The organism is Terrabacter sp. RAF57 (genome assembly GCF_052113925.1).
GTDB lineage: Bacteria > Actinomycetota > Actinomycetes > Actinomycetales > Dermatophilaceae > Terrabacter.
Genome location: NZ_JBFRDT010000018.1, coordinates 1 through 57,671 on the forward strand (window position 1 = coordinate 1; position 57,671 = coordinate 57,671).

General features: G+C 70.6%; 46 protein-coding genes (1 of these 46 running past the window's edge). 30 read left to right on the forward strand and 16 right to left on the reverse strand.

The window, feature by feature from the left end:
• Both AB4Y83_RS17750 and AB4Y83_RS17755 read left to right on the forward strand, forming a co-directional pair.
• Window positions 1–154: integrase core domain-containing protein (locus tag AB4Y83_RS17750; protein ID WP_442297712.1), on the forward strand; the 154-nt coding region annotated here is incomplete at its 5' end.
• A 314-nt stretch (window positions 155–468) separates the two neighbouring features.
• Window positions 469–1,056 carry a hypothetical protein gene (locus AB4Y83_RS17755; protein WP_442297667.1) on the forward strand — a complete coding sequence of 196 codons (588 nt, stop codon included), beginning with the start codon at window positions 469–471 and terminating at the stop codon, window positions 1,054–1,056.
• 207 nt (window positions 1,057–1,263) lie between these two features.
• On the opposite strand, the gene AB4Y83_RS17760 is transcribed toward AB4Y83_RS17755, so the two are convergent.
• Both AB4Y83_RS17760 and AB4Y83_RS17765 read right to left on the reverse strand, forming a co-directional pair.
• A complete protein-coding gene (locus tag AB4Y83_RS17760) occupies window positions 1,264–1,884 on the reverse strand; it encodes a hypothetical protein (protein WP_442297668.1) in 621 nt (206 codons plus the stop codon).
• Window positions 1,885–2,529: 645 nt separating this feature from the next.
• The gene (locus AB4Y83_RS17765) at window positions 2,530–3,306 is read right to left on the reverse strand and encodes a LuxR C-terminal-related transcriptional regulator (RefSeq protein WP_442297669.1); all 777 of its coding nucleotides are present in this window, start codon (window positions 3,304–3,306) and stop codon (window positions 2,530–2,532) included.
• A 360-nt stretch (window positions 3,307–3,666) separates the two neighbouring features.
• Between AB4Y83_RS17765 and AB4Y83_RS17770 the strand changes: the two genes are divergently transcribed.
• From AB4Y83_RS17770 to AB4Y83_RS17780, 3 genes are all read left to right on the forward strand, one after another.
• Complete coding sequence (locus AB4Y83_RS17770; protein ID WP_442297670.1) at window positions 3,667–4,401, forward strand: hypothetical protein; 735 nt, start codon at window positions 3,667–3,669, stop codon at window positions 4,399–4,401.
• A gap of 122 nt (window positions 4,402–4,523) precedes the next feature.
• Complete coding sequence (locus tag AB4Y83_RS17775) at window positions 4,524–8,462, forward strand: hypothetical protein (protein ID WP_442297671.1); 3,939 nt, start codon at window positions 4,524–4,526, stop codon at window positions 8,460–8,462.
• 14 nt (window positions 8,463–8,476) lie between these two features.
• Window positions 8,477–9,907, forward strand: coding sequence for a hypothetical protein (locus AB4Y83_RS17780; protein ID WP_442297672.1), 1,431 nt, complete (start codon window positions 8,477–8,479; stop codon window positions 9,905–9,907).
• A 478-nt stretch (window positions 9,908–10,385) separates the two neighbouring features.
• Here the strand turns inward: AB4Y83_RS17780 and AB4Y83_RS17785 are convergent, their stop codons facing one another.
• Window positions 10,386–10,715 (reverse strand): histone-like nucleoid-structuring protein Lsr2, encoded by a 330-nt coding sequence (locus AB4Y83_RS17785; RefSeq protein WP_442297673.1) that lies wholly within the window; start codon window positions 10,713–10,715, stop codon window positions 10,386–10,388.
• A gap of 244 nt (window positions 10,716–10,959) precedes the next feature.
• Between AB4Y83_RS17785 and AB4Y83_RS17790 the strand changes: the two genes are divergently transcribed.
• The 3 genes from AB4Y83_RS17790 (at window position 10,960) to AB4Y83_RS17800 (ending at window position 12,928) form a co-directional block, all read left to right on the forward strand.
• Entirely contained in the window at window positions 10,960–11,160 is a 201-nt protein-coding gene (locus tag AB4Y83_RS17790; RefSeq protein ID WP_442297674.1) for an excisionase family DNA-binding protein, read from the forward strand.
• A complete protein-coding gene (locus AB4Y83_RS17795; RefSeq protein WP_442297675.1) occupies window positions 11,160–12,272 on the forward strand; it encodes a tyrosine-type recombinase/integrase in 1,113 nt (370 codons plus the stop codon). The genes AB4Y83_RS17790 and AB4Y83_RS17795 overlap by 1 nt, the downstream gene beginning before the upstream one ends.
• Window positions 12,273–12,499: 227 nt before the next feature.
• Complete coding sequence (locus AB4Y83_RS17800) at window positions 12,500–12,928, forward strand: hypothetical protein (protein ID WP_442297676.1); 429 nt, start codon at window positions 12,500–12,502, stop codon at window positions 12,926–12,928.
• 56 nt (window positions 12,929–12,984) lie between these two features.
• On the opposite strand, the gene AB4Y83_RS17805 is transcribed toward AB4Y83_RS17800, so the two are convergent.
• Window positions 12,985–14,052, reverse strand: coding sequence for an SDR family oxidoreductase (locus AB4Y83_RS17805; RefSeq protein WP_442297677.1), 1,068 nt, complete (start codon window positions 14,050–14,052; stop codon window positions 12,985–12,987).
• A gap of 389 nt (window positions 14,053–14,441) precedes the next feature.
• Here AB4Y83_RS17805 and AB4Y83_RS17810 point away from each other — a divergent pair, with 389 nt between their 5' ends.
• From AB4Y83_RS17810 to AB4Y83_RS17880, 15 genes are all read left to right on the forward strand, one after another.
• A complete protein-coding gene (locus AB4Y83_RS17810) occupies window positions 14,442–15,149 on the forward strand; it encodes a helix-turn-helix domain-containing protein (protein WP_442276343.1) in 708 nt (235 codons plus the stop codon).
• Between the two features lie 110 nt (window positions 15,150–15,259).
• Window positions 15,260–16,240, forward strand: coding sequence for a zinc-dependent alcohol dehydrogenase (locus tag AB4Y83_RS17815; protein ID WP_442276344.1), 981 nt, complete (start codon window positions 15,260–15,262; stop codon window positions 16,238–16,240).
• A gap of 17 nt (window positions 16,241–16,257) precedes the next feature.
• On the forward strand, window positions 16,258–17,322 hold the full coding sequence (locus tag AB4Y83_RS17820) for a zinc-dependent alcohol dehydrogenase (RefSeq protein WP_442297678.1): 1,065 nt from the start codon (window positions 16,258–16,260) through the stop codon (window positions 17,320–17,322).
• Window positions 17,315–18,202, forward strand: a complete 888-nt coding sequence (locus tag AB4Y83_RS17825) for an NAD(P)-dependent oxidoreductase (RefSeq protein ID WP_442297679.1) — start codon at window positions 17,315–17,317, stop codon at window positions 18,200–18,202. Before AB4Y83_RS17820 ends, AB4Y83_RS17825 begins: the two co-directional genes overlap by 8 nt.
• Before the next feature lie 183 nt (window positions 18,203–18,385).
• On the forward strand, window positions 18,386–19,396 hold the full coding sequence (locus tag AB4Y83_RS17830; protein WP_442276347.1) for an ABC transporter permease: 1,011 nt from the start codon (window positions 18,386–18,388) through the stop codon (window positions 19,394–19,396).
• Between the two features lie 55 nt (window positions 19,397–19,451).
• Window positions 19,452–20,558, forward strand: coding sequence for a substrate-binding domain-containing protein (locus AB4Y83_RS17835; protein ID WP_056771813.1), 1,107 nt, complete (start codon window positions 19,452–19,454; stop codon window positions 20,556–20,558).
• Window positions 20,555–23,170, forward strand: a complete 2,616-nt coding sequence (locus AB4Y83_RS17840) for an ATP-binding cassette domain-containing protein (protein ID WP_442297680.1) — start codon at window positions 20,555–20,557, stop codon at window positions 23,168–23,170. Before AB4Y83_RS17835 ends, AB4Y83_RS17840 begins: the two co-directional genes overlap by 4 nt.
• Before the next feature lie 86 nt (window positions 23,171–23,256).
• The gene (locus tag AB4Y83_RS17845; RefSeq protein WP_442276349.1) at window positions 23,257–24,333 is read left to right on the forward strand and encodes a 2,3-butanediol dehydrogenase; all 1,077 of its coding nucleotides are present in this window, start codon (window positions 23,257–23,259) and stop codon (window positions 24,331–24,333) included.
• Window positions 24,334–24,407: 74 nt separating this feature from the next.
• Window positions 24,408–25,874 (forward strand): M24 family metallopeptidase, encoded by a 1,467-nt coding sequence (locus AB4Y83_RS17850; protein ID WP_442276350.1) that lies wholly within the window; start codon window positions 24,408–24,410, stop codon window positions 25,872–25,874.
• A complete protein-coding gene (locus AB4Y83_RS17855; RefSeq protein ID WP_442297681.1) occupies window positions 25,871–26,935 on the forward strand; it encodes a thiamine pyrophosphate-dependent dehydrogenase E1 component subunit alpha in 1,065 nt (354 codons plus the stop codon). The genes AB4Y83_RS17850 and AB4Y83_RS17855 overlap by 4 nt, the downstream gene beginning before the upstream one ends.
• Window positions 26,923–27,900 (forward strand): alpha-ketoacid dehydrogenase subunit beta, encoded by a 978-nt coding sequence (locus tag AB4Y83_RS17860; RefSeq protein WP_442297682.1) that lies wholly within the window; start codon window positions 26,923–26,925, stop codon window positions 27,898–27,900. The genes AB4Y83_RS17855 and AB4Y83_RS17860 overlap by 13 nt, the downstream gene beginning before the upstream one ends.
• 95 nt (window positions 27,901–27,995) lie before the next feature.
• Window positions 27,996–28,697, forward strand: a complete 702-nt coding sequence (locus AB4Y83_RS17865) for an E3 binding domain-containing protein (protein WP_442297683.1) — start codon at window positions 27,996–27,998, stop codon at window positions 28,695–28,697.
• Entirely contained in the window at window positions 28,694–29,908 is a 1,215-nt protein-coding gene (gene eboE, locus AB4Y83_RS17870) for a metabolite traffic protein EboE (protein WP_442297684.1), read from the forward strand. Before AB4Y83_RS17865 ends, eboE begins: the two co-directional genes overlap by 4 nt.
• Window positions 29,905–30,924 (forward strand): alpha-hydroxy acid oxidase, encoded by a 1,020-nt coding sequence (locus AB4Y83_RS17875; RefSeq protein ID WP_442297685.1) that lies wholly within the window; start codon window positions 29,905–29,907, stop codon window positions 30,922–30,924. Before eboE ends, AB4Y83_RS17875 begins: the two co-directional genes overlap by 4 nt.
• A gap of 83 nt (window positions 30,925–31,007) precedes the next feature.
• Entirely contained in the window at window positions 31,008–32,504 is a 1,497-nt protein-coding gene (locus AB4Y83_RS17880; protein WP_442297686.1) for an NAD-dependent succinate-semialdehyde dehydrogenase, read from the forward strand.
• 173 nt (window positions 32,505–32,677) lie between these two features.
• On the opposite strand, the gene AB4Y83_RS17885 is transcribed toward AB4Y83_RS17880, so the two are convergent.
• Window positions 32,678–36,424 (reverse strand): S8 family serine peptidase, encoded by a 3,747-nt coding sequence (locus AB4Y83_RS17885; RefSeq protein ID WP_442297687.1) that lies wholly within the window; start codon window positions 36,422–36,424, stop codon window positions 32,678–32,680.
• 230 nt (window positions 36,425–36,654) lie between these two features.
• Here AB4Y83_RS17885 and AB4Y83_RS17890 point away from each other — a divergent pair, with 230 nt between their 5' ends.
• The 3 genes from AB4Y83_RS17890 to AB4Y83_RS17900 all read left to right on the forward strand — a co-directional run bounded on the left by AB4Y83_RS17890 (window position 36,655) and on the right by AB4Y83_RS17900 (window position 41,281).
• Window positions 36,655–37,641: a helix-turn-helix domain-containing protein gene (locus AB4Y83_RS17890; RefSeq protein WP_442276358.1), complete on the forward strand. Its 987-nt coding sequence runs from the start codon at window positions 36,655–36,657 to the stop codon at window positions 37,639–37,641.
• A gap of 110 nt (window positions 37,642–37,751) precedes the next feature.
• Complete coding sequence (locus AB4Y83_RS17895) at window positions 37,752–39,944, forward strand: glycosyltransferase (protein ID WP_442297688.1); 2,193 nt, start codon at window positions 37,752–37,754, stop codon at window positions 39,942–39,944.
• Entirely contained in the window at window positions 39,941–41,281 is a 1,341-nt protein-coding gene (locus tag AB4Y83_RS17900; protein ID WP_442276360.1) for a nucleotide disphospho-sugar-binding domain-containing protein, read from the forward strand. Before AB4Y83_RS17895 ends, AB4Y83_RS17900 begins: the two co-directional genes overlap by 4 nt.
• Before the next feature lie 76 nt (window positions 41,282–41,357).
• Here AB4Y83_RS17900 and AB4Y83_RS17905 read toward each other — a convergent pair whose 3' ends face one another.
• The 10 genes from AB4Y83_RS17905 to AB4Y83_RS17950 form a co-directional block, all read right to left on the reverse strand.
• On the reverse strand, window positions 41,358–42,668 hold the full coding sequence (locus AB4Y83_RS17905) for a guanine deaminase (RefSeq protein WP_442297689.1): 1,311 nt from the start codon (window positions 42,666–42,668) through the stop codon (window positions 41,358–41,360).
• Entirely contained in the window at window positions 42,665–43,498 is an 834-nt protein-coding gene (gene xdhC / locus AB4Y83_RS17910) for a xanthine dehydrogenase accessory protein XdhC (protein ID WP_442297713.1), read from the reverse strand. Before xdhC ends, AB4Y83_RS17905 begins: the two co-directional genes overlap by 4 nt.
• A gap of 1 nt (window position 43,499) precedes the next feature.
• Window positions 43,500–45,971, reverse strand: a complete 2,472-nt coding sequence (gene xdhB, locus AB4Y83_RS17915) for a xanthine dehydrogenase molybdopterin binding subunit (RefSeq protein ID WP_442297690.1) — start codon at window positions 45,969–45,971, stop codon at window positions 43,500–43,502.
• Window positions 45,968–47,434 (reverse strand): xanthine dehydrogenase small subunit, encoded by a 1,467-nt coding sequence (locus AB4Y83_RS17920; RefSeq protein ID WP_442297691.1) that lies wholly within the window; start codon window positions 47,432–47,434, stop codon window positions 45,968–45,970. Before AB4Y83_RS17920 ends, xdhB begins: the two co-directional genes overlap by 4 nt.
• Window positions 47,435–47,488: 54 nt before the next feature.
• Complete coding sequence (locus AB4Y83_RS17925) at window positions 47,489–48,103, reverse strand: GTP cyclohydrolase II (protein ID WP_442297714.1); 615 nt, start codon at window positions 48,101–48,103, stop codon at window positions 47,489–47,491.
• A 68-nt stretch (window positions 48,104–48,171) separates the two neighbouring features.
• Complete coding sequence (locus AB4Y83_RS17930) at window positions 48,172–48,867, reverse strand: RibD family protein (protein ID WP_442276365.1); 696 nt, start codon at window positions 48,865–48,867, stop codon at window positions 48,172–48,174.
• Complete coding sequence (locus AB4Y83_RS17935; protein WP_442297692.1) at window positions 48,860–49,843, reverse strand: lysylphosphatidylglycerol synthase transmembrane domain-containing protein; 984 nt, start codon at window positions 49,841–49,843, stop codon at window positions 48,860–48,862. Before AB4Y83_RS17935 ends, AB4Y83_RS17930 begins: the two co-directional genes overlap by 8 nt.
• An 83-nt stretch (window positions 49,844–49,926) precedes the next feature.
• Window positions 49,927–50,988, reverse strand: coding sequence for a glycosyltransferase family 4 protein (locus AB4Y83_RS17940; RefSeq protein ID WP_442297693.1), 1,062 nt, complete (start codon window positions 50,986–50,988; stop codon window positions 49,927–49,929).
• Window positions 50,976–51,374, reverse strand: coding sequence for a 6-pyruvoyl trahydropterin synthase family protein (locus tag AB4Y83_RS17945; protein ID WP_442297694.1), 399 nt, complete (start codon window positions 51,372–51,374; stop codon window positions 50,976–50,978). The genes AB4Y83_RS17940 and AB4Y83_RS17945 overlap by 13 nt, the downstream gene beginning before the upstream one ends.
• Window positions 51,375–51,385: 11 nt before the next feature.
• Complete coding sequence (locus tag AB4Y83_RS17950; protein ID WP_442276369.1) at window positions 51,386–52,378, reverse strand: zinc-dependent alcohol dehydrogenase; 993 nt, start codon at window positions 52,376–52,378, stop codon at window positions 51,386–51,388.
• Between the two features lie 92 nt (window positions 52,379–52,470).
• Between AB4Y83_RS17950 and AB4Y83_RS17955 the strand changes: the two genes are divergently transcribed.
• From AB4Y83_RS17955 to AB4Y83_RS17970, 4 genes are all read left to right on the forward strand, one after another.
• A complete protein-coding gene (locus AB4Y83_RS17955; protein WP_442297695.1) occupies window positions 52,471–53,253 on the forward strand; it encodes a CDP-alcohol phosphatidyltransferase family protein in 783 nt (260 codons plus the stop codon).
• The gene (locus tag AB4Y83_RS17960; protein WP_442297696.1) at window positions 53,250–54,920 is read left to right on the forward strand and encodes a CDP-alcohol phosphatidyltransferase; all 1,671 of its coding nucleotides are present in this window, start codon (window positions 53,250–53,252) and stop codon (window positions 54,918–54,920) included. The genes AB4Y83_RS17955 and AB4Y83_RS17960 overlap by 4 nt, the downstream gene beginning before the upstream one ends.
• A gap of 96 nt (window positions 54,921–55,016) precedes the next feature.
• Complete coding sequence (locus tag AB4Y83_RS17965) at window positions 55,017–55,406, forward strand: hypothetical protein (RefSeq protein ID WP_056771876.1); 390 nt, start codon at window positions 55,017–55,019, stop codon at window positions 55,404–55,406.
• Between the two features lie 94 nt (window positions 55,407–55,500).
• On the forward strand, window positions 55,501–56,691 hold the full coding sequence (locus AB4Y83_RS17970) for a hypothetical protein (protein WP_442297697.1): 1,191 nt from the start codon (window positions 55,501–55,503) through the stop codon (window positions 56,689–56,691).
• Here the strand turns inward: AB4Y83_RS17970 and AB4Y83_RS17975 are convergent.
• A protein-coding gene (locus AB4Y83_RS17975; RefSeq protein ID WP_442297698.1) for a sensor histidine kinase crosses the window boundary here: on the reverse strand, window positions 56,666–57,671 show its 3' portion. Its footprint extends 827 nt past the window's final position; 1,006 of the gene's 1,833 nt are visible here — the last part of the coding sequence; the start codon falls outside the window, past its right edge — the gene reads right to left on this strand; the stop codon is at window positions 56,666–56,668. The genes AB4Y83_RS17970 and AB4Y83_RS17975 overlap by 26 nt on opposite strands.

Here is a 57,671-nt window from a genome sequence, read left to right on the forward strand (position 1 = left end):
CTGGGGATACGCCCACTGCTACACCTCAGAGGACGAGCGACGGGCGGCCCTGCCAGCATGGCTCCACGAGTACAACCACCACCGACCCCACACCGCCTGCGGGAACAAGCCACCCATCACCCGCTTAACCAACCTGTCGGGTCAGTACACCTAGCCCAGCAGATCCTCTCGGTAGAAGACGGCCTGCGAGAGGTCTGGCCTCGTGTAGCAGCTGCCTATGCCCGAATTTGGGATGCCGACAGCCCACCCTCGGCCGCAGACCTCGGCTTCGGCACGCAGCTCTAGGCGAGGGCTTGGGCTGTCGGTTGAGACCGCCGCCCACCCCACGCCCAGCTCGCCGCAACGCGATGCCGCGAGTGTCACCAACGTCGGACGGGGCAGCCCAATTGCGTCACTTCGCCGCGACGGACGCGCGTCCACCGTGGCCCCCGTCAACGGTCCCGGGCGGCGCAGTGCGAGAGTTCATCTATGAGCGAGGCGGAAGAAGCCTGTGTCACATTCGTTCGAGCTTGGGCCGAGTCGGCACTGAGGCAGATAGACCGTGTGCGGGAGGTCCGACAACAAGCAGCGCGCTTGAATCGGCAACTCGATCGGGAGTGGGATGCAGGACTGGAGAAGGCCCTAGAGCCACTGTGGCGGCAGAACTGGACTGAGGAGCACAGTCTGGTATGGGCGCTGCATCAGCTGGAGCGCTGGGCAAGCCGCCTCGCGAGAGAGCGCAACTTGGAGCCACCTACGCACAACGCGGAACTTCGCGACCTGAGAAACGCGCTCGAGCATCTGGACGACGCCATGCTGAGGAAAGGACATCTTGCAGAAGCGGGAGACGATCCGAAGACGAATCGCTCATTGCGTCGCGTGGCAGGAGGAAGAATCACCATTGCGACCGGCGGCAAGTTGTTCGGGAGGCTGGACCTCGATGACCTCGAGACGATTGCTCGCGAGCATTTCGAGCGCATGGAAGATGAGGCGTACGAGCGCGAGGAGGCTTTGATTGAGGCTGCGGTCGAGTCCTACCTTGACGAAGTGGTCTTTGAACGCCGCGAACTGCGATAAGCCAGCTCTCTGAGGCCCCATCTCGCGAGCCTCGGAGGTTGACCAGTTCAGGCGGTCCCAGACGTCACCGCTTCGTGCGCGGTGATCCACGTCTCAATGCGGGCGCCGGTTTAGTGCGCAGGAGCCGCCCTTCTAGCCGCCCAAGCTCGCGCTTCGTCGAGTATTCGGTAGTCGAAAGTCGTTCGAACCCGATTCTCCAGCGCTACCTCAAAGAGGGTCGCGCCCGTCCACAGATACTTGACCCAGCTCTAGGCGTGCCCCCGCCGCCACCCGGTAGGCGAGAGTTGCGAACTCAAGCGCTTCGCTCTTAGTCGCCACGTTGGTGTGGACTGCCGTGTTGCGCAGATGCGCAAGGTATTGGGCGGCCTGTGCCTCGCTCCCAGTGAGCAGACCCTCACGCGCCCCGGCATTGATTAGGCGCGACAGCGTGAGGCGATCAGCTTCAGGGAGCTTCCCGGCCAACAGGTCGCGCAGAGCGACCTCGAGCCGCGCGGCTGCCGAGGCGATCGCGGCCGCTGGGTTGATATCGGCCAGGGCTGCGACCTCTTGAAAGAACGGGCTAGCGTCCGAGTCGGGCACGATGGCTTCCGAGGTCGCCGGGAAAGCATCCTGTGCATCCGCCAGGTCTCGTTGCAGCTCGTCACGGTAGCGCTTCACCTTGGCGCCGTCTCGACCCAGAGAGGCTTCTTCCACCCGGTCGTCGAAGAGCTTGCCGAAAGCGGACAAGATCGCCTTCAGTTGCTCCTTGAAAAGGAGTCCCGTGATCAGGACCACCGAAGGCCAAGCGATAGCCGCAATGACTCCAGATACGAACTCCCAGCCGTTCACACGACGGAGTATGCCGCACGCACGCCGATCTGATCGGCAATGACCTTGGCGTCGCGCGTGACGGCTGCTCGACGGCCTTGTACTCTCGCCGCGCCCCTTACAGGCCGGGAGGGCAATCGGCGAGCCAACGCAGTCCGGGCATCCTCAAGAGTGTTGGCCCGACTTATGATCGCAGGACGTTGAACCGCCTCGGCCAGTGTCCATGAATGTGCAGAACGGTGGACCACGGCCCCTCGCAGCCAAACGCCGCCGTGGCCGTGAAGACAGCGTCATCCCGCCGCGCACGGGCGCACGTGAGACGCCCGATCCGGATGTGCGATTCCGATCCTGTTTGGCCTCACAGTTCCTCACGGATCGTTCCGAGTTGCGGTACGAGGCCTGCCTTACCGTTGGCTGGCACTCAGGGCAGCGTCCCTGCGAGGAGCAATCGCCTCTGGTCCCTGCACTCTTGCTCCTTCGAGAAGGTGGGAGCACAGGAAGGCTGGAGGCCGATTCAAGGGAGGCGTGCGTGGTCCTTCCCCATCGCATCAAAGGCCCTAAGAACCTCAGTGCGATCATCGGGGTCCTAGCGATCGTGAGCCTTCTGCTAGTGAACGTCACGCAGACGGTGCTGTGGAGAGGCTTCTGCGCGTCGCCGGCGCTCCTTTACGACCGTGCGTCACCTGCCGTGGGCGCTGACAGGGCATCCTCGATCGATTGAGGGCCGCCAGCCGGTCGGTACGACGCCGCCTGCAGGCACAGGGTCGCACTCAACCGGTCATGCACTCCGAGCTTGCAGTAGATCCGAGAGAGGTGCTTCCTCACCGTCGACTCGGTGATCCCCAGACGACGACCCATTGCCCTGCCGGACAAGCCCGTCGCCAACAGGTCGAGAACAGCCTGCTCGCCGTGGGTCAAACCCCAGTCCGGAGGTGGCCCTGTCCGCGACCTCGAACGCGCCAGCTCCCCGAGCGTCGTCAGCATGGGCAGCATGAGGGCGGCCGTGTCGACCTCTTCCGCGCTGAAGTCGCTGGCGGCGCGCATGAGCACCCACCCTGTCCCCACCGCGCCAGCCAAACCCGTCACGCAACTGAGCTGATAGCGCGCCGGTGCCTGTCGGAAGATCTCGCTGTAGGCGGCACAGGACCAGAACTCACGGTTGGGGACGACGTCGCTCACGCACCGGGGCCGGCCGTCGTCCCCAGGGATGAGGTAGCTGCGCACGGCCGGATGTCCCAGCCCGTGACGCGCGAGCCCGTCCGCCATGGCCGCGTCGGCCCTGAGATCGGGTCCTCGGCCGACGATGGTACGTCCCCCAGCCACGTCTAGACGGGTCAGAAGTATGTCATCGGCCCCCAGCACCGACAGAAGCAGGGCTGCCCCTGCTCGACCCACGTCCTCGGGTGTGATCAGCGTCGGAAGCGAATGGGCCGTCGCCGTCATCTCACGGACCGCCCTACTCACTGATTGGCTCATCAGCCACCCCCGGGTGTGACTCCGCCCAGCGACCGCCTCTGTCTTCGCGAGCACTAGGCCTGTACTCGAAACAAAGTATTCCGGACTTTCGGCGCGCAGGGGACGCTTGTTGTGGCTGGTCAGGGGCAGCAGTGCATCGCTCGCAGCGGACACCGGCCGGTGGTCGAACACGGGGAGTCAGCGATGCGATGGTTGTGGTGGACATGGGCACTCGGAGCGGGCCTGTACTGCTCCCTCATCGCTGCAGCAGGGGTCGCCACGGCGCGGTCATGGCTGGGAGTCCTCCTCGACTCCCGGGGGCGGTACTCACTGTCCCGGCTGCAACTCGTGCTGTGGATGGGGGTGGTCCTGCCGCTCGTCGCCGCCGTCTTCGCGGGCCGGTTGAGCGTCAAAGGTATCGACCCCTTCTCGTTCACGATTCCCGCCGCCGTGCTTGCTGTCATCGGCGTTTCCGTGGGCTCCACCGTCGTCGCCGGGGCGGTCAAGGCTCACAAAGACGCTGTCCGGGCAGACATGATCGCTGCCAGCCGGCCAGGCGACGCCACGTTGAGCCAACTGGTCCTGCTCGAGGAGGGAGCAGACGCCGACCGGATCGTGGACCTGACGAAAGTCCAACAGTTGGTGATTACCGCAATTCTCGTGACCGCATACGTGGCCTCGACCATCCACTCCTTCCTCGGCTACGGGGCGGGCACGCCTGTCACGGGGCCCAGCGACATCAGTGCCATTCCGGACTTCGGAACGACCTTCCTGCTGCTGCTGGGGGTCAGCCACGCCGGGTACCTCACCGGAAAACTTCCCAACCGTGGCCTCTCGGGGGCGCCCGAGGACCGTCCCGGCTACACGGTCGCAGAGCGACGCCTGGACGCCGAAACGCAACCGCGACTCGACCGGCGAGGCTTCAAGGAGTGGAGCCGACGCAAGGACGAAGAAGAACGCAGGACCAGGCGCCGGGCCGCGTTCGGCGCACCGGACGCGGACCCCAACGCTGGGGGGCACGCTGCATCTGCAGGCCCCGGGTCGCCGCCAGCGAGCTCCGCGCCTGACCTGTCGAACCGCTGACCTGAACCGGTCTAGGTCCTCGCAACAAGAGACAAGGGCGCCACTTCGGCCACCGCGGTCACAAGTTCGCGCAGGGGCGCGCCACCACGAACAGACACCGACGCATTTCACCAGGCGGAGACATGGGCGAGATCGACTTCTGGCGGCTGGACAAGAGCACCCCGAACGACGCGTGGTACCACGGCCGAGTACGAGGTCTTGGCGTTCTTCGCGACGACTTCCGGCGCGGCGTGGACCTGGCCGCGCGCTACGACCTAGCCGCCGTGTTCGACGCAGGCGGCCACAGCGGTGGGTTGTCCGCCGCTTTCAAGGCTCAAGCGCAGTTCCACGCCGGCGCCGAGATCGCGGCGACCATCCCGCTGGACCTTTTCGGCCCCAACGGCGCCGGCCTGGTCGGGCGGCTGCACGCCGAGCTTGCACTTGTCGGACAGGCCGGGCTGGAGGTGACCTACTCAGCGACCCAACTACAACCCGACCTGACGCGCCTGCTCGGCTCCGACCTCGGCGAGCTCGTCGACATTTTCGTCAACGAGGTCGGCTTCTCGGCCGGGATCTGGGTGAAGGGAACGTTCGCCGCCTCCGCGAACGTGGAGGCGTCCCTGGTGGGAAGCCTGCTGCCCGACGCAACCAGCTTCGTCAACACCGCTGGGTTCACCGTCGGGCTGGATGCGCACGCTTCCTGGGGGTTCGGCGGCGGCTACCAGCTGATCGTGAATGCCGGCATCCCGGACCCAGACAGGCTGATCGGGCGGCTCTCCGACGCCCTCGCTCGACGCACGCTCAAGCTCATCGACGCTGCTCTCACGCCACTGCCCAGGACCCCGGAGGCGACGGCTCGCGCCGCGGCTGGCCTGCTCGTGCCCGTCACCATGCGGGCAGCGCTGCAAACTGGGCGACTGCTAGCCGATGCGGCGATGGTCGGCGCCAGTCCCGACCACGCCGGCGAGGGCATCGTCAGTAGCGTGCTCACCCAGGCGCGAGACGCCTTCTTCCGAGCCCTCATGGAAGCAGCAGCACACCAGGTCGCCGACGCCCTAGGCATCGGAGGGCTCGCCGACGTCCTGTTCGAGAGCGACGACCCCGCGATCGCCGCTGGGCTCGAGCAGGCAGCCGCCGCGTTCGAGCATCTGTCCGCGCTCGATGTGTCCGAGGTCGAAAGCGTGCTGCTCGCCGTAGAGGACGTACTCGGCGCCATGCAGACCGTCCTGACCCTCCCTGTCGTTCCCACGGTTCTACGAGATGACATCGCGCCCTTTGTGGCCGACCTGTGGACAGCAGCAGTCCTCCTCGACCGGCTCTGGACCTTCGCCCACGACGGTGACCCCGCCGACCTGTTCACCGGCACACCGAGCTCGCACCCGGGCGCCTTCGCAGACCAGTTCGGCGGACACACCCCCACCCTTGGAGAACTGGTGGCGCGGGTCCTCGACCGACTCCAAGTGGGCCCGTACCTGTCCGGTGTGCCATACCTCGAGGACGCTCTCGAGTGGACCGGGACCCTCATTGGCGTTCCGCCCGCCCACGTACTCCAAACGCTCCTCGTGGACCTCGTCCCGCCGGGACCGAGAACGCACGACCTGCTCGTCTCGATCGGCCAGCACGTCGGTGAAGCGGCCGAGTCGGTCGTCAACCACTTTCTCGAACCGATCCGGCACAACCCCTCGACCCCGCAGGTGGAGCTGGAGTTCATCAACGACTTCGTCGAGCCGCTCATCGTCGCCCTGCCCACGCTCATACTCCCCGCCCTCGCCGACCTCGGCAGCGAGGAGAAGCTGGTGAGAACCCGTGAGGCAATCTCCATGGTGCTCCTGCACTGTCTGGACCGGTTCCTCATCGGGACGACGACCATCTTGGCCAAGGTCGCTGGCGAGACCATTGCGGCCGAGACCGCGACGCTCGCCGACGACGTGCACCGCGACGGTTGGGACTCGCCAGTCTTCAACGGCTTGGGTGAAAGCGCGGCCCTCGCCTGCTCCCCCGAGGACATCGAAGGCATCCTCCGTCTCGTGTCCAACGTCGCACCGGACATCGCCGCGTGGTTCGCTCAGTCACAGCAGGTCATCGGCGACGCTCTCGACCTCGGTCTGGTCACCGCAGCAGGCAGGAACAAGGCGCTCACGACCGTGCTCGGCACGACCGAGCCTGTGGCGCAAGCACAGCTCAACCGGGCCGTGGACCGATGTGTGGCCTCTGGGCAGGCATTGTCCAACCGGATAGGCGAGCCCAGCCTGGAGCTGCTCGCCGCGTGGGGACAGCGCCGCATAGAGGTGATCGGTCACGAGCTCGAACAGGCTATGACGATCGTCGTCGGTGCCGTGCTCGGGGTGGTGCACGACCTGGAAGCCAAGCTGACAGAGCTTGACACGTGGATCGGAAAACTAGGCGACGACATCGCCGCTGCCTTGCACGACATCGACCTGGCAGTCGGGCGCCTTCTTGACAACGTGGAACCTATCGCTCGGGCGGCTCTGAACGACGTGCGTTTCCAAGCCCATCGGTTGTGCCACCAGATCTTGCCGCCTGGCACGGTCCGGGACACCGTCGATGTCCTCATCGACGAGGAGCTGGCAGTTGCCCAAAGCATCGAGAACCAGATCCTGGGCGCGGTCCGGTCAACGGTCGAGACCATACATCAGGTGTACCTGGTTGCTTCCACATGCCATCAGGTCACACCCGAGGGCGTCGCACGTGCCGTCCGTAACGCGCTCGTGCAGAACGCCCCCGACGTGGTCATCTCCACGACCATCGTCTTCATCCCCGTCTCGATCACCATTCCCACCGCTGAAGTTGCCGGGTACGTCGCCGGAGCCCTGCTCGGTCACCCCAGCTATGCAGGCTCGGTCCATGACGGGCTCGCCGCCGCGAATGCGGCGGCCGTGGCGCGGCAGCAGACGCTCGCCGCCGAACAACAGAAGGTCGACGGAGAGCACCATGTCAAGGCTGCCAGGGCCGCCGCCGACGTGACCACGGGTCTGCCCCTGTCGGTCGCCGTGGAGGAAGTTGCTAGCAACCGAGAACCGGGCGGGGCGGTGGCGCTAAAGGTGACGGTTCGGGGGGTCAACCGGACTTTCGTCGACCCATGGCTTGGCATGGCGCCGCGCATCCTGCTGCGCGTTGGCAACCGCACGGTGGCGACCAACTCGGACGAGTGGTTCACGACCGGCGACCACGAGCTCAGCCACGTCTTCCTGCTCCATCCCCAGGCGGCAGCCGCTTCTCCGCCGGCATTCGCCGGCGCCCACCTCGCGGTAACGCCCGCATCCCATAAGTCTGACGATCCGATGGGCTCTGGGACCATCCGTCCGCCGGCGGTCGCCCCGCTTCCCTTGGTACCCCCGGGACATCCCCTCATCGAGGATCAGCTCTCGTTCGTCGGTGCCGCCCCGGCCGCGATGCGCCGGCGGCTGATGGCTCGTGATCGGCACCCGGCCGCTTCTGGCTTGGCCTTGACGGGTTCCTCAGGGCAACACAATCCAGGGGACGACCTCGTCATCAGCGTGTCGGCGTACGCGGCGGCCCGCTCGGCGGGGGCGACGTCACTGCGCCGCCGCGACGACGACGGAGGCTGGGGAACTGACCCGGGCGACACAGGAACCTCAACTGGAGGAATCGGAGGCACACACGGCGGGGGTGGTGGCGGAGGCGGCAGTTCAGAACCGCCACCTACGTCCTGGACCGAACCCCCGGCGCCCGATCCGGACCCGTCGTACCTTTGGCCGACTGTGCGGGTGAGCCCAGGGCCCGTTCCGGTGGAGGTCGCCGTGGTGGACGGGGCGGGGCTGAGCGCGACGCACGTCACCATGGTTCCCGTCAGCCCGCCGGACCCTCGACTGACGTCTGCGATCAGGCTCGCGGCTTACCAAGGATGGGTGGCCCGTGCCGGACGTAGCGGCGACGCACAGACCGACTGGGTCCTTGCGGCCCACGCCGTACTCGCGGACCGCATCCGGGCTCGCGCCTTCCAGACCTACCTCAAGCGGCGCCGGACCAACGCCCCCGGCGATGCAGCGCAGGACTGGGTGCAGGCCGAACGTATCGAGATGCTGTCCACGATGGGCTGAGACGAGGACCGACCATGACAGACACGACCACTCACCCGGAGACGCTGCTCGACGTGTTCACCCGCATCGGGAACACCTTTCGCGCCGCGGCCGCCCATCAGCGCACGCTCTCGAAAGCTCTTGCGACCGATTTCCAGGCCCTGGTCGCAGACTTCTCGGAACTTCTCACCTTCGGTGATCACCTAACGGCCCCGCTGCACCCGGACGCGGACACATGGGACCAGATGCACCAGGAACACCTTGAGGACACCCGTGCTCTGCTGGGCCGACTCCAGGAGGCCCTGAGTCAGGGTGGCCTGGACCTTCCGACGCTCATGGCCCGGCAGGTAGAGCTGGACACCGGCCCGACCGCCGCGGGAGGGACAAAGAACCGTCAGGCCGTGAGCAATATGTGCACAACGCTGGGGCTACCAGCCGGCACTCCGGCACGCTCGGCTTTCGCGAGCGTTCAAGTCAGGAATATGCCGGAGGACGAGCTAGCTGAACGAACAACCATCGACGAACCCGACCCGTCCTTCGGCCGACAGCTGCGGGACCTCAATGTCACCGTGCCCCAAGCCGTCCGAGACGAGCTCCGCGGCAAGGCGCGCGCGATGCAGTCGGTCAAGAGCAGGCCCGCCACCTCGGCTGAAGGAAATATCGCCCATGGGCTCGTCCAGATCACTTACCTGCACGAGCATCAACGCAACACCGTGCTCACTGACACCCAACTCAACAGCGTTGACCCGACCATCCTCGCCGACCTCCGGTTTCCCCAGTTCCGCGGCCTCGCGGACGACTCCCTCCCGCCTCAACTTAGACGAGCCCGGCGAGCACTGAAGTCGAGCAAGGTCAACGGTGGCTACTTCAAGCCCGACATCTGCGACTTCCACACCGGCGACGTCTGGGAAATCAAGCCCGCTTCGCAGCATCGCGAAGGCCTACAACAACTCCTGCTGCATGCCCTGCTGCCGCTCAACACCGAGTTCAATGACGCCGACCCAACGGGCCCGCCCGGAATCTCGCACGCCGCCACCGCTGTCGCCATGGCCAACTCCATGTCACTGAATGGTGGCTTCGACCCGCCGGTCGTGGCAGACGAGCCGATCTTCATGCCCGGATTGGGGTCGCAACGGCGAGGTAAGAGATGGCAACCACCCATGTTCTACTTCTGGTCCAGCAACACGATGTTCGTCGTCTACAGCCCTGTCCCGGGCATCGTGCTCTACCAGGTCGTCGAGGGCGAGTTTTGCAAAGGCATACCCGAGAACAAGTGGTGGCGACGAGTCGCCCTCGCCGGGATTGCGGTGATGACTGGAGTTCTGATCCATCTCGCTCTGAAGGAACGGGCTCTCGAGCACGACTTCGAGCGCATCATCGAGGCCATCGGCGACGGGACGCACAACGTCGTTGACCTGATCGGCGACATCAGGAAGGCAGCCCCGGCAGGAGGCGAGGATCCATGACGCAATCAGCCTGGTCCGTGCCACGACCATCAGTCCTTATCGGTCACCGCGAAGAACCCGCTCCAACCTTCGTGACCCCCATACGTGGTGGCGTGCCCGAGGAGTGCCGTTTCTAAACAGCCAGAACAGTCACCGAGACGCTGCGCCGGTGAAGAGCTCGTGCCGCTCATACCGCGAGGCAGAAGGTGCGTCTATCCGCCGCCTTCGGGCGCGTATCTGCCAGCCCTACCCCCCAACGGGAGGGGCACCAGCGTTCGAAACCTCGGGTGCCCATCGCGTGCTTCAAAGGCTCAGCGGCGATCAGATTTCGGCCCTGCACGAACTCCACGGACAGACATGCGAGGTCTAAACATGGCCCGAGCGAGTTGCGAGTGATTTCAGCCCCGCTGCGCGGTCCAATCCTGCGAAGCAGCAGCACGGGGAGCCCGACGAACGCGGTGGTCGCCCGCCTATCGGGCGGGCGACCTCCGTGTTGGCCTCAGCGAGAGGTGTTGAACGCGTCCTGAACTTCTTGGCTGATCCGGCCCCGGTCTGAGACTTTGTGGCCGTTGGCGCGCGCCCATTCGCGGATGACCTGAAGCTGGCTCTTGTCCGTCTTTCCAGCGGGCGACTTGGTCGACGAGCGGCGGCCACCGCCGATCTTCCGCGCTCTGCTCGTGAACGGCTCGAGCGCCGCGATCAGCTTCCCCTCGTTCTTCTTGGAGAGGTCGATCTCGTACTGAGTGCCTTGGAGGCTGAACTGGATCGTGGAATCGGCGGGTCCACCGTCGATGTCATCGTCCAGAATCGTCTGAATACGCTGTGCCATGCCTTGGGTTCTCCAACTGTTTGATGAATCCCTGCAGCAGCATCGAATCACAGGCAATGCGCCTTTTGCCACTTCCGCGCGTGGAAGCGACGAAGGGGATGATAGCTCTGCTACTTCTCCGTCCGCCGACCGTGTTGAGCCGCGGCGCACCGCCACGGGCCGACGGTGACCCGCAGGCCGCGGCAAGCGCTGATAGTGACCCCCGACCACGGTTCGCTCTCAGACCACACGAGGAGTGCGCGACATGGAGCGACTACTGACCGTAGAGGACGCCGCCAGAGTCCTTGGAACAACGACGCGGTTTCCACGACGCCTCATCGCTGAGAGGCGGATTCGTTTCGTGCGTGTCGGCAGGCACGTCCGGATCCCCGAGACCGAGCTCCAAGAGTTCATCAACGACGGCACTGTCGAGCGGCTGCGCCTCTACCCGACCGGTTCGGGCTGATGACTCGGCGTCGGTTCGGGTACATCCGTAAGCTTCCGTCCGGCCGCTTCCACGCCAGCTACCAGACCCCAGACGGTCACCGCCATAACGCTCCAGAGACCTATCGCACCGAGGCAGACGCGCGGCGCTTCCTCGACCGCATCCAGCAGGAGGTCGAGCGCGGACATTGGCAGCCCGACGCGCGGCTGGGGCAGCGCACCCTGCGCGAGTGCTGCGAGGCCTACCTCGAGGAGAACCCCCGGGTCGGCGAGAGGTGGGCGGAGACGTGCCGTCGCAACATGCGACTACATCTCGACGACCTTCTCGACAAGCCGATTGCCAACATCAATCCGCCGCTGGTCCGCGCCTGGCACGCCAAAGCGCTGCGGGGATCGGGTGGACGCACGTCGATCAGCCAGTCGTACAGACTCATTCGTGCCGTGCTCAACGTGGCCGTTCAGGACGGTGCGATCGTCAGGAACCCGTGCCAGATCCCGGGGGCCGGCGCCCAGCGGTCCGCCGAACGCCCCATCGCCACCCCGGCCGAGGTCGCCCAGCTGATCGAGGCCACCACTCCTCGCCTCCGAGCCGCAGTGGCCCTCGCCGCGTGGTGCGGCCTGCGCCGCGGTGAGCTCTGCGCGCTCCGGACGCGCGATGTCGACCTGGAGCACGGCCGCGTCACCGTGCGCCGCAACTACGTCGAACTGCTCGAAGCACCACGCAAGTTCGAGAAGGATCCCAAGAGCGAGGCCGGCAAGCGCACGGTCACCATTCCCCCGCACATATTTCCCCTGCTCGAGAGCCACGCGCGCAAGCACTCTGGCCCGACCTACTTCCTCGCGGACCGTCACGGGCAGCAGGTGCGTGGCAACACGATCTATCAGGCTTTCGTCCGTGCCCGGGAGCAGGTGGGCCTCACCATCGCCTTCCACGATCTGCGTCACACGGGGCAGTCCCTTGCGGCCGCGACAGGCGCGAGCCTCGTCGACCTCAAGAAGCGGCTCGGACACTCCTCGACTGCCGCGGCTCAGCGTTACATGCACGCCGTCGAGGGCCGTGACGCGCAGATCGCGGATGCACTGTCAAAGCTCGCCGAGAATGGCGATGCGAGCAAGCTGCCCAAGTCGTTCTGAGGCATTGAATCGCACGCTAGATCGCACGGCGGGCAAAAGACAGTGCCTGACCTGCACCAATGCGTCTCCCTGAAAATCGGAAGGTCGGCGGTTCGACCCCGCCCCTGGCCACCACCCCCGAAACCGCAGGTCACCATCGTGTGACCTGCGGTTTCGTCATTCCCCGGGATGGGCGGAGGCTGGTACCAGACCTTCTGGGCACCACCCGACGATGAGGAGCGCACGCGATGAGGCTCAACGAGGAGACGGCTCTGTCCCGCCTGGGCGAGCAGGTCCACGGCGTGCTGTGCACCCTGCACCCCGACCGCGGGCCCGACCCGGTCCCGGCCGTGTATGCCGTGAGCGACGACGGGCACGTCGGCATCCCGATCGACACGGTCAAGCCCAAGACGTCCTCCCGGCTGCAGCGCGAGGTCAACCTGGCGGCCGACCCGCGGTGTTCCCTGCTCATCGAGCGCTGGGAGGCCGACGACTGGTCGAGGCTGTGGTGGGTGCGCGCCGAGCTCCGGCACGTCAGCGACCCGCCGTCCTCCCTGACCGACGACCTCGCCGACCGACTGGCCGGCACCGTGCCGCAGTACGCCGACAAGCCCTTCCACCGGGTGCTCGTGTGTCGCATCGTCCGGGTCACCGGCTGGACCGCCGGCGAGGCGTGACCCATGCGGCCGGCGCCGGGCCCCGTGTCCTGTCGACGGCTTCGTCGCTCCCGGGCTCACAGGGGAGGGATGATCCTTCGCTGTCGCAGCGACTCGAAGAGGTCGAGGAACGAGTCCGCCGAGTCCTGGTAGTCGAGGAAGCCCAGCTTGCGACTCTTGCCCATGTCGGCGAACGTCTCCACCGTGCGCCCCAGATCAGCGTCCGTGTGCCACCACGACGCCAGCTCCGCCACCGGGTGCGGGGCGAGACCATGGCGCGAGACCAGGTCGGCCCACACCTCGTCGGCGTGGGTCATGCGCCCCTCGAGGGGCTGCGGCTGACCGGGGTACTCGGCGGGTTCGACACCGAGGCCCTCCGCGACCCGGCTCCACAGCTGACGCCACCGGAAGACCTCACCGTTGACGGTGTTGAAGGCCTGGTCACGCCCGGCGGGGTCGGTCGCCGACCACGCGACGTGCCTACCCAGTAGGCGAGCGTCGGTGATGTCGGTGACGCCTGCCCACTGCTGTGGACTCCCGGGGAACACGAAGGGCTGCCCCGTCTGGCGACAGATGCTGCCGTAGACGGCGAGCGTGACCCCCATGTTCATCGCGTTGCCGAGCGCGTAGCCGATCATCGTGTGCGGTCGGTGCACCGACCACGTGAAGCCCTGCTGAGCCGCTGCCTCGAAGAGTGCGTCCTCCTGGACGTAGTAGAAGTTCTCGAACGGCAGTCGCCCTTGGCTCTCGCGGAAGGGCGTCTCCGCCGGAGCCTTGGCGTAGGCCTCGAAGGGACCGAGGTAGTGCTTGAGGCCGGTCACGAGGACGGCGTGCTCGAGCGTGGTGGTGCGACCGAGGACCTCGAGGGTGTTGCGCAGCATCGCACCATTGACCCGGCAGTTCTCGGCCTCCGTCGCCTGCCGTTGCCAGGTGGTGAACACCAGGTGCGAGATCGGCCTGCCCGCGACCGCACGCTCGACGGAACCGGGGTCGAGGACGTCAGCGAGGACGTGGTCGACGCCGGGAACGGGCTCGCGCACGGAGCGGGAGAGGCCCACTACGTCGAAACCCTTGTCCAGCAGGGCGTGCGCGCAGTTCTGTCCACCGATGCCGGTGATTCCTACGACGAGGGCAGTGGGTGCCATGCGCGCTCCTTCGGGCGATGCTGACGGTGCGGCGGGTGACGTCCGAGCGTCCATGTCCGCGACAGGCCGATGGTGCCGTGATCTGGACAGGGCGTCAAGTGATGATTAACGTTACCTCGAAACAGCTCGCCTGCGTCTGCCCTGGACCGTTCCACCCCGACCACATCCCGGCTCCCGAGGAGGACCCCCATGGCTGGACGCATCCTCACCCGGACCCACGCCGCGCCCACCCTGTCGCGCCACTTCAGGCCCGGCACGTGCCGCCGCGGCGAGCCGGTCCCGAGTCGTGCTGCGGCGGTGCCCGAGTGAGCGCCGGCCGGATCGGGCAGGACGGGTCGCCCCGCGCTACTGTCGGGGAAAACCGACGCCAGCACAGAGGTGAGCCGAGAGTGGTCGAGCAGGTCGAGAACCTCGGTGGCCGCCTCCGCAAGGTGCGGCTCGCCACCGGGATGTCCCTTCGCGAGGTGTCCCGACAGCTGGGGGTCTCGCCCTCCTTCGTGTCCCAGCTCGAGAACGGCAAGTCGCAACCGTCGGTGGCCACCCTCTACTCCTTGGCCCAGCTGCTGGGCGTGTCGATCGACGAGCTGTTCGCCGTGGATGGCGGCGCTGCGAGCCCATCCTCGGGCACGGGTGACGACGCCGACGGCACCGAGACCTTGGCCGCCGCCTCGCGTCCGGCGAACGCGGAGGGCCTCCCGAGCCGGTCGGAGATCAGCTCCCCGGTCGACGCCGTTCCCCGCACCGGTCGTGCCGAGCGCGTCTCCGTCACCAGGCCCGGCGGCCGATCCCGCCTCGAGATGGACACCGGGGTCGTGTGGGAACGCTTGGCCGACAACACCGGCGGGGACCTCGACTTCATCGAGATCGTGTATCCCCCGCACAGCAACTCGACCAACGACGGCCGGATGCTGCAGCACGCCGGCGCCGAGTTCGGATACCTCCTCGAGGGCGAGCTCGAGATCACGGTGGGCTTCGACGTCTTCACCCTGCAGGCGGGAGAGGCCCTCGGCTTCGACTCCTCCCAGCCCCACCTCTTCCGCAACCTGCATTCTCAGCCGGCTCGCGGGATCTGGTTCGTGGTCCACCCCCCGTCCTGACCACCGGATTGCTTGACAGGTGGCCCCCGAGCGTTCACTCTGACTGAACTCCCGTCGTTCCACCTGTTCAGCGGTTTGCACCGCTCCGAGCCATCTGCCGAGGACGTCACATGCGCGCGCTGCAGTTCACCGGGCCCGACCAGTTCCACCTCAACGAGGTCCCCGTCCCCGAGCCGGGCCCGGACGAGGTGCTCGTCGCCAGTCGGAGCGTCGGGATCTGCCACTCCGACATCGAGTTGCTCGCCGGCCGATACATCATCCCCTTCGCCTACCCGGTGATCCCCGGCCACGAGTGGTCCGGCGAAGTCGTCCGCGTGGGCCGGGATGTCAAGGGTCTCGGCGTCGGCGACCGGGTCGTCGGCGAGTGCGTCATCGGTGACGACCACTTCGGCTTCAGCATCAGCGGGGCCGCCGCCGAGTTCTTCCTGGCCAAGGAGGCCTGGCTCCACCGCCTTCCCGACAACCTGTCGTGGACCCAGGGCGCCCTGGTCGAGCCGTTCAGCTGCGGCTACTACGCGACGGTCCGCGCCGACAACCTCGACGCGAGCGACACGGTTCTCGTGCTCGGGACCGGACCGATCGGGCTCGGCGTCGTGGCCGCCTCGGTGGGCCGAGGTGCGAAGGTCGTCGTGGCCGAGCCCTCAGCGGACCGGGGGGAGCTCGCTCTGCGGCTCGGTGCCGACGAGGTGCTCGACCCCACTGCCGAGGGCTTCGTCGGCGCGGTGCAGGAGGCCACCGACGGCGAGGGGGCCTCCGTCGTCTTCGAGGCGAGCGGCAAGCCGGCGGCGATGGCGACGGCGCTCGAGGTCGCTGCGTTCCGCGCCCGGATCGTCTACATCGGGATCGACGTGGGCGGCTCCGCACCTGCGAAGCTCGGCTTGTTCCAGTCCAAGGAGCTTCAGGCTCGCGGCATCATCGGTTCCCCCGGCGTCTGGCCGCAGACCCTGCGCTTCCTGTCCCGCAGCGGGGTGGACCTCAGCCCACTCGTCACCTCCAGCCACGATCTCGCGGACTCCGAGAAGGCGATCACCGCCGTTCTGGAGGACCGGTCCCAGGTCAAGGTCCACATCACCTCGTCCGCCCAACTCTGACGGGTAGGGGGCCGATGATGCGCGCAGGAGTGCTCCACGGTCGCTTGGACCTTCGGGTCGAGGACCGACCAGAGCCACGACCCCGCGAGGGTGAGGTCCTCATCCAGGTCGCTCTCAACGGCCTGTGCGGTACCGACGCCACCGAGTACGCGAAGGGACCGATGATGGTCCCGCTCACGGACCGACACACCGGCAGCGGCCACGTGGGGCCCACCGTGCTCGGCCACGAGTTCATCGGGACCGTCGTCGCCGCCGGCCCAGACGCAGGGGACGGGGGCAGACGCTGGACCGGCCGACGGGTGGCCTGCGGCGCGGGAGTCTCGTGCGGCTCCTGTCGGTGGTGCGCGGCCGGTCGCACCAACCTGTGCGAGCGCTACTACACGCTCGGGCTGTCGACCCACGGTGGACTCGCCGAGCTCGTCGTCGCTCCCGTCAGCACCCTGGTCACCATTCCGGACGGGTGCGACGACACCGAAGCGGCGCTCGCACAACCCTTCGCGGTCGGCCTGCACGCCATCGACCGCGCCGAGATCGCTGACGGGGACGACGTCGTCGTGCTCGGCGCCGGCGCGATCGGCTCCTTCGTCCTGGCCGGGCTGCGTGGCCACCGGGGCACGGTCACCGTGGTGGACGTCGACCCCGACCGCCTCGACGTGGCGCGACGACTCGGCGCGACGAGCACCGTCGCGGTGAGCCGCGAGACGACGCTCGAGGAGCTGCGCGACCTCGTTCCCTTTCAGCCCCACGTCGTCATCGAGAGCTCGGGCGCGCCCGGCGCCGCGGCCCGCGCGCTGTCGCTCTGCGCGCGAGGAGGGCGGACGCTGCTGGTGGGCCTCGTCAAGTCCCCGCAGGAGCTCGCTCTCGCGGACATCGTGCTGCGTGAGGTCGACATCGCGACCACCGTCGCCCACATCTGCGCCACGGACATCCCCCGTGCCCTCGCGCTGCTCGAGAGCAGTCCGCTGGCGGGCGTCATCGGCACCACGACGGTGCCCCTCGACGATGTCGTCGCTCGTGGTCTCGACCCGATCGTGGCCGGCTCCGCGGGCGGCAAGATCCTGGTGGACCCTCGCCGTGGCTGACGTCGCGGTCCTGGGCACCGGCCGCATGGGGTCGGCGATGGCTCGACGCGTGGCCGCCGCAGGGCACCGGGTGCGGGTGTGGAACCGCACGCGGTCATCCGCCCAGGCCCTGGTGGACTCGCAGACACACGGCGAGCTCCTCCTGGCCACGACCCCCTCGGAGGCCGTGACGGACGCGGACGTCGTGCTGACGATGCTCGCGGACGGCGACGTGACCACGTCGCTGCTGCTCTCCGAGGCCGTGCTGAGCGCCCTGCCCACCCACTGCCTCGTCATCGACCTGGGGACGAGCGGAGTGGCGGCGGCAACGAGTCTGGGTCGCCGGCTCGGCGAGGCAGGACATCGCTTCGTCGACGCTCCCGTGTCGGGCAGCGTGCCCGCCGTCACCGCCGGCACCTTGCTCGTGATGGCGTCCGGGCGGCCCGACGACGTCATCGCCGCCCGGGGGGTCCTCGAGTCCTTCGCGGGCGAGGTGCTCCGGGTGGGTGACGTCGGCGCAGGTCAGGCGATGAAGCTCGCGGTCAACCTCGTGGTCCACGACCTCAACGCGGCCCTGGCCGAGGCCCTCGTCCTCGCGGAGCGGTCCGGAGTCACTCGGACGGAGGCCTACGACGTGCTCGAACGCAGTGTCGTCGGGGCTCCCTTCGTCCACTACAAGCGCCCTGCTTTCCTCGACCCGCAGACGCCGATCGCGATGAGCCTGGAGCTCGTCGCCAAGGACCTGCGCCTGATCACCGAGCAGGGCAGGACGACCGGCGCGGCACTGCCGGTGACGGAGCAGACGCTGCGGCGGGTGCAGGGCGCCGTCGACGCCGGGTGGGGCCCGCGAGACATGGCCGACCTGAGTCGTATCCAGTCTGCAGGGGACTCACGCGAGTAGTCGTTTCGCCCGCTTCGCGGGTGTCCGTCCCGAGGCGCGCATCACGGTCTTGTCTCGTTGACAAAGACCCGAGCGTGAACCTCTTGTTAACGCCAAATGCTCTATGTACAGTCTCACCCAACACCTTGGTCGCCCGTGATCCGGACGGTCAGCATCGAAACCCTCAGTGTCGAGGAGTGGGTCATGGATCCGAAGAACGAGACGGTCAGCCCGTCGCGCCGCACCCCCCGGGGGCTCTCGCGTGGACTGCTGACCGTGGTCGCGGCGTTGGCCCTTCTCGTCATCGCCGGCTTCATCTTCGCCCCGAGCAGTGTCAGCTCCGGTGCGATCCAGAGCATGCTGCCGTTCGCAGCCGTGCTCGCCATCGTCGCCCTCGGGCAGACCCTGGTCGTCATGCAGGGCGGCATCGACCTGTCGGTCGCAGGCTCGGTGTCACTCGTCATCGTCATCGTGACCCACCAGGCCTACGGCGACGACTCCAAGGTGCTCCCGGCCGCCCTGCTCGCGCTGGGGGTCTCGCTCCTCACCGGGCTCGGCAACGGCCTGCTCATCGGACGCCTCGGCCTCAACCCCATCGTCGCCACGCTGGGCACCAACGCGCTGCTCTACGCCGCGGTGCTGGCCGTGTCCGGGGGGACCCCCCGACAGACCACCGACCTGCTCGCCCGGCTCGCCGGTGACAGCACTCTCGGGATCCCACACGCGGTCCTCGTCGCCGTCCTCGCGACCGCCGTCGTCACGGTGATCGTCAAGAAGACGGCGTCGGGACGTCGCTTCGAGGCGGTCGGTGCCAACGGCTCGGCGGCGTGGGCTGCTGGTCTGCGCGTGCAGGGCTTCAAGGCCGGCGGCTACGTCTTCGCGCAGGTCTTCTACTGGCTGGGCGCCCTGCTCCTGGCCGGCATCCTCAACAAGCCCACGGCATACCAGGGCGACAGCTACCTGCTGGCCTCGGTGGCAGCAGTCGTCCTCGGAGGCACCTCCCTGCTCGGCGGTCGGGGCAACCTCGTCGCCACAGCCGTCGCGGCGCTCTTCCTGATCCAGCTGGACCAGTTCGTGCTGGCCCTCGGCTTCGACTTCGCGGGCAAGACGCTCGTGCAGTCGGCCGCCTTCGCAATCGGTGTCGCGCTCTACACCATCAACTGGTCGCGGCTGCGAAGGCGATCACAGCGTCCAGCGAGCACCGTCCCAGCCTGACCCCTCTTGCTTCATCCCTCACCCGGCTCATGACCATCAGAAAGGTCGATCCGCAATGTCCCGACCCAACACAGCCATCCGCGTCCTCGCAGTGTCGAGCGTCGCCGCCCTGGCTCTCGCAGCCTGTGGCAGCTCGTCCGACGGCGCCTCTCCCGCCGCCAGCGGAGGCAGCACCGTCTCGGGCGCGCCATCCTGGTGCGGCTCCAAGCAGATCACCCTGGGCCTGACCGACGGGTTCGGCGGCAACAGCTGGCGTCTCGTGACGACGGCCTCAGCCAAGGACGAGATCGCCAAGTGCCCGAGCGTCACGAGCTTCACGTACGCCGACGGTCAGGGCGACACCCAGAAGGCCATCTCCGACATCCAGGGCCTGGTCGCCAAGGGAGTCAACGCGCTCGTCGTGTTCCCGGACGCCGGCAACGCCATGCTCCCTGCTCTGCAGAGCGCCAAGGAGGCCGGCGTCACCACGGTGCCCTACCGGGTCAACCCGGGCGGCGCCGACGGCAAGGACTACGACGTCTGGGTGGGAGCCGACTTCGTCACCGACGGCAAGAACTGGGCCGACTGGCTCACCAAGACCCTGCCGAGCGGGGGCAACATCCTCTTCCTGTCCGGCCCCGCAGGCAACAGCCAAGGGCTCGACGAGCTCAAGGGCATGAAGGAGGTCCTCGACCCGGGGAAGTACACCTTCATCGGGCAGGCGCCGTTCGAGGTCACCAACTGGGATCCCGCCAAGACCCAGCAGGTCCTGAGTGCCGCCATCGCGAAGTACCCGAAGATCGACGCGATCGTGTCCGACTTCGGACCGTCCCTCGTCGGTGCTCTGCCGGAGTTCGAGAAGAGCGGTCGCTCCATCCCTGCCCTGGCGACGTCCGACGGCAACGTCCTCTCGTGCTTCTACGAGGCGCACAAGGCACAGAACCCGGACTTCAAGCTCTTCACCGTGGCCACGGGCAACGACAACGCCCGACTGGCGGTCCAGTGGGCCGTCGCCCTCGCGACCGGTGGCACCCCGCCCGCGTCGAAGCAGTTCAAGGCTCCCGCCTTCGAGGACTCGGTCGGCGGCAAGCCCAGCCCGGTGACGTGCAAGAAGGACCTTCCCGGTGACATCTACCTGTCCGCCCAGATGGCCGGACAGGACCAGGCGAAGCTGCTCAAGTGACTCCGCACGGGGCGGCCGGTGCCGTCACGACCGACGGCCCGGCCGACCCCGTGCCCGTCGATGTCGCCACCGAGACCAAGACGCTGAGCGAGATGCCGACCGAAACGCCGACCGAAGGACTGGACGTGACCAGAGACACCGCGGTGATCGCCGAGTCGGCGATGGTCCTCTCCGGCATCAGCAAGAACTACGACGGGGTCGCGGCGCTCACCGACGTCTCCCTGGAGATCCGTCGGGGCGAGGTCCACGCCCTGCTGGGCGAGAACGGCGCGGGCAAGTCGACCCTCATGGGGGTCGCCTCCGGCGAGGTGAGCCCGGACGCCGGCACCATCACCGGCGCGGGCACGCTCATCGAGCGGCTGACACCCGCCCTGGCCACCCAGCTCGGCATCGCGATCGTCCACCAGCACCCAGCGGTGCTGCCCGACCTCACCGTTGCCGAGAACCTCGTGGTCGCCGTGCCCGGTGCCGTCCTCGGAACCGGCGCGGAGCAGATCCGCACGATGCAGCAGATGCTGGCCGATGTCGGCTCGAGCGCCCACCTCGAGGACCGGGTCGGCAACCTCAGCGTCGCCCAGCGCCACCTCCTCGAGCTGGCCAAGGCGCTCGCGGTGGAGCCGAAGCTGCTCATCCTCGACGAGCCCACCGCCCCGCTGGGCGCCGACTCCGTCGACATGCTCTTCGAACGCGTGCGGCGGGCCGCGGCCACCGGCACCGCCGTCGTCTACATCACGCACCGCCTCGCAGAGGTCCGCGAGCTGGCGGACCGCGTCACCGTGCTGCGCGACGGCAAGGTACGCGGAACTGCCGAGGTGGAGGCCATCACCGACGACGAGCTGCTGTCACTCATCGTCGGGCGCCAGCTCGAGTCGACCTTCCCGGTCAAGCCACCGCAGGACGAGCTGGGTGACGAGGTCCTCGCCGTCGACGGGATCTCGGGCGCCGGCTTCTCCGACGTCTCTTTCACGGCACGCGCCGGTGAGATCATCGGCGTCTCGGGGATCGTGGGCAACGGCCAGAGCGAGGTGCTGCGGGCGCTCGCCGGGCTCACGGCCTTCTCGGGCTCGGTCACGGTCGGCGGCGTGTCGCGGACATCGCGCGACCTGCGCAAGCGCTCGGCCTACCTCCCGGCCGACCGACACGACGAGGGCCTCATGATGACGCTCTCGGTTCGCGAGAACGCAGCTCTCTCCGCCCTGGACCGGCTGCGGGGTCGCGTCCTGCTGAGCCGCCGCCGGGAGGACACCATCGTCGGGGCCGAGCTCACCGCTCTCGACGTCAAGACCGCCTCACCCGAGACCGTCGTCTCGGCCCTGTCCGGGGGGAACCAGCAGAAGGTCGTGCTCGCCCGGGCCCTGCTCTCCCGCCCCGCCATCGTCCTGGCCGACGAGCCGACGCAGGGCGTCGACGTCGGCGCACGCGCGGAGATCTACCGGATCCTCCGCGAGGTCTCCGCCGCGGGCGTGCCGGTCGTCGTCGCGTCCTCCGACGCCAAGGAGCTCGAAGGACTCTGCGACCGCGTCCTCGTCATGTCACGCGGAGCAGTGCTCGACGTCGTCGAGGGGGCTCAGGTCACCGAGGAACGACTCATCCACTCGGCCGTCAGCGCGACGGTGCACCAGGGCGGCGCCAGCCGGACGGCCAGCTCCGTCTCGACCCGGCGGAGCCGCTTCCTCACCGGGGACTATGCCCCGGTCGTCATCCTCGCGCTCGTCATGCTCCTTCTCGGCGCCTTCGTGCTGTCGCAGAACTCGCGATACCTCGCACCCTTCAACCTCACGTCGGTCATGACCTCGTGCGCGGCCCTCGGCTTCATCGCCCTCGGGCAGACGATCGTTCTCATGACCGGGGGAATCGACCTCTCCGTCGGACCGCTCGCCGGTTTCCTGGTCGTCGTCGGCTCGTTCTTCCTGACCGCCGAGAAATCGGCCGCGGTCATGGCGCTGGGACTGGTCGTCATGCTGGCGGTCGCTGCCGCCACCGGAGCCGCCAACGGCAGCCTGATCCGCTTCGCCAAGTTCACCCCGGTGGCGGCCACGCTGGCGAGCTACATCGGCATCCAGGGCCTCAGCTACCTTCTCCGGGACTCGCCCGGAGGAAACATCGCGATCTCCGTGACCCGCCTCGTCAAGACCAAGATCGGTCCGGTACCTGTCGTCTTCCTGCTCCTCGTCGTCACTGCCGTGGTGCTCGAGTACGCCCTGCGCAGGCGGGGCCCCGGCCTGCGGCTGCGCGCCATCGGATCCGACGAGGACGCCGCCCGCCGGGTCGGGATCAATGTCGGCCGCACGGCGGTCCTGGCGTACGTCGCCGCCTCCTGCTTCGTCTTCCTGGGCTCCATCGTGCTGCTCGGCCAGCTCGGCATCGGTGACCCGGCTCAGGGCGTGGGCTACACCCTGAGCAGCATCACCGCGGTGGTCCTCGGTGGCACCAGCCTCCTGGGCGGTCGTGGCACGTTCATCGGCACGCTGCTCGGCGCCGGGCTCATCGTCCAGGTCTTCAACGCCATGGTCTTCCTCGACCTGTCGCAGACGTGGCAGTACTTCTTCCAGGGCGCCCTCATCGTGGCTGCCGCCGTGATCTACAGCCAAGTGCGCCGAGTCAGGGCCTGACAGCGCTCGACACCATCACCAGACCTTCGAATCACCCTGCAGGCAGGGCGGTCCGTCATCCATCGACAACCACCGAGGAGACTCAAGTGCGCGCAGCACGCTTCCACGGACAGTCCGACATCCGCATCGAGGACGTCGGATCCCCCGAGATCAAGGCCCCCGACGAGGTCCTCGTCGAGGTCCTCTGGTGCGGCATCTGCGGCACCGACCTGCACGAGTACCTTGTGGGCCCCATCGTCACCCCGACCACGCCGCACCCCCTGACCGGGGTGACCCTCCCCCAGACGCTCGGGCACGAGTTCTCCGCCCGGGTCGTGGAGGTGGGCGCACAGGTCACCGACGTGGCGGTGGGCGACCGGGTGAGCATCATGCCTGCGATCGTCTGCGGCCGATGCACCTTCTGCCGACAGGGACTCGGTCACCTGTGCGTCCGGTTCGCCTGCACCGGGCTCTCCGCCGAGACCGGGGGCCTCGCCCAGTACGCCGTGCTCAAGGAGTACCAGGTCTCGACCCTCCCCGACGAGGTGTCGGACGTGGAGGGGGCCGTCGTCGAGCCGGCCAGCGTGGCGGCCTACGGCATCGACAGAGTGGGGATCCGCGGCGGCGACATCGTGCTCATCACCGGCGCCGGACCCATCGGGGTGCTGTCGGCCCTCTACGCCGATGCCCTCGGCGCTGCGACCGTCGTGATCGCCGAACCCAATCCCAACCGCGCAGCGCTCGCGGCCTCCCTCGACGTCGGTCCGGTCCTCGACCCGACCGCGGACGGGTTCGCCGAGTCGATCGCACAGCTCACCCGAGGCGCCGGCGTCGACGTGGTCGCCGAGTGCTCGGGCAGCACCCCGGGCCTGACCACGGCGATGAACAGTGTGCGCACGCGTGGCTCGATCGTGCAGACGGGCCTGCACACCAAGCCGGCCACCATCGACGCGATGCGGCTGTCGGAGAAGGACATCAGCTACATCGGCAGCTGGTGCTACCTCATCACCGACTGGCCGCGCATCATCAGGCTCATCGCCTCGGGGAAGTACCCCGTCGCCAAGGCCGTCACGGCCCAGATCGAGCTGGAGCGGGTCGTCCCGGACGGCTTCGACGTCCTCGTGAACCCGTCGGGCGACCAGCTCAAGATCCTCGTCTCGCCGACCGGCGCGACGCCGGCCTGACCGGGCCCACCGACCCTGCGCCACCGGCCGCGACCGACCAGCTGCCGATCCATCCACGTTCTCGAGGAGTAGTCATGGTGTCACCGACGTACGGCACGAACGCGGTCGACTGGGAGAGTCGCCTGGACCTGGACCGGCTGCGCCGCGAGCGCCTGGCCCGGCTCAAGGCGGAGCTCGACCGGTCGGACCTCGGCGCCCTGCTGACCTTCGACTTCCACAACATCCGCTACATGACCGCGACCCACATCGGGACATGGGCGATGGACAAGATGATCCGTTTCGCCATTCTCCCCCGCGGGGGGGACCCCGTCCTGTGGGACTTCGGGTCGGCCGCCCGTCACCACCAGCTGCAGTCCACCTGGCTCGACGAACCACACGCGGCTGCGGGTCGGGGAGAACACTACGGCGCCCGCGCGGGCATCTCCACGCTGCGCGGCGCGATCTCCCCCGGGGCAGGGCGCGCCGCGGACGTGGCCGCCAAGGTCGCCCAGGTGATGCGCGACTTCGGGCTCGACGGCCAGGCCATCGGCGTCGACATCGTCGAGCCGCCGGTCCTCTTCGCGCTCGAGGCGGCGGGTTTCCACGTCGTCGACGGACAGCAGCTCTTCCTCGAGGCGAGGCGGATCAAGACCGGGGACGAGATCGGCCTGCTCACGCAGGCAGCGTCGATGGTGGATGCTGCCTACGAGAACCTCTACGAGTTCCTCCGTCCGGGCGTCCGTGAGAACGAGTGCGTCGGCGTGGTGAGCAAGACGCTGTACGACCTCGGCTCGGAGCACGTCGAGGGAGTCAATGCCATTTCGGGAGAACGGTGCTCACCGCACCCGCACGTCTTCACCGACCGGCTGATCCGGCCCGGCGACCCGGCCTTCTTCGACATCCTGCACAGCCACATGGGCTACCGGACCTGCTACTACCGCACCTTCGCCGTGGGCAGCGCATCACGGGCCCAGCGGGACGCGTACACGATCTGTCGCGAGCTGATGGACCGGGCGATCGACATCGTCAAGCCCGGCGTGACGACGGCTGACGTCGTCGCGCTGTGGCCCACCGCGCAGGAGTTCGGCTTCGCCAACGAGGAGGCGGCCTTCGCGCTCCAGTACGGCCACGGCGTGGGCCTGTCGATCTGGGAACGACCGATCTTCAGCCGCCTCACCTCCTTCGACAGCCCCGAGACGCTGGAGGAGGGCATGGTCTTTGCCCTCGAGACCTACTGGCCCGCGGCCGACGGTTGGGGGGCGGCCCGGATCGAGGAGGAGGTCGTCGTGACCGCCACGGGCTGCGAGGTCATCACGAAGTTCCCTGCCGAGGAGCTGCTCGTGGCCGGCAAGCGCTACTTCACGACCGGCGGCCACCTGCCGACGATGCGCGACAGCCAGTCCCACCTCAACCGCGCGCCGCGCGGCACCGACGCCGACTCGGGCACCGATGCCGACTCCGGCACCGATGCCGACGCCGACTCGGGCACCGACGCCGACTCCGGCACCGATGCCGAGTCCGGCACGAGGAACAGCTCCACCCCGGCGGAGGTCGGCGCATGAGACTGCCCCTGGCGGAGCACCGCTACGGCGAGCACGGCGTCGTGCTCCCACCGGAGCGGAGCGACAGCAACGACGCGCTCGACGTCGACCTGGAGACGCGGCGACAGCTCTACCGCTCGATGCGAGAGATGCGGACCTTCGAGAAGCGCGCCTACGACCTCTTCATGAAGCAGCTGGTCAAGGGCACGAGCCACTTGTCGCTCGGCATGGAGGCCATCGCGGCGGGCTTCGGAGCCGCCATGCACGAGGACGACTACACCTTCGCCACGTACCGCGGCCACGCACACACCCTCGCGAGGGGCGTGCCGATGACACCGGTGCTCGCCGAGCTGCTCGGACGGGCCAACGGCCTGATGGGAGGCAAGGGCGGTTCGATGCACCTCACGAGCGTCGAGCACGGGATGATGGGGTCCTATGCCATCATCGGGGCGCACCTGACGATCGCCAACGGAGCTGCGTGGTCCGCGCAGTACCGCGGGTCGGGCCAGGTGGCCGTCTGCTTCTTCGGCGACGGGACCACCAACATCGGCGCCTTCCACGAGGCCCTCAACTACGCCGCGGTGTACCGACTACCGGTCGTCTTCGTGTGCGAGAACAACCTCTACATGGAGTACACGTCCATCCGCGACATCACCGCCGTCGCGCACCCGGCGGCCGACCGGGCCGCGGCGTACGGACTCGAGTCGATCGTCGTCGACGGCAACGACGCCGACGCCGTCCACCTCGCCGCGCTCGAAGCCCTCGACCGGGCGCGCTCGGGCCGGGGCCCCTCGCTCGTCGAGGCCCTGACCTACCGCCACGGAGGGCACTCGCGCGCCGACCCCGGGAAGTACCGTCCCACCGGGGAGGTCGACGCCTGGAAGACCTACGACCCACTCACGATCTACCGCGAGCGACTGGGGCGGCTCGGCGTTCCGGAGGCCGAGCTCGATGCCATGGACGCGACGGCTCTCGCGCTCGTCGATGCGGCCACCGAGGGAGCCATCGCCGGCGAGCTCCCCTCTCCCGAGAGCGCGTTCACCGATGTCTGGGCTGATGGAGGATGGTCATGGCGCAACTGAGCTACCGAGATGCCGTCGCGCGCGGCATCGCACAGGAGATGCGCCGCGACGAGCGCGTCGTCGTCGTCGGCGAGGACATCGCCGGGGCCGGCGGCGTCTTCAAGACGACGGTCGGCCTGCTCGACGAGTTCGGCCCGAAGCGGGTCATCGACACACCCATCAGCGAGCAGGCCATCCTCGGCGCGGCCATGGGCGCGGCGATGACCGGGCTACGACCGGTCGCGGAGATCATGTTCTCGGACTTCTTCGCCGTGTGCTGGGACATCGTGGTGAACCAGATCGCCAAGACGCGCTACATGACGGCGGGCCAGGTGACCATGCCGCTCGTCATCAAGACGGGCAACGGCGGAGGCCTGCGCTTCGGGGCCCAGCACTCGCAGTCGATCGAGAACTGGGCCATGGCCATCCCGGGGCTCAAGGTCGTGACGCCGTCGACCGCCGAGGACGTCGTCGGCCTGATGGCCGCGGCGATCCGGGACGACGACCCGGTGATCTTCTGCGAGCACAAGGGTCTGTATGCCGCCAAGGGCGAGGTGCCCGACGGCGAGATCGTCGACACGCTCGGCACCGCCAAGGTGCGCCGCCCCGGTCGCGACGCGACCATCGTGGCGCTCGGCATGATGGTGCCGAGGGCGCTGGCTGCTGCGGAGGACCTGGCCACCCGCGGCATCGATGCCGAGGTCATCGACGTGCGCTCCCTCGTACCTCTCGACACCCGGACGATCCTCGACTCGGTCGCCAGGACCGGCAGGCTCTTCACCGTCGAGGAGAATCCCCAGCTGCTCGGCTGGGGTGCCGAGATCGCGTCGCTCGTCGCCGACGAGGCGTTCTGGGACCTCGACGGACCGGTGCAGAGGATCACGACCCCGCACATCCCGCTGCCGTCCGCCGACTCCCTGGAGGACCTCGTCATGCCGTCCGCCGAGAGCGTCGCCCGGACTGTCGAGAAGGCGCTCCAGTCGTGAGCGTGCCTCCGTCGCTGGCGCCCTTCCTCCCCGGGGGTCGGCCGGCCCCTCGCGCTTCAGGTGGCCACCGCCCCCGGCAGGTGCACTCTCCCCGGGTGCGTCGTCTGGCGCACGACCGGGGCGTGCACCTCGGGGGACTCACCGGCACCGGTCCGCGCGGCCGGGTCACGACGGACGACGTGGACCGGGCGGCCTCGATGGCGGAGTCCCTCCCGCTCGCCACTCCGGTCGCCGCTCCCGGCACGGTGCGCGCTCGCCACACCGCGGTCACCGAGGTGGAGGTCACCCGTCTGACGACCTCACCTGACCTGCTCGCCTGGCTCGTCGAGTCGTCGGTCCGGACGGTCCGGTCCGTCCGCGCGGCGACGGCCGAGGTCGTCCCTACGACGGTGTCGGTCCATGGGCCGCCCGGGGGCGCGCCACGGACGGTCGTCAACGCCCACGACCTCGGAGTGCAGGGGATCGAGCGGGTCCTCGGAGCCGCAGACACACCCCTGAACGGCTCTGAGGGGCAGGCCTCCCGGCCCGAGCTGTCGGTCCACGACCTCCGGGGCACCGGCGTCCTGTTCGACGTCCCCGTGCTCGAGGACGGCGTGGTCGTCGCGATCTCGTTCGGAGACGTCGTCGACCGTCCCACCGTCGTCGAGCTCCCCGACGGTGGACGCGGGATCGGGATCGGCTCCTTCGTGCACCTCGCTCTCACCGTCGACGAGCATCTGGCTGGTGCCAGCGCAGCGCGGCTGCTCGCCCGGGTGCGTCAGCGCCTCGAGGCCCACGAGAGCGGGAGCTCGTCGTGAACGCCCGGACCGAGCACCTCGCGTACTCCACCCTCGTGCACCCGGGCGACACCTGGCCGGAGATGCGCGACAGCCTCATGACCTACGCGCCGGCCGTGAAGCGGAGGGTGTCGCCCGACACGTCGTATGCCGTCTCGCTCCGTCTGTCCGCCTCGTCGGCGCAGACGCTGACCGACGACCCGGGCGAGCGGGAACGTCTGCGGGTCTGGCTGGACGAGAACGACATGTACGTCTACACCGTCAATGCCTTCCCCTACGGCCCTTTCAAGGGTCGTGTCGTGATGGAGGAGGTGTACGAGCCCGACTGGTCGGATCCTGACCGGGTTCGCTACACCTGCCAGGTCGCCGACATCCTCGCCGAGGTCTGCCCGTCCCACGTGTCACCGTCCATCCAGACCTCGCCGCTCGCCTTCCGACCCAAGGTGCAGACGACCGCGGACCGGGCCACGCTGACCGAGAACGTCCTCACCGTGGTGGCACACCTCGTCGACCTCGAGCGCACGACGGGGCGGCGAGTCAAGCTCGCGCTGGAGCCGGAGCCTGCCTGCTTCCTCGAGACGACCCCGGAGACGGTGGACTGGTTCCGCGAGGACGTCTGGTCCTCGACCGGGACGGAAACCCTGTGCCGGCTCACGGGACTCCCCGTCAGCGAGGTCGCGGGGCTGGTCCGTCGCCACCTCGGCGTCGTCTTCGACATCTGCCACCAGTCCGTGCAGTTCGAGGACATCGCCCGGTCGCTGGAGCTGCTCTCCGACGCCGGGGTCCCGGTCTTCAAGCTGCAGGCCGCAGCCGCGCTCCGCGTCCCGGACGTCACCGACTCCGCCGTGGACGCCCTCGAGGCGTTCACGGACACGATCTACCTCAGCCAGACGACGGAGCGACGAGACGGGCGCCTCACGCGGTTTCTCCACCTCGCCGACGCCATCCGGGCCTGGCGCGCCGACCCCGCAGGAGGTCCTCGCGAGTGGCGGACGCACTTCCACGTACCGATCTTCCTCGAGGACCTGGACGGACTCAGCACGACGCGGGCCGGCATCGTGGCCGCGCTCGAGGTGCATGCCCGGACCCCGCTCTCGGACCACCTCGAGATCGAGACCTACACGTGGGACGTGCTGCCCGCGCACCTCAAGAACGGCGACATCGTCGACTACGTCTCGCGCGAGCTGGAGTGGATCCGCGCTGAGCTGGATCGGTTGGACCCGGGGCGATGATCGACCATGCCTCCCTGCGGGACCGGGCCGAGGCCGCCCTCCCGCCAGACGTGTTCGCCTACTTCGCCGCGGGCGCAGGGGACGAGACCACGCTCACGCGGCAGGAGCAGGCCTGGGACGAGGTGCTGCTGCGGCCGAGGGTGCTGCGGGACGTGTCGGCGACCTCGGCGGCGTCTCAGGTGCTCGGACATCCGATCACCTCGCCCGTCCTCGTCGCCCCCACTGCCACCCACCGGCTGGCCCACCCCGAGGGTGAGGTCGGGGTGGGCAAGGCGGCCCGGGCGGCGGGCAGTCTCCTCGTGCTGTCGATGAGGTCGAGCACCCGGGTGGAGGCTGTCGCCGCCGCTGCCGGTCCCTTCTGGCAGCAGCTCTACGTGCTGCAGGACCGCGGCGTCACCGACGAGGTCGGCCGCCGTGCCGCCGCCGCCGGTGCGCTGGCTCTCGTGGTCACCGTCGACACCCCCCGCGTGGCTCGCAAGCGCGCCGGCCTCCCTGTCTCCCGTCCGAGCACCGGGATCATCGAGTCGCTCGACCACCGCGACGTCGGCGACCGACGGATGGTGCAGGCCGCGGACGTCGGCCCACACGACCTCGAACGGCTCGCCGCGACCAGCGGGCTGCCCGTCGTGGCCAAGGGGGTGCTGACCGCAGAGGCCGCCAGGGACTGTGTGGCTGCCGGCGCTTCTGCCGTGGTCGTGTCGACGCACGGAGGGCGGCAGCTCGACGGGGTCGTCCCGGCGCCGCTGGCCCTGCCGGAGGTCGTCGAGGCCGTCGGCGACCGGGTGGAGGTCTACGTCGACGGGGGCGTCCGCACGGGATCGCACGTCCTCAAGGCGCTCGCCCTCGGAGCGCGAGCCGTGCTCGTCGGACGACCGGTCATCTGGGCCCTCGCCACCGGCGGGTCCGACGGGGTGCGAGGCCTTCTCGTCGACATGGCCTCGGAGGTCGAGGAGGCGCTCGCCCTCGCCGGGTGCCGGTCCTGCGCCGACGTCGGGCCCGACCTCGTGCGCCGCTAGGACCAGCGCCGCTCCCGCACGGGCGTATGCCGTGCTGGCGCTGCGCGAGCGCCCTCCCTCTCCCCTACCTAGGAAGTGACGACATGACGACGACAGCGGTCACGGACCAGACCGAACGCGCTCTCTTGGCTCGGATCCCCACCGGGCTCTACATCGACGGCCGGTGGACCGAGGCTGCCGACGGTGGCCGGTTCGAGGTCGTCGACCCCTCCACCGAGACCGTCCTCGCCACCGTCGCCGACGCGCGACCCGACGACGGCGACCGCGCGCTCGCTGCGGCGCACGCCGCCCAGCCGTCGTGGGGGCGCACTCCACCGCGCGTCAGAGCCGAGATCCTCCGCCAGGCTTTCGAGCTCGTGACCATCCGCGCCGAGGACTTCGCGCTGACCATGACCCTCGAGATGGGCAAACCCCTCGCCGAGGCGCACGCCGAGGTCAGCTACGGGGCCGAGTTCCTCCGCTGGTTCGGCGAGGAGGCAACGCGGATCTCCGGCCGGTACTCCACGGCTCCCGACGGAGCCAACCGCCTCGTGGTCACGAGGCGACCGGTCGGGCCGTGCCTGCTCATCACACCGTGGAACTTCCCGCTCGCCATGGCGACCCGCAAGATCGCGCCGGCCATCGCCGCGGGCTGCACCATGGTCCTCAAGCCTGCCGCGCTGACCCCACTGAGCGCCCTGCTCCTCGCCGAGGTCCTCGAGGACGCCGGCCTGCCGCCGGGTGTCCTCAACGTCATCCCCACGACCGACCCGGGGTCGGTGAGCGGCCCGCTGCTGTCGGACGCGCGGCTGCGCAAGCTGTCGTTCACCGGCTCGACACCGGTCGGCCAGCGGCTCATCGCCGCCTCGGCCGACCAGGTGCTCCGGGTCTCGATGGAGCTCGGAGGCAATGCCCCCTTCATCGTCTTCGAGGACGCCGACCTCGACGCCGCCGTCGAGGGAGCGCTCGCCGCCAAGCTGCGCAACGGCGGTGAGGCCTGTGTCGCCGCCAACCGCTTCCTCGTGCACCGGAGCCTCGCCGACGAGTTCGGACAGGCCCTCGCAGCACGGATGTCCTCCGTCACGGTCGGTCGTGGCACCGACCCGGCCACACGCCTGGGTCCCCTCATCAACGCCGCGGCCGTCGCGAGGGTGGGCCGTCTCGTGGACGGAGCCGTCGCCGCGGGCGCCCGTCTCGCCCTCGGTGGCCGGGCACTCGACGGACCCGGCCACTTCTTCCCGCCCACTGTCCTCACCGACGTGCCAGCCGGCGCGGACATCCTCGACGAGGAGATCTTCGGACCGGTCGCCTCGATCGTTCCCTTCGACACCGAGGACGAGGCCGTCCGCCTCGCGAACGCCACGCCGTTCGGACTCGTCTGCTACGTCTACACCCGCGACCTCGACCGAGGGCTCCGGATGGGCGAACGTCTGGAGACCGGGATGCTCGGCCTCAACACGGGCGTGGTGTCCAACCCGGCAGCTCCGTTCGGCGGCGTGAAGCAGTCCGGCCTCGGCCGCGAGGGAGGACGTGAAGGTATCGAGGAGTACCTCGAGACCTGCTACATCGGCGTGGCCGACCCCTTCGCAGCATTCGGATGAGGGTCGGTCCGCCGCCGCGCCCTCACTCCCCGGGGCGTGCGATGACCGCGAGCACGAGCGAGCCGGGTTCGCGGTGAACTTCCCGGCGCGCAGGTGCGCCGAGTCATGGGCGGATGCCGCCCACCTCCGGGGAGGTGGGCGGCATCCGCCATGTCGAGAGATCTGTCGCTTCGTCAGCGCACCGCGTAGGCCGCCTTGACGACCTGCGTCACCGAAGCACCCTTGCGGTCGGTCACCTCGACCCGCGTGGTGACCGTCTTGCCGCTGGCACCCGTGTGGTCGACGACCGCGCTCCACGCCCCGGCGTTGCTGGACACCGCGGCGTCCGTCCACGTCGTGCCACCGTCGTAGGAGAAGGCGAACGTCGCCGAGACGATGTCACCAGGGGCGTAGCCGCCGTGACCGGTGACCCGGATCGGCAGCACCTGCCCCGCCGAGGCGGCGAGGGTCTTGCTGCCTTCCTCGGGCAGGCCGACCCGCGGGAAGAGCAGCGGGAGACCGACCGAGAACGTGTCGGGGTCGAGCGCGGAGCGGAAGCGCCACGTCGTCGTGACCTCGGTCGATCGGGCCCACTGACGCGCCGGGCTCCCGAACTTGCCGGTGTTCATCTCCAGCTCGTAGGCCGAGTCCTCGGCCGGCACCTCGAAGACGCCGTTGGGGGTGTAGCTGTAGCCGATCTCCTCGCCGTTGCGGCGCAGCGTGAGGTTGCCCTCGTCCCCGAAGCTGCCGGGGTTGGCCACGTGCCCGAAGTCGTCGCCCCACATCTGGGGGGCGAAGCCCATCAGGCCACCCTGCCGCTCGGCCGTCAGCTGCTCGACGCCCTGGTCGTTCTTGATCGCAGCCGGGGCGACGATGCCGCCGTACCAGCTGTCGGTGCGGACGCTGCCGGCCGGGTAGGTGCGCCAGGCCTCGGTCATCGCCTCTCCGAAGGGGAAGCTCGAAGTGAGGTAGTGCAGCCACTTCGTGCCGCCGTCGGTGTAGAACTCGGTGCGCTTCCTCGCGACGTGGACCGCCTCATAGGCGGAGACACCGAAGGTGACGCCGTTGTCACGACCGGCATAGACGTAGTCCAGGAGCGGCGTGTCGACACCCATGCCCTTGTAGTCCGCCTCCGTGCGGCCGAGCTTCTTGTCCTGGGCGACGAACGTCTTGTCGTCGGTCAGCGGGGTCGACTGGGTGAAGCCGAGGTTGTAGACGTACGGGCTGCTGGCCGTCGCCTTCCAGGAGAGCGTCAGCTGACCACCGGGGGCGGTGGCAAGGAGCGCCTGGAGCTGGTCGCCCTCGGCCATCGGAAGGGAGTAGGTCGCCACGCTGAGCGGCGTGAACCCGGCCACCGGCAGCCACTTGCCGGGAGCCGGAGCGTACGCGAGCAGGGCCCTGACACCGGCCGCGCGAGCCCGGTTGACCATCGACGGGGAGATGCCAGCGGTGCTGACCTTGACGAGCACGACCTTGCCACCCACGCGGGCGGGGTCGAAGATCGAGCCGGTACCACCGTCGACGAGACCCGCAGTGCCGACACCGTCGAGGCCCGGCGCCGCGTTCGGCGCCGCGATCGGGTGCAGCACCGGTCCTGCGACGACCGACAGCGACTCGACGGCAGGCGCGTAGCGGCGCGACCAGTCACCGAACTCCCAGGTGCCCTGCTGGGGGTTGCCCTGCACGTCGGCGTACACGGCGGTCGTCGTCGAGCCACTGCTGAGGGAGCCGGCGTGGATCCACGTGTCGTCCCACGTGCGGGAGAACGAGAGGACCGAGGCCTTGGGCTCACTGGGTCGGTCCGTCTTGACCGACAGCAGGTGCGCCTTGGTCGCGTCGAAGTCGACGGTCGTGTCGCCGGTGATCTTGATCTCCGGTCGGCCGAAGTAGGCGATGGAGCCGACGGTGTTCGGGGTCAGCCAGGTCGGGTCGGGGCTCCTGACGAAGCTCGACAGGAAGTAGGTGCCGGGACGCACCTGGAACGTCTGCTCCGCGGCACCGTTGTTGAAGGCGCGCTGCGCCTTGATGGAGTCGATGTTGACCACGTCGACGCTCGAACCCAGGTTGGCGGGCTGACCGAGGCGGTCCTTCATCCGGACGGTGAGCTGCACCGTCTGGGGAGTGACGTAGAGCGAGAAGGGCGTCGACACGTTGGCGCCGCCGGTGGCCAGGATGCGGCCCGTGACGTCGCCGTACTGCGCAGCCGCGAGCTTCGCGGTCGGGTCGACCTTCAGCGGGACCTTGACGGTGCCACCAGCGGGGATGGTCACCGACGAGGCTCCGAGGACGGCCGGCGTCGACGTGACGGCGGAACCGTCGTCACCCGTGACACCGGCGACGGACAGCTTGAGGGTGACCGGCTGGTCGGTGACGTTGGTGTAGGGAAGGTCGATGGTCGTGACCTGGGCGCTCGTGTGCGGCCACGCGAAGGTGCCGCCCTGCACCGGCATCGTGGTGACCGAGGCCTTGGTGGCGGCGAAGACATCGAGGCGGCCGGCACCCTGCGCGCGGACGTCACCGGGGACATCGGACTTCGCCGACGACACGAGGGCCGCCTTGAGCTGCTGCCCGGTCCAGGTCGGGTGCGTCTGCTTGACGATGGCGGCGGCACCGGCGACGTGCGGCGTCGCCATCGACGTGCCCGACATCGCGACGTACGCGTTGTCGCCCCGCCCGCCTGAGCGCGCGGCGGTGATGCCGACGCCCGGCGCCGAGATCTCCGGCTTGAGGGTGTGGTCGACCGCTGTGGGCCCGCGGCTGGAGAACCATGCCGGCACGTCCTGACGGTCCACCGCGCCCACCGTCAGCACGGCGGGAGCACAGCCGGGAGCCGAGACGGTGTTGTTGGCCGAGCCGGTGTTGCCGGCAGYGATGACGAAGAGCGCCTTGCTCGTCGTGGCGAGCTCCTGGGCCGCCGACGACATGGGATCGTTGCAGGCGGACGGCGACCCGTTGCTGCCCAGGCTCATGGAGACGACGTCGGCGCCCTGCCCGACCGCCCACTCCATGCCGCCGATGATCATCGAGTCGGAACCTCCACCGTTGTCACCGAGCACCTTGCCGATGAGCAGCTGGGTCTCGGGGGCGACGCCCTTCTCGAGACCAGCGCTCGCCGCACCAGAGCCGCCCACGGTGGAGGCGGTGTGCGTGCCGTGGCCCTGCACGTCCGACAGTGCGCCACCCGCCGACCCGGTGAAGTCCTTGGACGCCACGATCCGACCCTTCAGGTCGGGGTGCTCGGCGTCGGCGCCGGTGTCGAGGACGGCGACCTTGGTGCCACTGCCCTTGAGTCCGCTCGCCCAGGCGAGGTCGGCGCCCACCTGCTTCGTCGACTGGTCGAGCGTGGCGTACGCCTTCGCGTCGAGCCAGATCTTCTCGATCTTCGCACCGGCTGCGGTGGACGGGTCCGTCGCGTCCGCGAAGAAGGCAGCGGCCTGCGCCTTGCCGGCCTTGAGCGCGATGCCGTCGATCGAGTGCAGGGTCTGACCCTTGGCAGCGCCCTTCGGCGTGGCGGGCGCGGAACGCGCCCGGCTGAGGTCCGTGGAGTAGCGGGCGATGACCGGCACGCTGTCGGTGCTGGCGTCGTCGTAGCCCATGGCCACGAGCCCCGTCACGTTGAAGAGCTCCTCGTCCACCTTGTCGGAAGACAGGGCGTCCACGGCATCGGCGGGGTAGACGTAGACGTCCTTGCCGACCCGCCGAGTCTCCACGGAGGGCACGGCGCCGTCCTCGCGCGGTAGCACCGTGACGATCGGGGCGTTGGTGCCTGCCCCGGTGACGAGGACCTTGTCGCCCGTGATCAGGGTGACGGTCTTGGGAGCGTCGCTCGTCGCCTGGGCAGCGCGCGATCCGACGATCGGACGGGGTGGGGCACCTGAGCCCTGGCCGAAGGCCGAGGTGGGGGCGGCCGCGGTGGCGGCAACGATGGCAACCGTTGCCACCCCTAGGGTGTGACGCCAGATGGGGCGCATGCTGTGGTCCTCCGGGGAGTGGGGGCGCGAGCCGCTGTTCGGGTCACGCTGCGTGGGGGGCGCCGGGTGGGGAATCCGGCGCCGTCAGTCACAGTGCCGGAGCGCCGGTTTGTCCGGAAGAATGTGCGTGCGGCGGTTATGCGTCATGGCGCAGGTGCGCCACCCGCCCTGACGACGTCAGAGTTGGCGGAAGGAGCGACATGGAAGCGCTTGCGGCTTTGGGTCTCGGTCCGGCGGAGGCGAACCTGTACCGCACGCTGGTCGGGCTGGGTGGCACGACCGTCGACGACCTCACCCATCGCTGCCAGCTCTCGAACGCGGAGGTCGAGGAGAGTCTCGTCGGGCTGGAGCGCATGGGACTGGTGGCACAGTCGGCCGCCACGCCGGGCCGCTGGGTAGCGGCGCCACCGGGGATCGCGCTGCGCGCCCTCCTCAACGACCGCCGWCACGAGCTCGATCAGGCCGAGCTCGTGGCCGCGCGGCTGGCGGAGGCGCACCGCACCGATGCTGCGGGGAGCGTTCACGATCTCGTCGAGGTGGTCGTCGGGGCCGGCGCGGTCGGACAGCGGTTCCACCAGCTGCAGCTGGGCGCCGTCGAGGAGGTCTGCGTCCTCGTCACCGACAACCCGACGGCCGTGACGGCGTCGGAGAACCAGGCCGAAGACATCGCGGCGGCCCGCGGCGTCCGGTACCGGGTCGTGCTCGAGCGCGACGTGCTGGAGCAGACGTCGCAGACCGAGCTGGTGGCGGTGATACGCCGCGACGAGGAGGTGCGGATCAGCGACCGTGTCCCGACCAAGCTCGTCATCGCCGACCGTCGCACCGCGATGGTGCCCCTTGATGCAGACTCCCCGGAGCCGGCGGCCCTCGTCATCCACTCGACCGGGCTCGTCCAGTCCCTCCTGTCGCTCTTCGACTTCGTCTGGCGCGAAGCCTGGCCGCTCAACTTCGTGTCTCCCGAGAGCGACGAGCTCGTGGAGACGGCCCCGGGTCCGGACGAGACCGACCTCCAGGTGCTCTCGCTCCTCATCGCCGGCGCCTCCGACGTCCTGGTCGCGCGGCAGCTCGACGTCGGGCTACGCACCGTCCAGCGCCGGGTCCGGTCGCTCATGGATGCCACCGGTGCCAACAGCCGCATCCAGCTGGGTTGGGCGGCACACGAGAAGGGCTGGCTCCGCCGACCGTAGCTCGAGGGACTCCGCCCTCGACCGTTGAGGCGGCCTGGAGTGCCCGACTCCTCGGCCAACGTTGGACAAGGGTTGTACATCTTCGCGATCGGACGCTTAAGGTCGGAGCCATGGACCCCCGCTCCGCGCTCGAGGCGGTCCGGACCGCTCCGACCCTCCTCGAAGCCATGCGGGCAGCGTCGACGCTCGCCGATGTCACTGCGCAGGCGGACGGTGACGGCGTCCGTGACCTGATCTCGGCCACGCTCTCCGACGATCCCCTGACCGCCCTCGCCGCCGTCCACGCGCTCGGCGTCTGCGACGACCCCACCGCGGCACCGGTGCTCGCACGCCTGGTGGCTGACGGGCGGCGCCACGTGGCGGAGCACGCGCTCGACGCGCTGCGGCACACGGCTCCCGTCGACGAGGCGCTGCCGCACCTCGTCAGCTCGAGCCGCGACGGCGGCTTCACCGGGATGCTGGCCCAGCGCACCCTCGAGAGCTGGGCGGTGCGGCAGCCGGACCGGGTGCGTGGCGCCCTGGTGACCGGGCTGGCGTCAACGACCGACGACGACGGCCGCACCCGACTGGCCGAGACATTGGGGCTGGTGCCCGGCGCAGCGACCACGATGGCGCTCGTGGCTCTCGCGGCAGACGACACCGAGGCGCTCCCGGTGCGCGCGGCCGCGACGGCCGCCCTCGGCGACGGACCCGCAGCCGACCACAGCGCCGAGGCACTCCTCGTGTCGTTGGCCCGTACGGTCGGCCCTCTGGCCCAGACCGCCCGGCTCGCCCTCTTCGACCTGCGTCCGGCCCCGGCACCGCCCGTGCCCGACGGGTTGACCGTCGTGCAGCTCTTCCTCCACTCCGACATCGACGGACAGCTGCACCATTCCGGCCGGGGCGACACGGGCGGCATCGCCACGCTGCTCGTGCACCTCGGGGACGCCCTGCTGCGCGGCGAGCCCGCGATGACTCGGGTCATCACCGTGTCGGGCGGCAGCCCCGAACCGGCCCAGTTCCCCTCGGGACGTCCGTCCGCCGCGCCCGGTGGCCACGTCGGCTCCTCGCTTCTCGCGAGGGGCCACCACTACGCGAAGGTGCCGCTGTCGGGTCCTGTGGGGGTGAGCCGTGCGTGGCCTGCGCGGGTCGCGGCGCGCCGCGGGATCCGCCGGGTCCTCCGGACCGCCGGTCGCGTCGACGCGATCCACCTGCGGATGGCCGACGTCGGGTCCATGGCCGCCGCAGAAGTGGCGGACGAGCTCGGCATCCCCGTCGTGCTGACCCTCGCGCCCGACCCCCAGGCCCTCATCGACGCGCGGGACCACGCCGGGACGCTGACCCGTGCCGGGTTCGACGCAGCCGATCTCGTGGAGCACCTGTGGTTCCGCGACCAGCTGCTCCGCGACCTCGCCGCGCGCGCTTCCCACCTCGTGCTCTTCCCGCGCCCACAGGTCGGCGACGACCTGCGGCGCTACCTCGGGATCGACATCGACGTGCAGCGAGACCGCCTCAGCGTCGTCGGCGAGGGCATCGACGTGGCAGGTGTCGACCGCATCGTCGGCGAGACCCTGGATGGGTCGGGACGTCGCCGCGGGTCCGGCGTCACATCCGCCGTCGACCAGCTCGACAGCCTCCTCGACACCCTCCCCGAGGACCGCCGAGCCCTGCCGACCGTCGTGTCGGTCGGTCGGCTCAACCCCGTCAAGGGGATGGCGACCCTCGTGCAGGCCTGGCGCGACGACGCCCGGCTGCGCGAGCGCTGCAACCTGCTCCTCGTGGGCGGCGATCTCGACCACCCGAGCGACGAGGAGGCCGCCGAGCTGGCCCGGATCGACGCCGTCGTGCCTGCCGCCGAGGCGGCCGACCTGGGGCTGCTCGTGGCCGGGCACCGTCCCAACACGACGACCATCGCGTGGCTCGCGCGGCTGCGCGGACGTCCGGGCGACACGGCGCCGCCCGGCGTCTATGTGAGCGCGAGCCTCAAGGAGGAGTTCGGCATCGCGATCCTCGAGGCGATGGCCGTCGGGCTCGTCGTCGTCGCACCCGACGGCGGGGGCCCGGCGACCTACGTCGCCCACGGGGAGACGGGCATCCTCGCCGACACGTCCATTGCCGCCGGCCTCGCGGGCGCGACCCACGAGGCGCTCGACCTCGCAGCCGCACCGGAAGCCGACACCCGGATGGCGCAGGCCCGGGACATGGTGCGCACGCGGTTCGGCATCGACACGATGGCCGCGTCGCTCGCCGCGGTCTACCGTGAGGTGGCGCCGCAGCGAGCGGGCGAGCCGCGCCTTTCCGACGCCGTGGAGGGAGCCTCGTGACCCTCCTCGTCATCAGCCCTGACTACGCCTCCCACCTCTACCCGCTCGCCACCCTCGCCACGGCCTGGCGTGATGCGGGTGAGCGCGTCGTCGTCGCCACCGGCACGGCCACCGATGCCCTCGTCACCGCCTTCGGCTACGAGCGCGAGCACCTGCAGCTGGGGCGCGGCTCGAACCCCGGCGTCATCCGGGCCGAGGAGCAGCCGGCGGGCGAGGACGACTCGCTCCGTGGGTTCTTCGAGGCGACGCGGCTCGGCGCCGTCGAGACGCTGGCCTACCAGGCCCGGGCGCGTGGTGACGACCTCCTCTGGAACGCCGTGGGCGTGGCCCGGGCCGTGCACGACGTCGTCGACCGGGTGCGCCCGGACACGGTCGTCGTCGACCACCTCGCCTTCGGTGCGCGACTGGGTCTCGCCAGCAGGGGCACCAGCCACGCCGACGTCGTGCTGGGTCACCCGTCCGCTCTCACCGTCGGCGACGAGGTCTACGGCTACCCGCCTGCCTGGCCTCGTGCCTTCACGCCCGGGCCGGACGCGCTCGCCGAGCTGCGGCGCCTCTCGGAGCAGGTGCGCGACGACTTCACCGCGCAGTGGAACGCCGCACTGGCGCTGCTGTCGCCGGGGGCCACGCCGAGCGTCGACGCCTTCGCCGAGACCGGCGACGTCCTCATGCTCAACTACCCCGCGGAGCTGCACGACCACGACCGCACCGCCCTGCTCCCGCGCCACACCTTCCTCGGCTCCGCGGTGCGGGCCGAGGCCTCGGACGAGCAGGTCGAGACGTGGCTCGGCCGCAGCGACGAGCCGGTCGTCTACGTCAGCCTCGGCAGCTTCCTCTCCGCCCGCTCCGACCTGCTCGCGACGATCGTCGAGGCGCTGCGCCCACTGGACGTCCGCGTCGCCCTGGCCCACGGGTCGACGCCGCGCCCCCTGCTGGGTGCACTCCCCGAGTCGTGGCTCGTACGCGAGATGCTCCCGCAGGTGACCCTGCTCGGTCACGCTTCCGTGGCCGTCTCGCACGGCGGCAACAACAGCGTCACCGAGTCACTGACAGCCGGCGTTCCCCTGCTCCTCCTCCCCCTCTCCACCGACCAGTTCGCCGGCGCCGCCGCCGTCGAGGCGCAGCGGCTGGGCGAGGTGCTCGACCCCAACCGCGCCGACGCCGCCGCGATCCGCTCGGCCGCCGAGCGCCTGATGGGTCCCGCGGACTCCGTGGACCGCGCGGGGCTTCACCGGCTGGGTGCGTCGATGCGCGAGCACCCGGGACCCCTTCGGGCCCGCGACGCACTGACGCGGCAGACCACGCCCGCACACGGGAGCGGTCCCGCAACGCTCTGAGCGTCACCCCGGCGCGTGGGGACGTCGACCCGGCAGGTGGGGCGGCGGCATACGCCCTCGGTAGGGCGGGGGCACGTCAGCGGGGGCGTGGGCTCCGCCACCGGCCGGCGGCGATCTGCTCACCCGCGACCCACACGCCCCCGACGTCGGAGGTCGTCCCCAGCGCGAAGACCTTGGACAGCGCGTCCTCGGGGGACGAGGCGTTGTCGAGGCCCACGGCGAGCGGGTCGCCGGGCTCGGGCAGCACCCAGACGGCGTCGAACTGCTTGCCGACCGACAGGTCACCCACGTCGTCACCGAGCCCGAGCGCGTCGGCGCCGGCCCCGGTGCTCAGCCAGAGCAGGTGGGCCGAGGTCAGCAGCATCCCGTCCGGGCCGAGGAGCTGCTGGACGAAGTAGGCCTGCAGTCCCTCCTTGAACAGCGAGAAGCCGGTGCCGGCGCCGACGTCCGAGCCGAGGGAGACGCGCACCCCGGCCTCGATGTGACGACGGAGCGGAAAGAGCCCGCTGCCCAGCGCCGCGTTGCTCGTGGGGCAGTGCGCCACGGCGGCGCCGCGCGCGGCGAGCGTGCCCAGCTCGGCATCGGTCGGGTGGACGTCGTGAGCGAGCACCGACCTCGGCGTCACGAGGCCGAAGCGGTCGTAGGTGTCCACGTAGGAGGCCCCGCCGAAGAGGGCGGCGACCTCGCTGATCTCGTGGAGGTTCTCGTTGAGGTGCGAGGTGAAGAGCGACCCCGGCACCTCGGAGAAGGTGGCCGCACAGGCCTCGAGCACCCCCTCGCTCGCCGAGAGGGAGAAGCGTGGTGTGACGGCGTAGCGCAGCCGGCCCTTGTCGTGCCAGCGGGCCGCGAGCTCGCGCGACTCGGCGTAGGCGCGCTCGGGGGTCGTGAGCAGCGGCTCGGGCAGCAGCCGGTCCGAGGTCACGAGTCCGGTCGTGACCCGCAGGCCCCAGTGGTCGGCCGCCTCGAACATCACGTCGACGGCCGGGGCCTGGTGGGCCCCGAAGACGAGTGCGGTCGTCGTCCCGGCGTCGACGAGTCCCGCCACGAAGTCACGGGCCACGCCCCGTGCGTGGTCGACGTCGGCGAGCCGCATCTCCTCCGGCAGGGCATAGCGGTCCAGCCAGTCGAGCAGCGGCAGGCCGAGCCCGCCGATGACGCGCACCTGGGGGAAGTGCACGTGCGTGTCGACGAGCCCCGGCAGGAGCAGACCCTGGCGCAGGTCGAGGACCGGCTCGTCGGGATGCTCCGCGCGCACCACGTCGAAGGGGCCGCGTGCCGTGATGACGCCGTCCCCGACGAGCAGCCCGCAGTCGTCGTCGGACCGGAGCGTGCCTCCGGCGAAGGGGCTCGTCGGCGTGTCGAGGACGCGCACCCTGAAGATCGTCACGGACGGGTGCCCGGCGTCTTGCGCTCGAGCTGCCGCTCCCGCTCGAAGGCCGCGAGCAGGTCGACCGCGACCGCCACGGCGATGGTCGCCGGGCTCTTGCCGGTGAGCCCGGGCGCCCCGATCGGCGTCGTGATCCTGCCCAGGTCCTGCGCCGAATGGCCCTCTGCCGCAAGGCGTTGCTCGAAACGGCGCCACTTCACCGACGACCCGATGAGCCCGATCGAGCCCAGGTGCGAGCACCTCAGGGCGGCGTCGCACAGCGCGACGTCCTCGGCGTGGTCATGGGTCATGACGAGCACGTGCGTGCCGCGCGGGACCTGCCCGAGCACGAGCTCCGGCACGGGCGCGTGGTGGACGTGCACGCCGGCCACGGCGTCGGCGAGCCCCGCGAGTCGTCCCGCGGCCACGCGGTCGGCCCGGCCGTCGACGAGGTGCAGCTCGAGGTCGTGTCGGCTCAGGATGCGCGCCAGCTCGGCGCCGACGTGCCCCATCCCGAAGATCGCCACGGAGGGCACGACGGGCAGTGGCTCGAGCAGGACCGACACCTCGCCGCCGCAGCACTGCTGGCCGTGCTCGACAGGTGCTCGCTCGTTGAGCGCCAGGTCGAGCTGTTCGGGGCCGGCGTCGGCCCGCTCGAGCATGGCGCGAGCCCGCTCGACGGCCGTCGCCTCGAGGTTGCCGCCGCCGATGCTGCCCCAGGTGTCGTCGGGCGACACGACCATCTTGGCGCCGGGCTCGCGCGGAGCGTGGCCGCGGACGGCCGCGACCGTCACGAGCACGCCGGGGATCCGGTCCGCACGCAGCCGCTGGGCTGCCGAGAGCCAGTGCACGTCAGTCACCCATTCCGGCAGCGACCTGCTCCGAGTGCGGGCGCAGCGGGTGCCCGTCGGGGTCCGCACGCTCGGGCGCGACGCCGACGCCCTGGCGCCCGCCCCCTACGACCGCCACCGTGTGCGGCGGCTGGCCGGCGCCTCGTGCCTGCTGGACAGCCCAGAAGACTGCCTCGGGTGTGGCCGGCGACGCGAGGTCGACCTGCGTGCCGGCGGGCCCGAACGCGGCGGCCGCCTGGCGCAGGGCCTCGCGGACGGAGATGGCGAGCATGAGCGGGGGCTCCCCGACGGCCTTGGACCCGTAGACGACGCCGTCCTCGGTGGCGCGCTCGAGCAGTGCGACGTTGAAGACCTCGGGCATCTCCGAGAAGCTCGGCAGCTTGTAGGTGCTCGCCGACGCCGTGGCGAGCCGGCCGCGTGTCGGGCCGGAGGACTCGTCCCACCGGAGGTCCTCGAGGGTGAGCCAGCCCGCACCCTGCACGAAGCCACCCTCGATCTGGCCGAGGTCGACGAGCGGAGAGAGCGAGTCACCCACGTCGTGCACGATGTCGACGCGGCGCAGCCGGTAGGCGCCGGTGAAGCCGTCGACCTCGACCTCGGCTGCCGCGGCGCCGTAGGAGAAGTACTTGAACGGCGAGCCCTGCATCCTCGTCGAGTCCCAGTGGAGTCCCTCGGTGCGGTAGAAGCCGGCAGCCCAGAGCTGGACCCGTTGGTAGTAGGCCTCGCTCACGAGATCGGCCCAGGCCACCTCTGCTGCGCCTGTCGCCGCTCCCGACGCCGCTCGCGCGCACCCGTCCTCGAACCGCACGTCCTCGGCGGGGACGCCCAGCCGGGCGGCGGCCACGGCGCGGAGCCGCTCGAGGATCTGCTCGCAGGCGTCCTTGACCGCTGCGCCGTTGAGGTCGGCCCCCGAGCTCGCCGCCGTCGCAGACGTGTTGGGCACCTTGTCGGTGCGCGTCGGCGCCAGCCGGACGAGCGACAGGGGGACGGCGAGCGACGTCGCGGCGACCTGCAGCATCTTCGTGTGCAGGCCCTGGCCCATCTCGGTGCCACCGTGCGTGATGAGGACCGAGCCGTCCTTGTAGACGTGCACGAGCGCCCCGGCCTGGTTGAAGGCGGTGAAGTTGAAGGAGATCCCGAACTTCACCGGGGTGACGGCCAGGGCCCGCTTCGTGTGCTCGTGGGACGCGTTGTACGCGGCGATCGCCGCCGAGCGCTCCGTGAGCTCGCCGGTCGTCAGCACCTGCTCCCAGCAGGCGACGGCCCGCTCGGGATGACGGACGACCTGGCCGTACGGCGTGGCCTGGCCCTCCGCGTAGAAGTTGCGGCGGCGCAGCTCCACGGGGTCGATGCCGAGCAGCGGTGCGCAGCGGCCGAGGACGTCCTCGATGACGAGCATCCCCTGGGGTCCGCCGAACCCGCGGAACGCCGTCTGGGACGTCTTGTGGGTCCGGGCGATCCGCCCGTCGGCCCGCAGGTGGGGGATCCAGTACGCGTTGTCGACGTGACAGAGCGCCCGCGCCAGCACGGGCTCGGAGAGGTCGAGGCTCCAGCCGCCGTCGGAGGTCAGGGTGGCATCGAGCGCCTGGATCCGGCCGTCACCGTCGAACGCGGCACGCCACTGCGCGTGGAAGCCGTGTCGCTTGCCCGTCATCGTCAGGTCCTGGGTCCGGGTGAGGCGCAGGCGCACGGGGCGCCCGGTCAGGACGGCTCCCAGGGCGGCCACGGCTGCGTAGCCGTGCGGCTGCATCTCCTTGCCGCCGAAGCCTCCTCCCATCCGCAGGCACTGGACCGTGACGGCGTGGCTGGCCAGGCCCAGCACGTGCGCCACGATCTGCTGGGTCTCTGTCGGGTGCTGGGTGCTGCTCTGGACGAAGACCTGTCCGCCCTCGTCGACGTGGGCGAGCGAGCAGTGCGTCTCGAGGTAGAAGTGCTCCTGCCCGGCGAGGTCGAGCTCGCCGCTGAACACGTGCTCGGCCGCGACGAAGGCCTCGTCGACCTGCCCGCGCTCGAGCCGCGGCTGGCCGCCCTGGAAGCTGCCGGCCTCGATCGCCTCGCGGACGGTGACGACCGAGGGCAGCGGCTCGTAGTCCACCTCGACGGCCAGGGCCCCGAGCCGGGCCGCCTCGAGGGTGTCGGCCAGGACCCAGCACACGGCGTGACCGAAGAACATCACCTCGGACGGGAAGAGCGGCTCGTCATGCTTGACGCCGGCATCGTTGACGCCGGGCACGTCGGCGGCGGTGAGGACGCGCACGACGCCCGGGACGGCGAGCGCGGGGACGGCGTCCAGCCGGGTCACGCGGGCGTGGGCGTGCGGTGCCTGGACGGGGTGGGCGTGGAGCAGACCGTGCGTGCGCGTCGCGAGGTCGTCGGTGTAGAGCGCACTGCCCGTGACGTGAAGGGCGGCCGACTCGTGCGGGATCGGCTGTCCGACGACGGAATCCGTGGCCCGGCGCGACAGGGATGTCATGCGCCCACCCCGTCGGCAGACTGCTCGTCCGCATGGAGGCGAAGGAGCGAGGTGCCCAGCACCGCGCTGCGGTAGGCCGCGCTGGCCCGGTGGTCGTCGAGCGGGGTGCCCTCACCCCGCATCACCTCGGCGGCCGCCTGCACCGTCGCCGCGGTCCAGGCACGGCCCTCCAGGGCTGCCTCGGTGGCGAGCGCCCTGACGGGGGTGGCCGCCACGCCGCCGAGACCGATGCGTGCCCGCCGGACGGAGCCGTCGACGACATCGAGGGCCACGGCGACGGCGACGCTGGAGATGTCGTCGTAGCGGCGCTTGGCGACCTTGTGGAAGGCCGTGGTCGGGCTGAGCGGCAGGGGGATCCGCACCGCACGGATGAGCTCGTCGGGGCGACGCACGCTCTGCCGGTAGCCGGTCCAGTAGTCGGCGAGCGGCACCTGCCGGTCCCCGTCCGGACTCGCGAGCACCACGACGGCCTCGAGCGCGAGCAGCGCGGGCGCCAGGTCACCGATCGGCGAGCCCGTGCCGAGGTTGCCGCCGAGGGTCGCGCCGTTGCGGATGAGCCGGGAGGCGAACTGGGGGAACACCTGGTCGAGCAGCGGGATCCGCCCGGCCAGCTCGCGCTCGACCTCGGTGAGGGTCAACGCGGCGCCGATCTCGACGGCCTCGTCACCGACCTCGAGGCGGCGCAGCTCGGGCAGACGGTCGATGCCGATGACGAACGTCGCCCGGGTGCCACGGAGGTTGACGTCGACGCCCCAGTCGGTCGAGCCGGCGACGACCGCCGCGCCCGGATGTGCCGCGAGCAGCTCGAGCGCCTCGTCGAGGTCGGCTGGCCGGGCATAGGTGCCGGTCGCCCCCGAGAGTCGGGTCCCGATCGGAGGTGGCGGCGCGTCCGAGCGCCGCGAGGCGAGCGCGTCGTCGGCCGCCGGGGAGTCGAGCGCGAAGGCTGCGTCCCGGATCGGCCGGTAGCCGGTGCACCGGCACAGGTTGCCGGAGAGCGCCCCGAGCCGGAAACCGTTGGGCCCCGACTCGTGCGCGTCCGCGTCGCTGCCCGCACGGGCCGCGTCGTCCTGCCGGTCGGCCCGGTAGTACTCGGCAGCCATGGAGCAGACGAAACCGGGCGTGCAGTAGCCGCACTGCGACCCGCCTCGCACCGCCATCTCGTGCTGCACGGGGTGCAGGTGCTGGGGCGTCCCGAGTCCCTCGGCGGTGACGACCTCCTGGCCGTCCCACGAGGCGGCCGGCAGGAGGCAGGCGTTGACGGCCGTCCACTCGGTGCCCGACCCACCGTCGGGGCGGGCCACGAGCACCGCGCAGGCGCCGCACTCCCCCTCGGCGCACCCCTCCTTGGCCCCGGTGAGCCCCTGCCCCCGCAGCCAGTCGAGGGCATTGGTCGCGGGGTCGGTGCCCGCCAGACCGCGCTCGGTGCCATTGACCGTCACCGAGAGGCGCTGCCCCGGCGTCATCCGAAAGTCCCGTCGTCCACGGACCCATGATGCACCGCTGGGTGCTGCGGTCAATCAGGGCTGGATGTGCAGATCGAGGGTGTGCGCGCCACGCACGACCTTCGTCGCGAGGTAGTGGGCGTTCGCGTCAGACAGGTGGACGCCGGTCGGGACGCGACGGGCCACGGTGACCCCGAGCGCCCGCAGCTGATCCGCCTTGTCGGGGTTGTTGGTGAGCAGCTCGACGCGGCTCACGCCCAGCGCCCCGAGCATCTGCGCCGCGACGGTGTAGTCCCGCTCGTCCTCGCCGTAGCCGAGGGCGACGTTCGCCTCGTACGTGTCGAGCCCCGCGTCCTGGAGCACGTAGGCGTCGAGCTTCGGGTAGAGCCCGATGCCGCGGCCCTCCTGCCGCAGGTAGAGCAGGAACCCGCCGCTCGCGTCGAGGCGCTCGACGGACTCGCGCAGCTGGGCGCCGCAGTCGCACCGCCCGCTGCCGAAGACGTCACCGGTCAGGCACTCGCTGTGCAGCCGGGTCGGCGTCGGGTCACGGTCACAGGCCCCTGGACCGGGGGCCTCCGCACGGTCCCCGAGACCCAGCGCGACGTGCTCGCGCCCGTCGGCGAGTCCGTCGAAGGTGAAGACGCGCGCCGTCGTCGCGAAACCGTCGGCGAAGGTGACCGGTACGAGCACGTGGGTGCGGATGCGGGCCGGTGGGGGTCCGGGAGCAGCTGCCGGGACACGACTCGGCGCCCGGGGGGTCACGCGCTCTCCCGGAAACGCGGCGACAACGCATACCTCAGCAGGACCACGTCGCCGATCTGGCGCACCTCGGCGAGCGTCGCCCGACGGCCGGCGTTCCAGGGGTAGCGCCCGTCGCCGACGAACCGGCACGCCGCCGAGTCCCCGACGAAGAAGGGCGCCACGACGAGCTGGAGCTCGTCGGCGAGGTCGTCGGTGAGCAGCTGCGTGTGCACGGTGCCGCCGCCCTCGACCATGAGCCGCCGCACCCCCCGGTCGCCGAGGTCCTCGCAGACGCGGCGCATCGTCGCGGGACGACCGGCATCGACGACGGCCGCAGCCGCACCGAGCCGTCCGCGCGCCTCGGCCACGACGTCGCTGGGGCAGTAGACGATCTTGTCCGCGCCGTCGGCTGCGAAGAAGCTTGCGGCGCAGTCGAGCTCGGCGCGTCTCGTGACCGTCACCTTCGTCGGCGACGGGGTGAGACCGCGGGCCACCCGTGCAGCCCGCCGCTCGGGCGAGCGGACGAGCAGGCGCGGGTTGTCGTGACGGATCGTGCTGGCACCGACGAGGATCGCGTCGCTCGCGGCTCGCTCTCCGTCGACACGGTCGAAGTCGGCGTCGTTGGACAGCATGAGCCGGGCCGAGGTGCCGGCACTGAGATAGCCGTCGATCGACATGCCACAGCTGAGCAGGGTGTACGGACGGTCAGCCACGGACGGCTCCTTCCGGTGGGAGCGCGGTCGGGGTGCGGGGGGCTCCGCGCCGTGACACGACGAGCAGCGCCGCACCCGGCAGGGCAGCGACGAACGACATCACGCCGTAGACGACGGCGGTCGCCACTCCCCCGGCGACGCCGAGGCCGGCCACGCCGAACACCCAGGCCGCCACCCCTTCACGCGGTCCCCAGCCGGCGACGTTGAGCGGCAGGGCCATCGCCACGAGGACGATGAGCGCGAGCGGCACGAGGTCGGCCACGGGCGCCTCCACCCCGGCGCTGCGGGCGGCCAGCACGAAGGTCGCGACGTGCCCGGCGACGACGAGCGCCGAGACCACGACGACTCCCGGCCACGTATGCCGTCCCAGCAGTCCGTGACGCACGTCGGCGACCGCGACCCGCAGGACCCGCGAGACCTGCGCGAGGGGCTCGGGTCGCACGGCCGGGGTCCGACCCGTGCGGCTCCGCYGTGTCGCCACGACCCCCACCAGAGCGGCGGTCCCGGCGACGAGAACCATGGTGGCCACGGGGGATCCGACCGGCTGCAGTCGCGACGGCAGCAGCAGCACGGCGCCCAGCGTCAGCCCGAGGAGGACGACCTGACCGGCCGAGCGCTCCCACACGACGGACCGCACGCCGCGGCCGACGTCGCCGCCGTCACGCCCGTGTCGGACGCCTCGGTGCACGTCGCCGAGCACACCGCCGGGCAAGGTCACGTTGAGGAACTGCGACCGGTAGCACGCGGCGACCGCCGAGCGCAGGGACAGCTCGGACCCGAGGCCGCGGGCCACGAGGACCCACCGCCACGCGCCGCAGACGGTCGTGACCACGGCGATGGCGGCCGCCGCCGCGACCGAACGGGCGTCGACGTGGCGCAGTCCGTCGACGAAAGCGCCACCACCGATTCGCCACACGAGGACGCCGAGGATCACGAGCCCCGCGAGGGGGCGCAGCCAGGACCGGTCGCGCTGCATCTCCTCCGCCCTTTCTGCCCAGGATCTGCCGAGTATCCGCCCGGGAACCCTGATGGTGACGACGTCCGGCTCCACGATCGGGTTCAGCGACCCCCTACCCGCTCGAGCACGGCCGACACGTGCCCTGCGGTCTCCGACCACGATGACAGGGTGTCGCGTCTCGCCAGGGCATTCCGGCGCAGCCGGTCCCGCAGGGCCCCGTCGGTGAGCCACGACCGGAGCGCGACCGCCAGCGCCTCGGGACTGCCTGCAGGGACGAGCAGCCCGGGCCACCCGTCACCTGCCTGCCCGACCGCCTCGCGGACGCCACCGACGTCGGTCGCGAGCACCGGGACGCCGCGCGCGAGTGCCTCGGTCACGACCATCCCGTACGTCTCGACGTGGGAGGGCAGGACGAGGAGGTCGGCAGCGGCATACGTCCGCTCGAGGTCCGCGCGGACGCGCGGTCCCACGAGGTGCACGCGGTCGCCGAGGCCCGCCGCCGCGACCCGCCGACACAACCCGTCGACGACGTCCGGCTCGCGCGTCAGGGCGCCGACGAGGACGCACGACCAGGGGAGGTCGTCCACGAGCGCGAGCGCCGCGAGGAGGTCGGCCTGCCCCTTGAGCGCGGTCACCGCGCCGACGCAGATCAGGCGCCCGCCGTCGGGACCGCCGGCCGCCACGCGGGCCCGGTCGACCCCGGGCCGGGCGACGTGCACGGCAGCGGGGGCGAGGGCGTACGCGTCGAGCAGGACGTCCCGGGTCCACCCGCTCGTCGTCACGACGGCCGCGGCCGCGGCCAGCACCCGGCCCTCAGCCGCGGCCGCGCTCGGGTCAGACACCCCGAGCGGCAGGTGGACGACGACGACGAGGGGGACGCGGTCCGCCGCGGGCACGAGGACGGCGTCCGCGGCCGACGCGACGAGGCCGTCGACGAGCAGCACCGACCCCGTTTCGACGGCCGCGACGACATCGGCCAGGCAGGCCGTCGTTGCCGCGTCCGGGTGTGGCCACCGCCCGGGCACGGGGTGCTCGCTCGCCTGCCACCCGAGGGCACGCAGGCCGTCGAGCACCCTGCGGTCGTAGGTGTTCCCCCCGCTCGGGAGCAGGGGGTCGTCGATCCCGGCCGGGACGACGACGTGGATCTCCCTCAGAGCTCGCACTCGTAGCTCGCCCAGGCGACGTGTGACTCGTGGAGGGTCACGGCGAGCGCGGTCACCCGGTCGGTGGCGCCGCCGAGGTCACCGGCGCGTATGCGACCCGCGACCCGCTCCGCGATGGTGCGGGACAGCACCTCGGTCGAGGTGTTGACCCCCGCGAAGTCCGGCTCGTCGTCGAGTTTGCGGTAGCCGAACGCACCGACGACCTCGCGGACGTGCTGGGTCGCGAGACCGATGTCGACGAGGATGTCGTCGTCGTCGAGCTCGGGACCGCGGAAGGTCACGTCGACGACGAACGTCGCCCCGTGCAACCGCTGCGCCGGACCGAACACCTCCCCCCGGAAGCTGTGCGCGATCATCATGTGGTCCCGGACGGTCACGCTGAACATCGGCTCCCCGCTCAGTGGGTGGGTCGGTAGGAGATCGTGTGGCAGATGGCCGGCAGGGAGCCGTCCGCGAGGCGCGGCATCAGCGCAGGCAGCTCCTCGAAGGGCGAGTCGCCGGTCAGCAACGCGTCGAAGGCCGGGTCGCGCAGGAGGTCGAGCGCGAGCGCCAGCCGCCCGGCATACGTGTATCGCGAGCGCCTCGCTGCCGCAACTGCACCCACCTGACTGGCTCGGATCCGCAGCCGCGACGAGTGGAACGCTCCGCCGAGCGACAGCTCGACCCGCGCGTCGCCGTACCAGCTGAGGTCGAGCACCGTCGCCTCAGGTGCGAGGAGGTCGAGCGAGAGCTGGAGCCCGGCACCCGTGGCGCTCGTGTGGACGACGAGGTCGTGGTCCCCGCGCGCGTCGACGAGGTCGGCGGGCCGCGCGAAGCCGACCCCGAGCGATCCCGCCACCGCCTCCCGCGACGGGTCCACGTCGACGAGGGTCACCCGGCACCCGGGGATCCCGGCGAGCAGGCGCGCGACGCAGCACCCGACCATCCCCGCACCCACCACGGCGACCCGGTCACCGAGCCGCGGAGCGGCGTCCCACAGCGCGTTGACGGCGGTCTCGACGGTGCCGGCAAGCACGGCCCGCCGAGCCGGCACGTCACCGGGGACGACGGCGACCGACCCGACGGGGACGACGTAGGACGTCTGGTGCGGGTGCAGGCAGAAGACCGTCCTCCCGACGAGACCCGTCGGTCCCTCCTCGACGACGCCGACACCGAGGTAGCCGTACTTCACGGGACCGGGGAAGTCCCCCTCCTGGTGCGGGGCGCGCATGACGGCGTACTGGTCCTCGGGCACCTTCCCCCGGAAGACGATCGTCTCGGTGCCGCGGCTCACGCCCGAGTGCAGCGCCCGCACGAGCACCTCGCCCGGCCCGGGAGCGGGCACGATGACCGGCCGGATCTCGCCCGTGCCGGGCTCGACCACCCAGAAAGCCCGCGCATCGGTGGACACGCGACCAGACTAGGGCTGTCCGTGAACTCCGGCGGTGACGACGGCGTCCTTGGATGAAACCTCTCAAGCCCGGTGGAGGCGCAGTGCGTCATGTGACCCCTCACGGCCCGGTCGTCGGGCTCGTCGGCGTGCTGACCCTGCTCGCCGTCCTGGGCCGGGCGACCGGCCTCGGCCCTGCCGGCTGGATCGTCGGCGTGGCCTCGGGGGTGGCCCTCTGCTCCCTGCTCAAGGCCGGGCTCGTCCGGGCCTCGCGCCGGCGCCTCCTGCCCGCCGACCGTGTCACCCTGTCGAGGGCGGTGCTCGTGTGCGGCGTCGCGGCCCTCGTCGCCGACATCGTGGCGGGGACCGGGGGCACCGACGAGCCGACCGGCGTCCTCGTGGCCCTCGCCTCGGTGGCACTCGTCCTCGATGCGGTGGACGGCCGGGTCGCGCGCCGCACCGGGACCGTCCACCCGCTCGGCGCGCGCTTCGACATGGAGACCGACGCCTTCCTCATCCTCGTCCTCAGCGTGGCCGTCACCCGTGACCTCGGGTGGTGGGTGCTCGGCGTGGGGGTCGCCCGCTACCTCCTGCTGCTCGTCGTGCTCGCGGCCCGATGGGCGCCGTGGCTGCGCGGACAGGTACCGGCACGCCTGTGGCGCAAGGTGATCGCGGCCTACCAGGGCATCGTCCTCACGGTGGCCACCGCCGGCATCCTGCCCGCTGTGGCCGCATCGGTCGCTGTGGCAGCCGGGCTCGGGCTGCTCGTCCTCTCGTTCGGCACCGAGGTCCTCACGCTGCGGCGGATGTCGGTGTCCCGACGCCACGAGGTCGAGGTCCTCGCTCCCCGGCCGGTCGTCGGGCCGATGGCCGTCGACGCGCGCGTGCTGCCGTGACGTCGCCGCCCCGGGCCCGGACCGGCCGCCGCGTCGCCGGCCACGTCCTCACCACCCTCGCGGTCCTGCTCGTCTGGGTCGCGCTCGTCGCGCCGAACCCGGCGGTCGGCTGGTCGCCGACACCGCTGGCGCTGCTCCGGATCCCCGTCGAGGCCCTCGTCCTCGTGGCCGGGCTCCTGCTCCTGCGCGGCGTGGCCGCGCGGTCCTTGACGATCGCGGTCGGGCTCGGCCTCGGGGTCCTCCTCGTCGTCCGCGTCCTCGACGCGGCCTTCCTCGCGACGCTCTACCGGACGTTCAACCCGCTCACCGACTGGCGCTACGCCGGGTCGGCCACCGACCTCCTCGGCGACTCGACGGGTCCGGTGACGGCGGTGGTGGCCGTCGTCGCGGCAGGGCTGCTCATGCTCGGCATCGTCGTGCTGACGCCCCTGGCCGTGCGACGGGTCGGGCGAGTCGTCGATCGCCACCGGACCGGCGCGACGCGCGCCCTCGTGGCCGGGGCGGTCGCCTGGGGCGTCTGCGCCTCGCTCGGGCTCGGCGTCACGGCCGACCTGCCCGCCGCGTCGTCGAGCACGGCGGCCCTCGCCGGCCGCGAGTTCACGTCGGTGCGCGACGGCCTCCACGACCAGGACGTCTTCGCCGCGCAGATCGCCGTCGACCCGTACCGCGACACCGCGCCGGGCGGTCTGCTGACCGCCTTGCGCGGCAAGGACGTCGTCGTCGTCTTCGTCGAGAGCTACGGCAAGGTCGCCGTCGACGAGAGCCCCGACGTGGCAAGGGCGCTCACGGCCGGGACGAGCGGGCTGAAGGCATCCGGCTACGCGACGCGCAGCGCGTGGCTCACGTCCCCCACCTTCGGCGGGATCAGCTGGCTCGCCCACTCCACCCTCCAGTCCGGACTCTGGGTGAGCAGTCAGCGGCGCTACGACCAGCTCCTCGACACCGGGTCGTCGGCCGGCCGCCGCCTCACCCTCGCCGGTGCCTTCGCCCGCGCCGGGTGGCGCACCGTCGACGTCATCCCGGCCAACCGTCACGACTGGCCCGAGGGCAAGGCCTTCTACGGCTACGACACCGTCTACGACGCCCGCACCCTGGGCTATGCCGGGCCCGGTTTCGGCTACGCACCGATGCCCGACCAGTACACGCTGTCAGCCTTCGACCGGCTCGAGCTGCAGCGCCGCCCACCCGGTCGACGGCCGCCGGTCATGGCCGAGATCGACCTCGTGACGAGCCACGTGCCCTGGGCGCCGCTGCCGCGGCTGCTCGACTGGGCGACGATCGGCGACGGCTCCCCCTACCTCGCCCAGGCGGGGCTCGCGACGCCACGCGACGTGGTGTGGAGCAGCCCCGAGAGGGTGCGGGCGGCATACGGCCAGACGGTCGCGTACTCCCTCGACAGCGTCGTGTCGTTCCTTCGCGCGACCCACGACGACGACCTCGTCGTCCTCGTGCTCGGCGACCACCAGCCGGTCAGCATCGTCTCGGGCGAGCACGCCGGGCACGACGTGCCCGTCAGCATCGTCGCCCGCGACCCGGCCGTGCTCGCGCGCATCTCCTCGTGGGGCTGGCAGGACGGGCTGCGGCCCGGACCCACCGCCCCGGTCTGGCCGATGGACCGCTTCCGCGACCGCTTCCTCACCGCCTACGGGCCGACCGCCGGCGGCTGAACCGGTGCCCACGACGAAGCGTCTTCAGGGGAAGGGAGTCCAACACCGCGACGCCAACGGGACGCCGCGGCGCGACCCGGACGACAGGAGCGCATCATGAGACTCCGAGGCGTGGGAGCGGTGGCGTTGCTCGTCTCCGCCGGCGTGCACCTCTACCTGTGGTTCGACGGGGTGCGCAACCAGAGCGTGGGGCCGATGTTCCTCATCAACGTCGTGGCCGGCGTGGTCATCGCGATCCTGCTGCTCCGCTGGGAGCACTGGGTCCCCGCGTTCCTGACCGCCGGCTTCGGGGCCGCGACACTCGGCGCGTTCATCATCGCGTCCACCGTCGGACTGCTCGGCGTGCACACCGTGTGGGCGGGCGGTTCGGTCTGGACGGCCGCGATCGCCGAGGTGGTCTGCATCGTCGTCGGCGGCCTCCTGCTGCTGCGCGGGCGGTCGATGGCGCCCCAGCTGGCGCAACCCGCCAAGCGGCACGCCGCCTGAGCCTCACCCGCATCGGGGGATGCGGGTGCCCCGGCGCCGCGGGAGGCTCGGAGGACAGGTCGGAGGCCTGTCCCCGTGACACCCGGAGGTCGAGATGCCCGCACGACTGCGCTCGGTGCTGGCAGCCGTGCTCCTCGTCATCGGCGTCGTGCTCGTGCCCGTCGGGGCCACCGCGACGTGGCTGCGCACGACGGTGACCGACACCGACAACTGGGTCGAGACCGTGACCCCGCTCGCCACCGACCCGGCCGTGACCGCGTTCGTCGAGGACCGTGCGACGGCACGCGTCCTGGTCGCCATCAGCGACCAGCACCTGGTCGACCGAGCCATCGAGGCGCTCGAGGCCGGAGGCCGACCGGTCGCAGCACGATCACTCGGGCTGCTCAAAGCTCCCCTCGCCGCCCAGGTCGAGCAGGTCGTGCGCCGTGTCGTCACCGCCGTCGTCGGGAGCGACCAGTTCGCCACGGTCTGGGTCGCCGCCAACCAGGTCTCGCACGCCCAGCTCGTCGCGGTGCTGTCACGGTCGCCCGACGGCGCCATCGTCGACAACGGGTCGACCGTGAGCATCGACATCGGCAACCTCGTCGAGCCCATCGAACAACGCCTCGTCGCCGCAGGGGTCCCGCTCGTCGACAAGCTGCCGCCGATCACCGTGTCGGTGCCCCTGCTCCCCAGCAGCGACCTCGACACCGCACGCACCGCCTACAACGCCCTGCGCATCGGCGGCGTGGCCCTGCCGCTGCTGGCTCTCGCGTTCATCGCCGGAGGGGTCGCCATGGCGCGCGACCACCGGCGAGCACTGGTACGCGTGGGGCTCGGTGCCGCCGTCGCCTGCGTCGTGCTCGTGCTCGGGCTGTCGTTCGCCCGGTCGCACGTGGCGAGCAGCCTGCCGCCCGGCGCCTCCGCAGCCGCGGTCTCCGTCATCGACACGGTCACCGAGGGCCTGCGCCAGCTCGTGCGCGTCGTCGTCGTGGTCGCCCTCGCCGTGGTGCTCGTCGCCCTCGTCGTCGGCCCGTCGCGCGGGGCCCGCCGGGTGCGGTCCCTGGCCGTCGCCGGGTGGAACGGTGCCCGCGGCGGGATGGACCGCGCCGCCGGCACGCCGCTCGCGATCCCGGTCGCCATCGGGGTCGCCGTCGTCTGCGTGCTCGTCGTCGTCTTCGCCGGCGACCTCGGAACGGGCTGGACGATCGTGCTCGCCGCCGTGGCCGCGCTCGCGCTCGTCGTCGCCCTGCTCGCCGGTCGGGCCCCCGCGCCCGAGGTCAGAGAGCCGGCAGCAGGAGCGTGATGCTCGTCCCCCGGCCGAGCTCGGACTCGACGTCGATGCGCCCGCCGTGCCTCGTCACCACGCGCTGCGCGATGCTGAGGCCGAGACCCGTGCCCGGCACCTGGAGGGTCTCCGGGTTCGTGCCGCGGAAGAACTCCGTGAAGAGGCCCTCCTGGTCCTCGGGTGAGATGCCGAGTCCGTCGTCGATGCACTCGAGCACGACCCGGTCGCGTCGGCTCGCGACGGAGACCGCCACCTTCCCGCCGGCGGGGGTGAACTTCACCGCGTTGCTCACGAGGTTCTGCACGACCCGCTCGAGGTCGCCAGCACTGCCCCGGACGAGCGGCAACCGCTCCTCGAGGTCGAAGGTCAGGCTGACCTGCTGGGTGTCCGCGCGCGGACGGAACATGTCGACGACGTCACGTGACACCTCGCCGAGGTCGACGTCGGCCTCGGGCATGGGCCGGTCGGGGTCGCTGACCCGCGACAGCGTCAGCAGGTCGTCGACGAGGCTCTGCAGCCGCTCGGTGTTGCGCTCGATGACCCCGAGCGACCAGTCGCCGTTGCCGTCCGGCTCCTGCCGGAGCAGCTCGACGTGCCCGACGATCGAGGCGAGGGGGTTCTTCAGCTCGTGCGACACGGTCGAGAAGAGCTGCGTCTTGCTGCGGTCGGCCTCACGCAGCTCGGCCGCGACCCGCCGCTCGACGGCATACAGCCGGGCGTTCCGGATGGCCCGCCCGAGGTCACGGCCCATCTCGAGCGCGGCCTGGGCCTCGGCGTCGGTCCAGTCGGGGTCACCGGGCCCCCGCGTGCAGGCGATGTAGCCGAAGCAGCTCGACCCCGAACCCATCGGCGCGATGAGGAGCGAGCGCGCTGCGGCGTCGGACAGGAAGACGCGCACCTGCGCGATGTCGTCGTCGCTCCAGAGGCGCGCCGGCTCGACGTGGCCGTCGGCGCCGACGACCGCGACGACACCGGCACGCCAGCAGCGGGCGGCCATC

Coding starts and splice junctions, on each gene's coding strand:
- AB4Y83_RS17830 (WP_442276347.1), top strand. CDS start 18,386: ATGGATCCGAAGAACGAGACGGTCAGCCCGTCGCGCCGCACCCCCCGG.
- AB4Y83_RS17795 (WP_442297675.1), top strand. CDS start 11,160: ATGACTCGGCGTCGGTTCGGGTACATCCGTAAGCTTCCGTCCGGCCGC.
- AB4Y83_RS17790 (WP_442297674.1), top strand. CDS start 10,960: ATGGAGCGACTACTGACCGTAGAGGACGCCGCCAGAGTCCTTGGAACA.
- AB4Y83_RS17895 (WP_442297688.1), top strand. CDS start 37,752: ATGGACCCCCGCTCCGCGCTCGAGGCGGTCCGGACCGCTCCGACCCTC.
- AB4Y83_RS17965 (WP_056771876.1), top strand. CDS start 55,017: ATGAGACTCCGAGGCGTGGGAGCGGTGGCGTTGCTCGTCTCCGCCGGC.
- AB4Y83_RS17820 (WP_442297678.1), top strand. CDS start 16,258: ATGCGCGCAGGAGTGCTCCACGGTCGCTTGGACCTTCGGGTCGAGGAC.
- AB4Y83_RS17805 (WP_442297677.1), bottom strand. CDS start 14,052: ATGGCACCCACTGCCCTCGTCGTAGGAATCACCGGCATCGGTGGACAG.
- AB4Y83_RS17785 (WP_442297673.1), bottom strand. CDS start 10,715: ATGGCACAGCGTATTCAGACGATTCTGGACGATGACATCGACGGTGGA.
- AB4Y83_RS17920 (WP_442297691.1), bottom strand. CDS start 47,434: ATGACGCCGGGGCAGCGCCTCTCGGTGACGGTCAATGGCACCGAGCGC.
- AB4Y83_RS17850 (WP_442276350.1), top strand. CDS start 24,408: ATGGTGTCACCGACGTACGGCACGAACGCGGTCGACTGGGAGAGTCGC.
- AB4Y83_RS17775 (WP_442297671.1), top strand. CDS start 4,524: ATGGGCGAGATCGACTTCTGGCGGCTGGACAAGAGCACCCCGAACGAC.
- AB4Y83_RS17860 (WP_442297682.1), top strand. CDS start 26,923: ATGGCGCAACTGAGCTACCGAGATGCCGTCGCGCGCGGCATCGCACAG.
- AB4Y83_RS17855 (WP_442297681.1), top strand. CDS start 25,871: ATGAGACTGCCCCTGGCGGAGCACCGCTACGGCGAGCACGGCGTCGTG.
- AB4Y83_RS17755 (WP_442297667.1), top strand. CDS start 469: ATGAGCGAGGCGGAAGAAGCCTGTGTCACATTCGTTCGAGCTTGGGCC.
- xdhB (WP_442297690.1), bottom strand. CDS start 45,971: ATGACATCCCTGTCGCGCCGGGCCACGGATTCCGTCGTCGGACAGCCG.
- AB4Y83_RS17835 (WP_056771813.1), top strand. CDS start 19,452: ATGTCCCGACCCAACACAGCCATCCGCGTCCTCGCAGTGTCGAGCGTC.
- AB4Y83_RS17970 (WP_442297697.1), top strand. CDS start 55,501: ATGCCCGCACGACTGCGCTCGGTGCTGGCAGCCGTGCTCCTCGTCATC.
- AB4Y83_RS17815 (WP_442276344.1), top strand. CDS start 15,260: ATGCGCGCGCTGCAGTTCACCGGGCCCGACCAGTTCCACCTCAACGAG.
- AB4Y83_RS17780 (WP_442297672.1), top strand. CDS start 8,477: ATGACAGACACGACCACTCACCCGGAGACGCTGCTCGACGTGTTCACC.
- AB4Y83_RS17800 (WP_442297676.1), top strand. CDS start 12,500: ATGAGGCTCAACGAGGAGACGGCTCTGTCCCGCCTGGGCGAGCAGGTC.
- AB4Y83_RS17880 (WP_442297686.1), top strand. CDS start 31,008: ATGACGACGACAGCGGTCACGGACCAGACCGAACGCGCTCTCTTGGCT.
- AB4Y83_RS17875 (WP_442297685.1), top strand. CDS start 29,905: ATGATCGACCATGCCTCCCTGCGGGACCGGGCCGAGGCCGCCCTCCCG.
- AB4Y83_RS17945 (WP_442297694.1), bottom strand. CDS start 51,374: ATGTTCAGCGTGACCGTCCGGGACCACATGATGATCGCGCACAGCTTC.
- AB4Y83_RS17765 (WP_442297669.1), bottom strand. CDS start 3,306: ATGACGGCGACGGCCCATTCGCTTCCGACGCTGATCACACCCGAGGAC.